Genomic DNA, 56,238 nt, shown 5'->3' on the forward strand with positions numbered 1-56,238 from the left:
GGCGGCGTCCCCGAGGACCGGCAGAAGCAGGCCGAGTACGAGATGGACGTCATCATCCAGATGGGGTTCCCGGGGTACTTCCTCGTCGTCGCCGAGTTCATCATGTGGGCCAAGAAGCAGGGCATCGCGGTCGGCCCGGGCCGTGGTTCGGCGGCCGGTTCTATCGTGGCGTACGCCATGGGCATCACCGACCTCGACCCGATCCCGCACGGTCTGATCTTCGAGCGGTTCCTCAACCCCGAGCGCGTCTCCATGCCCGATGTCGACATCGACTTCGACGAGCGCAGGCGCGTCGAGGTGATCCGGTACGTGACCGAGAAGTACGGCGCCGACAAGGTCGCCATGATCGGTACGTACGGCAAGATCAAGGCCAAGAACGCGATCAAGGACTCCGCGCGCGTGCTGGGCTACCCGTACGCGATGGGCGACCGGCTCACCAAGGCCATGCCCGCCGACGTCCTCGGCAAGGGCATCGACCTCAGCGGCATCACCGACCCCTCCCACCCGCGCTACAGCGAGGCGGGCGAGATCCGGGCGATGTACGAGAACGAGCCGGACGTGAAGAAGGTCATCGACACCGCCAAGGGCGTCGAGGGCCTGGTCCGGCAGATGGGCGTGCACGCGGCCGGCGTGATCATGTCCAGCGAGCCGATCGTCGACCACGCCCCGATCTGGGTGCGCCACACGGACAACGTCACCATCACGCAGTGGGACTACCCCCAGTGCGAGTCGCTCGGCCTGCTGAAGATGGACTTCCTCGGCCTGCGCAACCTGACGATCATGGACGACGCCGTCAAGATGGTGAAGTCCAACAAGGGGATCGACATCGATCTCCTGGCGCTGCCGCTCGACGACCCCAAGACCTTCGAGCTGCTCCAGCGCGGCGACACCCTCGGCGTCTTCCAGTTCGACGGCGGCCCCATGCGGTCCCTGCTGCGGCTGATGAAGCCCGACAACTTCGAGGACATCTCCGCCGTCTCGGCCCTGTACCGGCCGGGCCCGATGGGCATGAACTCGCACACGAACTACGCCCTGCGAAAGAACGGCCAGCAGGAGATCACGCCGATCCACCCGGAGCTGGAGGAGCCGCTCAAGGAGGTCCTCGGGGTCACCTACGGCCTGATCGTGTACCAGGAGCAGGTGCAGAAGGCCGCCCAGATCATCGCCGGGTACTCCCTGGGCGAGGCCGACATCCTCCGCCGCGTTATGGGCAAGAAGAAGCCCGAGGAGCTGGCGAAGAACTTCACCATCTTCCAGGCCGGCGCCAAGAAGAACGGCTACAGCGACGAGGCGATCCAGGCGCTCTGGGACGTCCTGGTGCCCTTCGCCGGATACGCCTTCAACAAGGCGCACTCCGCCGCGTACGGCCTCGTCTCCTACTGGACGGCCTACCTCAAGGCCAACCACCCCGCCGAGTACATGGCCGGGCTGCTGACCTCCGTCAAGGACGACAAGGACAAGTCGGCCGTCTATCTGAACGAGTGCCGGCGCATGGGCATCAAGGTGCTGCCGCCCAATGTGAACGAGTCCCAGGCGAACTTCGCGGCGCAGGGCGACGACGTGATCCTCTTCGGCCTCACCGCCGTGCGGAACGTCGGTACCAACGTCGTCGAGTCGATCATCAAGTGCCGCAAGGCCAAGGGGAAGTACAGCTCCTTCCCCGACTTCCTCGACAAGGTCGAGGCGGTCGTCTGCAACAAGCGGACCGTCGAGTCGCTGATCAAGGCCGGCGCCTTCGACGAGATGGGCCACACCCGCAAGGGCCTGGTCGCCCACCACGAGCCGATGATCGACAACGTGGTGGCGGTCAAGCGCAAGGAGGCCGAGGGGCAGTTCGACCTCTTCGGCGGCATGGGGGACGAGACCGCCGACGAGCCGGGCTTCGGCCTCGACGTCGAGTTCTCCGACGTCGAGTGGGAGAAGTCGTATCTGCTCGCCCAGGAGCGCGAGATGCTCGGCCTCTACGTCTCCGACCACCCGCTCTTCGGTATCGAGCACGTCCTGTCCGACAAGACCGACGCGGCGATCTCGCAGCTCACCGGCGGTGAGCACAGCGACGGCGCGGTCGTCACCATCGGCGGCATCATCTCCGGCCTGCAGCGCAAGATGACCAAGCAGGGCAACGCCTGGGCCATCGCGACGGTCGAGGACCTGGCCGGCTCCATCGAGTGCATGTTCTTCCCCGCCACCTACCAGCTGGTCTCCACCCAGCTCGTCGAGGACACGGTCGTCTTCGTGAAGGGCCGGCTCGACAAGCGCGAGGACGTGCCGAGGCTCGTCGCCATGGAGCTGATGGTCCCGGACCTCTCCTCCGCGGGGACCAACGCGCCGGTGGTGCTCACCATCCCGACCGTGAAGGTGACCCCTCCGATGGTCAGCCGCCTCGGCGAGATCCTGAAGCACCACAAGGGCAACACCGAGGTACGGATCAAGCTCCAGGGACCCCGGTCGACGACCGTGCTCCGGCTCGACCGGCACCGGGTCCAGCCGGACCCGGCGCTCTTCGGCGATCTGAAGGTGCTGCTCGGACCGTCCTGCCTGGCCGGCTGAGCCCGCTCCCGCCGCCGCACGACACGTCAAAGGGGCGCGCCCGTCGTCACGGGCGCGCCCCTTCCGGCATCGCGCGCTGTCAGAGATCAGCGGTCAGCGAGGCGCCGGCACTCAGTTGTGGCCGAACCGCTTCTGCCGGCCCTTGTGGGCGAGATCGGCGGGCGTGACCTGAGTGGCGCGCTGCTCGGACTGCGACTCCATCGACGACTTCTGCGCCTGCTGCTGGCCGCGCTCGGCGGCCGACTGCTTCTGCGGCTGGCTGCGGTTCTTGTTCTTGGCCATGGTGGTGCCTCCTGTGGGGTTTAGGGGCCAGGGCCGCGTTCAGACTCACATACGTACATAATCCTCGCATTTCGTACCATTGCGGACCGTAGTCGGGCCTTATCCGGACGGCGGGGAGCGATCCGCCACGCCGATGATCCAGTTCCGGCCGTTAACCCTCCGGCCTTCGGGCAGACTCGAAGGAAACCCGAAGCACTCCCGATCCCGAGGTTCCCGAAAGAGGGTGGAACACGTGGACCGCTGCGTCGTTCTGGTGGACGCCGGCTATCTGCTGGGCGCCGCCGCGAGCCTTCTCGCCGGGGAACCGGCCCGCTCCAGGATCACCGTCGACCACGCCGCCCTCATCCAGGGACTGCGCGAGCGCGCCGAGGCCGACACCGAACAGCCCCTGCTGCGCATCTACTGGTTCGACGGCGCCCCCGACCGGGTTCCCCAGCCCGAGCACCGGAGGCTGCGGGTCATGCCGCGGGTCACCGTCCGGCTGGGCGCGCTGACCCGCAGCGACGGCCGCTGGGCCCAGAAGGGCGTCGACGCGGCCATGCACGCGGAGCTCACCGAGCTGGCCCGCAACCGCGCCTGCTCGGACGTCGTCCTCGTCACGGGCGACGGCGATCTGCTGCCCGGGCTGATGTCGGCCAAGGAGCACGGCGTCGCCGTCCACATCTGGGCCGTACAGGCCGCCGACGGCGACTACAACCAGTCCGAGGACCTCGTCGCCGAAGCCGACGAGCGACGCGTCCTCGACCGCGCCTGGATCACCCGGGCCGTGCGCGCCAAGGACCTCAGCGGCATCTGCGCCCCCACCCCCGCACCCCGCCCCGAGATCGCCGCGATCCTCTCCGCCCCTCTGCCCGAGTCGGCGCTCGCCGCGTCCGCCGAACGCGCCGCCGAGGCCGCCGCGGCCGCGGCCGCGGGCAACGGCTCACCGGCGCCCACCACCGCCGCCAACGGCTCCGCCGAGGCCACCGCCGCCTCCACCGGCACCAAGGGCGTCCCGACGCCCAAGGACCTCGCGGGCCTGCGCGCTCCCGGTATCGCGGCCGCCGCCACGCACCCCGCCAACGCCACCTTGCGCTGGTCCTCCGACAAGGGCTGGATCGAACGCCCCGGCACGCTCGGCGAACCCCCCGAGACCGCGTCCCTGCCCACCCTTGCCCAGCTGACCAGCGCCGAGCAGCGCTGGGCCGACCGCGAGGAGGACATCACGACGGTCGGCGGCGACCCCTTCGAGGTCGGCCAGGTCTTCGCCCGGCGCTGGATGGAGCGGCTGCCCGAACAAGGCCATGTGCAGAAGCTGTCCACGATGTACCCGCGCATCCCGCACCGCATCGACGGCGAACTCCTCCGCTACGCGGCACGGTTCGGTCTGCTGGCCCACAAGGACGACCAGATCGACGAGCACGACCGCTACGCGATCCGGGCCGGTTTCTGGCGCGAGATCGATGTACGGGCCGCCGCCGAACACGCCCCCGCGGGGGAGCAGGCCCGATGACCCCGTAGGCTCATCCCTCGTGAGTACGGTGTGCGTGGTGCGGGATCTGGTCAAGACGTACCCCGCCGCGCGCGGCAGGCGCGGGACGCCCGCGACCGCGGAGGTGCGGGCCACCGACGGCGTCTGCCTGGACGTCGGGCGTGGTGAGATCTTCGGCCTGCTCGGGCCCAACGGCGCCGGAAAGTCCACTCTCGTGCGCCAGCTCACCGGCCTGATGCGCCCCGACTCCGGCACCGTCGACATGCTCGGCCACGACCTCGTACGCCACCCGGAACGCGCCGCCCGGCTCATCGGCTACCTCGGGCAGGAGTCGACCGCCCTCGACGAGCTGACCGTCGCGCTCGCCGCCGAGACCACCGGCCGGCTCCGCGGGCTCTCCGCCCGTGACGCGCGCGGCGCCCGTGACGCCGTACTGGACGAGCTGGGCCTCGGCGACATCGCCGGACGCCCTCTGAAGAAGCTGTCCGGCGGACAGCGGCGGCTCGCCTGCTTCGCCGCCGCGCTCGTCGGCGAGCGGCCCGTCCTCGTCCTGGACGAGCCCACCACCGGCATGGACCCCGTCGCCCGGCGGGCCGTCTGGGCGGCCGTCGACCGGCGCCGCGCCGAGCACGGGGTGACCGTCCTGCTGGTCACCCACAACGTCATCGAGGCCGAGACAGTCCTCGACCGTGTCGCCGTCCTCGAACGGGGTCGGGTCATCGCCTGCGACACCCCCGCCGGACTCAAGGAGCGCGTCGCCGGAGAGGTCCGCGTGGAGCTCGTATGGCGTGAGCGGGCACCGCTGGACGTCCCCGAGGTCGCCGCGCTCAGGGCCTCGGCCCAGGAGTCGGGGCGCCGCTGGGTGCTACGGCTCGCCCCGGACGAGGCGCGGGCGGCGGTCGGCGCGGTGACGGGCGGCGCGGCGTTCGCGGCGCTGGACGACTTCACGCTGGCGACGCCCAGCCTGGAGGACGTGTACCTGGCGCTCGGCGGGGCGGCCAAGGGTCTGGTGAAGGCATGAACGCGCGCGTAGGCATGGGGCCGGTGAGCTCCCCGGGGCGCTCGCGGCGGCCGGTGGCGGCCCCGCGCCGCCCCTCCCCGCTCCGGCGGGCCGTGCCCCAGCAGTCCGCAGTGAACAGGAGCAGTGCCCAGTGAGCATCGTGCCCGCGCAGGCGATGTCGCGCAGCGTTCCGGTGACCGGGGACGGCCGCGACCTGACGCAGGAGGCGGACGGAGCCGCGCCGCTCGCTCCGCGCGCCCGGCTGCTGCCCGCGCTCGCCGCCGTGTACCGCGCGCAGCTGTCGCGGGCCCGCGTCTCCCGCATTCCGCTGCTCTTCGTCGCCACCTTCCAGTCCGTCGGGATCATGATCCTGATGCGCGGGGTCGTCGACGGCGGCTCGGAGGCCCGCGCGGTCGTCGCCGGTTCCGCGGTGCTCGTCGTCGCGTTCGTCGCCCTCAACCTGCTCGCCCAGTACTTCGGACAGCTCCGGGCGGGCGGCGGCCTCGACCACTACGCGACGCTGCCCGTGCCGCCCGCGGCGGTCGTCCTCGGTGCGGCAGGGGCCTACGCGTCCTTCACCGTGCCGGGGACCGTCGTGACCGCGGTCGCCGGCTCGGTGCTGTTCCAGCTGCCGCTCACGCATCTGTGGATCCTGGCCGCCGTCGTGCCGCTCGCCGGGGCCGCGCTCGCCGGTCTCGGCGCGGCCCTGGGGCTGCTCGCGCCGCGCCCGGAACTGGCCACCCTCCTCGGCCAGCTGGGCATGTCCGCGACGCTGCTCCTGGGTGTACTGCCGCCGGACCGGCTGCCCGCGCCCATCGCGTACGCACGGGACCTGCTGCCGTCGACCTACGGCGTGGAGGCGCTGGCCCGCACCTTCGACGCGCGCCCGGACTGGCCGCTGGTCGCCTTCGACCTGGCGGTCTGCGCGGGTGTCGGCGTCCTCTCCCTGGCCGTCGCGACCTGGGCGTACCGGCGGGCCGCCGTCAGGTGAGTCCGGTGCGGCGGCGCCCGGGCGGGCCTGGCACGATGGCAGGGTGACCGCACCTCTGACGCCGCCTCACCAGCCGCCTCCGCAGAACTCCTGGCCCTCGCCGTACCCCGAGCCGGCCGACGAGGACGGGCCGGTCCTGCGGACGGAACTGAAGTACTCCGCCGTGGTCGCGGGCGCCTCGACCCTGGCCGGCGTCCTGCTCGCGCTGCTGTGGGTGTGGCTGGCTCCACGGGTGCCGCTGATCTCCGACGGCAAGGCCGTCTTCCTGAAGGAGAGCGAGGGGGAGTCGGCGATCGCGGCGGACGGGACGTTCGCCCTGCTGGCGCTGGGCTTCGGCCTGGTCGCGGCCGCGCTGGTGTTCCTCTTCGAGCGGCGGGGCGGAGTGGCGCTCGTCATCGGACTCGCCTTGGGCGGAATCCTGGGTTCCGTGGTGGCCTGGCGCCTGGGCGTGCTACTCGGCCCGACGGAGGACGTGGTGGCCCACGCCCGCGCGGTTGGCAAGGGCGTCACCTTCGACGCCCCGCTCAAACTCCAGGCCTGGGGCGCGGTGCTGGCCTGGCCGCTCGCGGCGATGGTGGCCCACCTGGGACTGACGGCCCTCTTCGGCCCCCGCGATCCGGAACCGGAGTGGGACAACCCCCCGCCGCCCGCCGACACGTCGACCGACGCTCCCACGGGGGGCGGCGCGTAAGGCTCTGGGGCCCGAGAATCGCGCGCCGTCGTTCGGCCGCTGCCCCGCCGGGCGCCGCCCGGCGGGCCGATGAGCGCCGGCCCGTCGGGGGTCGCGGCCGCCTGGGCGGCCGGCGCCGGTATCGCGTGATGTCCGTTGGGCGGCGGGGCGCCACCCGCGTGAGTGTCTTCTCCGCCGGAGGCTAGCCGCGGCCGATCGGGGCCAGGACCGCCGACGTCAGTGTTGCCAGGTCCGCCGGTGCGAGTTCGACTTCCAGGCCGCGGCGGCCCGCCGAGACGCAGATCGTCGGATGGGTCGAGGCCGACGCGTCGAGGACCGTGCGCAGGCGCTTGCGCTGGCCCAGTGGCGAGATGCCGCCGCGGACGTAGCCCGTCGTGCGCTCCGCCGCCGCCGGGTCCGCCATGGCCGCGCGCTTGCCGCCCACTGCCGAGGCGAGTGCCTTCAGATCCAGCTGGCCGGCCACCGGCACGACCGCGACCGTCAGTTCGCCGTCGACGTCGGCGACGAGCGTCTTGAAGACACGGTCCGGCGAGACGCCGAGTGCCTCCGCCGCCTCCTCGCCGTACGACGCCGATGCCGGGTCGTGGTCGTAGGCGTGCAGCGTGAACGCCGTGCCCGCCGCTGTCAGCGCCACCGTCGCCGGAGTGCCGGCCGCCTGCTTCTTCTGCTTCTTCGCCACCGGGCGTCCCCCGTCGGTCGGTGTCAGTTCGGGCTGGTCGGGTTGCGCGTCAGGTCCGTCGCCGGCAGCGAGGGCAGATGCCGCAGCACCGCCGTCTCCGTGCGCAGCAGCTTCAGTTCCTCCCGCAGCCGCGTCGCCGTGTCCGGCGCCTGCAGCAGCCGCTGCTTGGCCGGGGTGTCCAGTACGGCCGCCGCCGCGACCAGATAGGAGACCACCGACGGGTCGTCCGGCAGCTCCGCCCCCGTCGTCAGCGAGCGCTCCCGCGCACCGGCCAGCCGCTTCTGGTAGGTGCGGAACGCCCGCAGCACCCCCTCCGCGAGCGCGCCCGCGTCGTCGCCCTGCTCCTCCTCCAGCTCTTCCAGCTCCGCGGTGAGGAACGGCCCCCCGGCGTCGACCGACAGCAGCTTCACGCGCCGGGTGCCGGTGGCCATCACCTCGAAGCTGCCGTCGGCGCGCTCCCGGATGGAGGCCGCGTCGGCGATGCAGCCGACCCGGTGGAACGCCTGGAGGGGATCGGAGCCGAAGCCGGCGGCGGGGCCCTTCTCGGGCAGGGCGGTCTGGTCCGGCATGCCGGGGGCCGTCGGCGCCACCTCCCGCCCGTCGCGGATGGCGACGACGGCGAAGCGGCGCGGCTCGGACTCGTCCGTCGTGAGCAGTTCCCGCATCATGGCGCGATAACGCTCCTCGAACACGTTCAAGGGCAGGACGAGGCCCGGGAACAGTACCGAGTTCAGCGGGAAGAGAGGCAGGCGAGCGGTGGTCACAGCGGTCAAGCCTAATGGCCGATCGTGCCGCCCTGTCCGGCCCGTCCGCGCAGCGGGATCCTCGCCGCCACCTGGAGGCGTACTCCGTCCCGCGCGTCGAGGAACCGGCCCAGCGGATCGTCGCTCAGAGAGGTCCACGGGAAGGATGTGGCGTACGGGCCGATCTGCTGGAACTGGCTCAGCGCGTCGGCCCATCTCGCGCGTCCCACCAGCACATACGCGAGCAGATTGCGCACCTCGGCCGGCCACGGGTCGGCCGACGGATACACGGCGGACAGCGCGATCGCCCGGTCCGCCGCCGCGTCGATCCGGTCGACACCGACAACGGACCCGGCGGACCCCGTCGATCCGCTGTTCTCGCTCAGCTGATGCGCGAAGGCGGCCCGCACCGGCAGTGCCTGCGCCAACGACCCCGGCAGCGCGTCCTCGGCGGCCTGCTCGGCGAAGTCGAAGCACTCGCGGTGCGAGCCGTACCAGTGCGCCGACAGATAGGTCAGGGCCGAGACATGACAGCCGTAGTGGTGCGGGGCCCGCCGTATGGCCTGCTCCCACAGCGACTCGAACGCGGTGTGCGTGGCATGGGTGCCCCGCGCGTGGTCGAGGGCGATCCGCCACGGCACCGGGTCGCCCGGCGCCGCCTCCGCCGCCGCGTCGATCAACGGGCCGAGGTCGCGCAGCCGCTCGGCGCGGGCCGGTGACTGCCAGGCCCTGCGCACCGCCAGCTCCGCCGTGAGCAGCAGGGCGTCGGGGTCACGGGGCGCGGCGGCCAGCCAGTCGGTGAGCCAGGCGTCCCGGTGGAGGGCGAACGCGGCGAGACGCACGGCATAGCGGTCGCGGTTCTCCCACTCGGCCGCGTCCCGCGTGGTGGCCAGCAGCTTGGCCGCCGGTTCGAAGTCGCCGAGGGCCGCGGCCACCAGGGCGGGGCCGAGCCGCTCGTCGGGCGCGTCGAGCAGGACCGCGTCGTCCGGCGGCAGCCCCCCGTCCAGCCGCGGGGCGTGCCGGGCCCCGCGGACGGTGCTGATCAGAGCGCGCAGCAAAGACATGGTGCGGACCATTGAAAACCGCAGGTGGGAGCCGCACCAGGGGGACGGCTGTGAAGCTTTGGTGGCGGCGGAATGGTTGTTCTGCCGGTAGTCAAGACCCCGCAAAGAAAGGGGTGGAGCTGCGATACCCGCGCCCCCGGCGTCCCGGCCGCCCCGCGAGGCAGGGGCGCCTCCCCGGTCCCGTCAGCCCCTCCGCAGCAACCTCGACGCACCCGCCGCCACCGTCGTCGCGAGCACCCACCCGAGCAGGATGAGCGCCGCCGACACCCACTGCCAGCCGCCCTCCAGCCGCCAGTACCCGTCCTGCCCCAGGTTGATCACCGGCAGCAGCAGATCCAGGGCGTACAGCGACGCGCTCCAGTTCGGCGCCTCGTCCGCCTTGATCGCGACCGGGTCGTAGCGGGAGAACGCCAGCGTGCCCGCCGCCCACAGCACCGCCATCCACAGCGCCGCCCGGCCCGGCCGGTAGCCGTACGCCACCGTCCAGTCCTGGAGGAAGCCCCACAGCTTGGCGGCCAGCGGCAGGGTCTCCCGCCGCCTGCGCTGCTTGGCGAGCAGTACCTCGCGGGCGTCGGCGTCCTCGCCGCTGCTGCGCAGCACCGCCGCGAGCCGCTCGTACGGCTCCGGGGCGTACTCGGGCGTCGCCGCCGCCACCCATTCCAGGCGGCGGGTCAGCGGGAAGTGGCCGTACGGCACGAGGTTCTCGTAGACGAAGCCGCCCATCGCGAGCCCGCCGGGTCCCGGCCAGCTGGTCGACAGATCGATCAGGGTGACGATCTTCGCGCCGTTCAGCACGACCCGCCCCTCCGCCGGGCGCTCCGCGTTGAAGCGCAGTTCCGGAGTGACGATCCTGCGCAGCGACAACTCCTCGCGCCGGGCCGTGGACAGGACGAACCTGGCCCGGTGCAGATCCACCGCGTCACCGATCCGGCCGTCGTCGAGCCGCACCCCGCCGATGCACTCGAAGGGCTGTCGTCGCTGTCTGCGTCCGCGGCCGTCGCTGCGGATCCCGAACGGGGGAGTGGTCCCGGCGTCCCCCGTGGTGTCGTCCACCCAGGCGTACGACAGATAGAGCGACCGCTCCACCGTCAGCTGCGGCGCGTTCAGCGCCCGGCGCTCCGCGGTGCCGCGCAGCGTGCTGCCCCGCAGACTCAGCGACACGCCGATCTTCGCCCCGCGCAGACTCACCTCGCCGTGCGTCTCGATCAGTTCGGCCTGGAGGTCCTGGGCGACCGACATGCCGTCCGCGGTGATCGCACGGCCGCGCGAGTCCGGCCGCACATGAATCTGGTTGATCAGCAGATCCGTACCGATCTGCGCGTCCGTCAACCGGATGCCCCGCTCCACCCGGCATCTCGGCAGATGCAGATCGCCCTGGGTGTGCAGTCGCGCGGCCTCCAGGCGGGGGATCGCGCAGCCCACCATCCGCAGGGTCGTGAAGTGCGCCTCGGGCAGCACCACCTCGTTGTCGAAGCGGCAGCCCGCCAGCTCCACGTAGGGAGCTATCGTGCCGCCGGCCAGTGTGAGCGTCCCCGTGATCCGCACCCCGCGCAGCTTCAGCGCCGCGACGCGCCCGGCCAGCGCGGGCGGTCCGTCGAGCAGCAGCAACGCCACCACCGAGGCCCGGACACTGCGCTCCGCGGGCCAGGGACGGGCGGCGAACGGATCGTCCAGTACCGCATTGCCTGTGCTCATGTCGCAGGTCGCGCCGATCCGGAACGCCTGCCACATGGTCTGTTCCGCGCGGGTGAGATCGCCCGGCATGCCGTCGTCGTGCGGCTCGGTCAAGGCCGCCCCCTCGCTTCCCCTGTTTCGTACAGCCGTTCTTCCCGCTGAGTGACGGACTGAACGCTAACGGTCAGGTGGGGCGGCCGGGACGTGTATCAGCCAGTGATACGGACGACCAAAGGCGCGAAACGGTCTGAGAGAATTGCTTACGTGATTTCTCGAATCGATCTGCGCGGCGACGCCCTCCCCGAGGGTGGCGCTCTGCGCGACCTGCTGCCCCGTGCCGAGTTCGACGTGGAAGCCGCCCTGGAGACGGTGCGGCCGATCTGCGAGGACGTACGCCATCGTGGCTCGGCGGCAGTGATCGAGTGGGGAGAGAAACTCGACGGAGTGCGCCCGGAGTCGATCCGGGTGCCCGTCGCGGCCATCACCGCGGCCCTGGAGCAGCTCGACCCGGCCGTCCGCGCCGCCCTCGAGGAGTCGATCCGCCGCGCCCGTCTGGTCCACCGCGAGCAGCGCCGCACCACCCACACCACGCAGGTGGTGCCCGGCGGCACGGTCACCGAGAAGTGGGTGCCGGTCGAGCGCGTGGGTCTGTACGTGCCCGGCGGCCGCTCGGTGTACCCGTCGTCCGTCGTCATGAACGTCGTCCCGGCACAGGAGGCCGGCGTCGAGGGCGTCGCGATCGCATCGCCTCCGCAGAAGGACTTCGGCGGCCTGCCGCACCCGACGATTCTGGCCGCGTGCGCGCTGCTGGGCGTCGACGAGGTGTACGCGGCCGGCGGCGCCCAGGCCGTCGCGATGTTCGCGTACGGCACCACGGGCCCCGACGGCTGTCTGCCCGTCAACCTGGTGACCGGTCCGGGCAACATCTACGTCGCCGCCGCCAAGCGGCTGCTCAAGGGCCGCATCGGCATCGACGCCGAGGCAGGACCCACCGAGATCGCGATCCTCGCCGACTCCACCGCCGACCCCGTGCACGTCGCAGCCGACCTGATCAGCCAGGCCGAGCACGACCCGATGGCCGCCGCCGTCCTCGTCACCGACTCCGAGGAACTCGCCGCCGCCACCGAGGCCGAGCTGAAGACCCAGGTCGCCGCCTCCAAGCACATCGACGACCGGATCGTCCCGGCCCTCGCCGGCCGGCAGTCCGCGATCGTCCTCGTCAGCGACCTGGAGGACGGCCTCAAGGTCGTCGACGCGTACGCCGCCGAGCACCTGGAGATCCAGACCGCCGACGCCGCCGCGCTCGCCGACCGGGTGCGCAACGCCGGCGCGATCTTCGTCGGCCCATGGGCGCCCGTCTCCCTCGGCGACTACTGCGCGGGCTCCAACCACGTGCTGCCGACCGGCGGCTGCGCCTGCCACTCCTCCGGCCTGTCCGTGCAGTCCTTCCTGCGCGGCATCCACATCGTCGACTACACGCGCGACGCCCTCGCCGAGGTCACCCACCACGTGGTGACGCTGGCCGAGGCCGAGGACCTGCCGGCGCACGGCGCGGCCCTCAAGGCGCGCTTCGGCTGGAAGGTGCCGCGGCGATGAGCGAGATCCGGATCGACGACCTCCCCATCCGCGAGGAGCTGCGCGGCAAGTCCCCATACGGCGCGCCCCAACTCGACGTGCCCGTCCAGCTGAACACCAACGAGAACCCGTATCCGCTGCCCGAGCCGCTCGTCGCCCGGATCGCGGAGCGGGTCGCCGAGGCGGCGCGCGGTCTCAACCGCTACCCCGACCGGGACGCGATCGAGCTGCGCACCGAGCTCGCCCGCTACCTCACCCGTACCGGCAAGCACCCGGTCTCGCTCGAGAACGTCTGGGCGGCCAACGGCTCCAACGAAGTCCTCCAGCAGCTGCTGCAGACCTTCGGCGGCCCCGGCCGCACCGCCATCGGCTTCGAGCCCTCGTACTCGATGCACGGCCTGATCGCGCGCGGCACCGGCACGGGCTGGATCTCCGGCCCCCGGCGTGACGACTTCACGATCGACGTCGAGGCGGCCGAGCGTGCCATCGCCGAGCACCGGCCGGACGTCGTCTTCATCACCTCGCCCAACAACCCCACCGGCACGGCGGTCGACGCCGGCACGGTCCTCGCGCTGTACGAGGCCGCCCAGGCGGCGAAGCCGTCCCTGGTGGTCGTCGACGAGGCGTACGTCGAGTTCAGCCACCGCGACTCGCTGCTGCCGCTGATCGAGGGCCGGCCCCACCTCGTCGTGTCCAGGACCATGTCCAAGGCCTTCGGCGCGGCCGGGCTGCGCCTGGGCTATCTGGCCGCCCACCCCGCCGTGGTCGACGCGGTGCAGCTCGTCCGCCTGCCGTACCACCTGTCGGCCGTCACCCAGGCGACCGCGCTGGCCGCGCTGGAGCACACCGATACGCTGCTCGGGTACGTGGAGCAGCTCAAGAGCGAGCGCGACCGGCTGGTCGCCGAGCTGCGGGCCATCGGGTACGAGGTCACCGACTCCGACGCGAACTTCGTGCAGTTCGGGCGGTTCGAGGACACCCACGGCGCCTGGCAGAAGATCCTCGACCGGGGTGTCCTGGTCCGGGACAACGGCGTGCCCGGATGGCTGCGGGTGACCGCCGGGACCCCCGAAGAGAACGACGCGTTCCTGGAAGCGGTTCGCGCACTGAAGAAGGAGCAGCAGGCATGAGCCGCATCGGACGGGTGGAGCGCACCACCAAGGAGACCTCGGTCGTCGTCGAGATAGACCTCGACGGCACCGGAAAGGTCGATGTCGCGACCGGCGTCGGCTTCTACGACCACATGCTCGACCAGCTCGGCCGCCACGGCCTGTTCGACCTCACGGTCAAGACCGACGGCGACCTGCACATCGACACCCACCACACCATCGAGGACACCGCCCTGGCGCTGGGCGCCGCCTTCAAGCAGGCCCTCGGCGACAAGGTCGGGATCTACCGGTTCGGCAACTGCACCGTGCCGCTGGACGAGTCGCTCGCCCAGGTCACCGTCGACCTCTCCGGGCGCCCCTACCTGGTGCACACCGAGCCGGAGAACATGGCGCCGATGATCGGCACCTACGACACGACGATGACCCGGCACATCTTCGAGTCCTTCGTCGCCCAGGCGCAGATCGCGCTGCACATCCACGTCCCGTACGGGCGCAACGCCCACCACATCGTGGAGTGCCAGTTCAAGGCACTGGCCCGCGCCCTGCGGTACGCCTCCGAGCGCGACCCGCGCGCGGCCGGCATCCTTCCCTCCACGAAGGGCGCCCTCTAGCCGTGACGGGTCTCTCGACCATCCTGATCGTCGTCGGGCTCTTCCTCGCCGGCGGTGTGTACTCCTTCGTCAAGCAGGAGATGCCCAAGGGCCTCATCGTGCTGGTCTCCATCGCCTCGGTGATGTGCCTGGTGGCCGGCGTCCTGCGGATCCAGGGGATCTGGGAATGAGCGCAAACTCTCCGAAGAAGGTCGTGGTCTTCGACTACGGCTTCGGCAACGTACGGTCCGCCGAGCGGGCCCTCGCCCATGTGGGCGCCGAGGTCGAGATCACCCGCGACTACGAGACCGCCATGAACGCCGACGGGCTCCTCGTCCCCGGCGTCGGTGCCTTCTCGGCCTGCATGGACGGGCTCACGAAGGCCCGCGGCCAGTGGATCATCGACCGCAGGCTGTCCGGCGGCCGCCCGGTGATGGGCATCTGCGTCGGCATGCAGATCCTCTTCGCCCGGGGGATCGAGCACGGTGTCGAGACCGACGGCCTCGACGAGTGGCCCGGCACGGTCGAGCCGCTCAAGGCCCCGGTCGTCCCCCACATGGGCTGGAACACGGTCGACGCGCCCGAGGACAGCGAGCTCTTCGCCGGCCTCGACGCCGACGCCCGGTTCTACTTCGTGCACTCCTACGCGGTGCGCGAATGGGGCCTCGAGGTCACCAACCCGGCGATCCGCGCGCCCCGGGTCACCTGGGCGACCCACGGCGAGCCGTTCGTCGCGGCCGTCGAGAACGGCGCCCTGTGGGCGACCCAGTTCCACCCCGAGAAGTCCGGCGACGCCGGCGCGCAGCTGCTCACCAACTGGATTGGCACTCTGTAATGGCGAAGCTCGAACTCCTCCCCGCCGTCGACGTCCGCGACGGCCAGGCCGTACGCCTCGTGCACGGCGAGTCCGGCACGGAGACCTCGTACGGCTCCCCGCTGGAGGCCGCCCTCGCGTGGCAGCGCTCGGGCGCGGAGTGGCTGCACCTCGTCGACCTGGACGCCGCCTTCGGCACCGGCGACAACCGTGACCTGGTCGCCGAGGTCACCGGTGCGATGGACATCAAGGTCGAGCTGTCCGGCGGCATCCGCGACGACGCCACGCTGGCCGCCGCTCTCGCCACCGGCTGCACCCGCGTCAACCTGGGCACGGCCGCCCTGGAGACCCCGGAGTGGGTCGCCAAGGTCATCGCCGAGCACGGCGACAAGATCGCCGTCGGCCTCGACGTGCGTGGCACGACCCTGCGCGGCCGCGGCTGGACCCGCGACGGCGGCGACCTCTACGAGACGCTGGCGCGCCTCGACTCCGAGGGCTGCGCCCGCTATGTCGTCACCGACATCGCCAAGGACGGCACGCTCCAGGGGCCCAACCTGGAGCTCCTCAGGAACGTCTGCGCCGCCACTGACAAGCCGGTCGTCGCCTCGGGCGGTGTCTCCTCCCTGGACGACCTGCGGGCCCTGGCCGGGCTGGTCCCGCAGGGTGTCGAGGGCGCGATCGTCGGAAAGGCGCTGTACGCCAAGGCGTTCACCCTGGAAGAGGCACTGGCGGCGGTGGCCTCATGACCGATTCCGTACGCAGGGTGGTCACCGGGGCGCCGTGGGAGGACACCTTCGGCTACTCCCGTGCGGTGGAACTGCCCAACGGTCTGGTGCTGGTCTCCGGCTGCACGTCGATGGTCGACGGCCAGATCGCCGACGGCGGCCCGTACGACCAGGCGATCAACTCCTTCAACGTGGCCTTCGACGCGCTGGCGAAGCTCGGCCTGGGCGCCGAGCACGTCGTACGGACGCGGATGTACCTCACCCACGCCCGGGACGTGGACGAGGTCGGCCGCGCCCACAAGGAGCTCTTCGACGCCGTGCGCCCCGCCGCGTCGATGATCATCGTGTCCGGTTTCGTCGACCCGCGGCTGGTCGTCGAGGTCGAGATCGAGGCCTACCGGGGAGGCTCCGCATGACGCTCGCGGTACGAGTGATCCCCTGCCTGGACGTGGACAACGGCCGGGTCGTCAAGGGCGTCAACTTCCAGAACCTGCGCGACGCGGGCGACCCCGTCGAGATGGCGAAGCTGTACGACGCCGAGGGCGCCGACGAGCTGACCTTCCTGGACATCACCGCCTCCTCCGGCGACCGCGAGACCACGTACGACGTGGTGCGCCGCACCGCCGAGCAGGTCTTCATCCCGCTCACGGTGGGCGGCGGTGTGCGCGGCGCCGACGACGTCGACAAGCTGCTGCGCGCGGGCGCGGACAAGGTCGGCGTCAACACGGCGGCCATCGCCCGGCCCGAGCTGATCCAGGAGATCGCGGAGCGGTTCGGCCGGCAGGTGCTGGTGCTGTCGGTGGACGCCCGCCGGACCCCCGAGGGCACCTTCGAGGTCACCACGCACGGCGGCCGCCGGGGCACCGGCATCGACGCCGTCGAGTGGGCCCACCGGGCGGCGGAGCTGGGCGCGGGCGAGATCCTGCTCAACTCGATGGACGCCGACGGGACGAAGGACGGCTACGACACCGAGATGATCGCGGCGGTCCGCAAGCACGTCACCGTCCCGGTGATCGCGTCCGGCGGCGCCGGCAGGCTGTCCCACTTCCCGCCGGCGATCGCGGCGGGGGCGGACGCGGTGCTGGCCGCGTCGGTCTTCCACTTCGGTGATCTGCGGATCTCCCAGGTCAAGGACGCGCTGCGGGAGGCGGGCCACCCGGTTCGCTGACCTGTCGTGCAGTGGCCCCTGCCGGTCGTCCGGCGGGGGCCTCCTCCTTCGCCGGATCCGCAGGATTATTTGTGCGAATTTGACCGCGTGCGACCCCGCCTACCTCGGCCGGGCCGCCTCGGTCGCCCACTTCTTCAGTCTCGGCGTCGCGCCCCTGACGTCCCCGCTCACCGGCGCGGCCATTGCCGTCTGGGGCACCGCGCCGGTCTTCACCGCCAGCGCCGCGATCTGCGCCGTCGGAGGCGGCACGGGCTCTTCGTCCGAGCTCTGCGCCGCGCGGAACCGCCGAAGACCTAGATCCCGAGCTGCTTCGTCTCGTGGAGCCGGGCCACCGCGTCCTTGTCGCCCTCGACCTCCACCCGCGCCGCGTCCTGCCGGCCGAACAGGAACAGCGTCAGCTCACCCGGCTCCCCCGACACCGTCACCACCGGGGTGCCGCGGTGTGCGACCACCGTCTGGCCGTTCGGACGTCGCAGCACCACACCCACGGGGGACCTGCGACCCAGCAGCCGGGCCGACTTCTCCAGACGGGACCACAGCACGTCGGAGAAGACCGGGTCCAGCTCGCGCGGCGACCAGTCGGGCTGCGCCCGGCGCACATCCTCGGCGTGCACATAGAACTCGACCGTGTTCGCGCCCTCGTCCACCTGCTTGATGGTGAACGGCGACAGCCGGGGCGGACCCGTACGGATGAGCTGGATCAGCTCCTCGTACGGCTTCGCGGCGAACTCCGCCTGCACCCGCTCCAGCCGGTCCTTGAGCATCGGCAGCAGCACACCGGCGGCCGCGTCCGGGCGGCGCTCGCGCACCACCACATGGGCGGCGAGATCGCGGGTCTTCCAGCCGGCGCACAGGGTCAGGGCCTCGGGACCCGCCGCTTCCAACAGGTCGGCGAGGAGGAGCCGTTCACGCTTCGCATGGGTCGACATGCCCGCCAGGGTACGGCGGCCATCACCGGTCCGCCCAGTGGACGCACCGCCGGGCAAGGGCCTCACCCACGGCACAATGGCGTCATGACCAGCACGCCCAGCAGTCTCGACCCGTCCATCGCGGCCCGCCTCAAGCGCAGCCCCGACGGTCTCGTGCCCGCCATCGCCCAGCAGTACGACACCGGCGAGGTGCTCATGCTGGGCTGGATGGACGACGAGGCGCTGCACCGCACCCTCACCACCGGGCGCTGCACCTACTGGTCGCGCAGCCGCCGGGAGTACTGGGTCAAGGGCGACACCTCCGGCCACGTCCAGCACGTCAAGTCCGTCGCGCTCGACTGCGACGCCGACACCGTCCTGGTCAAGGTCGACCAGGTGGGGGCCGCCTGCCACACCGGCGCCCGCACCTGCTTCGACGCCGACGTGCTCCCGCTCTCCCAGTAAGGTCAGCCGCCATGGACCTCGAGACCTTCCGCAAGCTGGCGGCCGACCGCCGCGTCATCCCCGTCAGCCGCCGGCTCCTCGCGGACGGCGACACCCCGGTCGGGCTCTACCGCAAGCTCGCCGCCGAGCGCCCCGGAACCTTCCTGCTGGAGTCGGCGGAGAACGGCCGCACCGCCCAGTTGTGGTCCCGGTACTCGTTCATCGGCGTCCGCAGCGACGCCACCCTCACCTCCCGCGACGGACAGGCCCACTGGCTGGGCACCCCGCCGGTCGGCGTCCCCGTCGACGGCGACCCGCTGACGGCCCTGCGCGCCACCGTCGAGGCCCTGCACACCCCACGGGACCTGGCCTCCGGCATGCCGCCCTTCACCGGTGGCATGGTCGGCTACCTCGGCTACGACATCGTGCGCCGGCTTGAGCGGATCGGCGAGCACGGCCGCGACGATCTGAAGCTGCCCGAGCTGACGATGCTGCTCACCTCCGACCTCGCCGTCCTCGACCACTGGGACGGGACGGTCCTGCTGATCGCCAACGCGATCAACCACAACGACCTGGAGACGGGGGTCGAGGACGCGTACGCGGACGCCGTCGCCCGCCTCGACGCCATGGAGGCCGACCTCGCGCGCGCCGTCGAGACCGCGCCCGCCGCGCTGCCGCCCTCCGAGCTGCCCGAGTACACCGCCCTGTGGGGCGGCCCGGCCTACCAGGACGCCGTCGAGGACATCAAGGAGCGGATCCGGGCCGGCGAGGCCTTCCAGGTGGTGCCCTCGCAGCGCTTCGAGACCCCGTGCTCCGCGAGCGCGCTCGACGTCTACCGGGTCCTGCGGGCCACCAACCCCTCCCCGTACATGTACCTCTTCCGCTTCGACGGCTTCGACGTCGTCGGCTCCTCGCCCGAGGCGCTGGTCAAGGTCGAGGACGGGCACGCCATGGTGCACCCCATCGCCGGGACCCGCCCGCGCGGCGCGACCCCGCAGGAGGACCAGGCCCTCGCCGACGAGCTCCTCGCCGACCCAAAGGAGCGCGCCGAGCACCTGATGCTCGTCGACCTCGGCCGCAACGACCTGGGGCGGGTCTGCGAACCCGGCTCCGTCGAGGTGGTCGACTTCATGTCGATCGAGCGGTACTCGCACGTCATGCACATCGTCTCGACCGTCACCGGCCGGGTCGCCGAGGGACGCACCGCCTTCGACGTCCTCACCGCCTGCTTCCCCGCCGGCACCCTCTCCGGCGCGCCCAAGCCCCGGGCGATGCAGATCATCGAGGAACTGGAGCCGTCCCGGCGCGGACTGTACGGCGGCTGCGTCGGCTACCTCGACTTCGCCGGCGACTCCGACACCGCCATCGCCATCCGTACCGCCCTGCTCCGTGACGGCACCGCGTACGTGCAGGCCGGAGCGGGTGTCGTCGCCGACTCCGACCCCGTCGGCGAGGACAACGAATGCCGCAACAAGGCCGCGGCGGTACTCCGCGCCGTACACACCGCCAACCGGATGAACGGCGCATGACGGCGTAAGGGATAGTGGGGTACGTGAGTGCCGTACCCGTACCCCAGCCCCGCGCCGCGAACACCGGAGCCGCCCCGGCCGCCCACAGCGGCCGCCGCAGCCTCGCCGCAGCCCTCTTCCTGGGTGCCGTCGGAGCCACCGTCGCACTGCTCTCCTCCGGCCAGATCTGGGCCGAGGGCACGGCAGCGGTCGGCGGCGGCACCGTGCCGCTCGAAGCCCAGGGCGGCGATGTCACCGGTGTCCCATCGGCGCTCGCCGTCGTCGGCCTCGCCGCGCTCGTCGCCGTCTTCGCCGTCCGCAGCGGCGGTCGGCTGCTCGTCTCCGGCCTCCTCGCGCTCAGTGGCGCGGGCGCGGCCGCGGCGGCCCTCCTCGGCGCCTCCGACAGCTCCGCGCTCGACGAGATGGCCGCCCGCACCACCGGCGACGCCGGCGCCGGCGTCGCCGCGCTCACCCATACGGCCTGGCCGTACGTGACCGCCGCGGCCGGACTGCTCATCCTCCTCGCCGGTCTGCTGGCGCTGCGCTACGGCAAGGCGTGGCCCGCCATGTCCGGCCGCTACGAGCGCGAGGGCGGCCCCCGCGCCCGCAAGGCGCGCCCGGCCCAGGACCCCGACCGGCCCGAGGAGCTGTGGAAGGCCCTGGACCGGGGCGAGGACCCGACCGGCTGATCCCGGACCCCCACGTCACGCGCGTCGGCCGAGTGCGTGACAATGGGCGACGAGCGTCCGCATCCGGCGCGACCTCACCCAAGCCTCACCACAGAGCGACAGCAACGAGGAGCAACTCATGGCGGGCAGCGCCCACGGACACACCCCGGCCGCCTGGACGGGTGTCATCATCTCCTTCATCGGCTTCTGCATCGCCGGTGTCTTCATGGTGGCCGCCAACCCGCTCGGCTTCTGGGCCGGAATGGCCGTCATCCTGCTCGGCGGCGTCGTCGGCTACGGGATGCGGCTGGCCGGACTCGGCGCCCCCAAGGAGTCGGACGACCGCGTCCAGGCGCGTGCCGCGGCGGCCCGTCAGTCCGCCTCCGCCTCCTGACGGCTCACGACGCACCGGTCGGCCCGGCCGGCCGCCGTCGCGAGTCACCGCGACCTCACCGGAAGGCGCGGCACGGCAGGCCCGTGCTGCGCCTTCCGGCGTCAGTGGGCACAATCGCCGGGTGGACCCCCTGACGACCCCTGCCGCTCCCGTGCCCGCTCCCGCGCCACCACCGCTCTCCCGGCGCCTCCTCGCCCCGCTGGGCACCCTCGCGGGCGTCGCGGCCGCCTTCGCGTACGTCGGCACCGTGGACCCGAACGAACCCGGCCACTACCCCGTCTGCCCCCTCCTGCGCTTCACCGGCATCCTCTGCCCGGGCTGCGGCGGCCTGCGCAGCGCCCACGCCTTCATCCACGGCGACCTCGGAACCGCGTTCGGCGCCAACGCCCTGGCCGTCATCGGCTACGGGATCTTCGCCGCGCTGATGGTCGTATGGCTGATTCGCGCCGTACGGGCCCTCCCCGTACGGGTCACCCTCGGCCCGGCCTGGTGGTGGGCCCTCGGCGTCGTCCTGGCGGCCTTCACCGTGATCCGGAACCTTCCGTTCGGGGCCGTGCTCGCTCCGTGACGATCCGGTGAAGTCCCAGGTAGTGGGACGCACGTCAACCGGATGCGGGCGCTACGCCGTCCTGCGGATACCATCGAGATGGCTGATCCTGGCTCAACACGACCGTCATCACCGTCCCGGAAGGGGGCCTCTCGCGTGAGTGTGCTCGACGAGATCATCGAAGGCGTACGCGCCGACCTCGCAGAGCGGCAGGCGCGGGTCTCCCTCGACGAGCTCAAGGAGCGCGCAGCGAAGGCACCGCAGGCCAAGGACGGAGTGGCCGCCCTGCGCGGCGACGGCGTCAAGGTCATCTGCGAGGTCAAGCGCTCCAGCCCGTCGAAGGGCGCACTCGCCGCGATCGCCGACCCCGCGGGTCTCGCCGCCGACTACGAGGCGGGCGGAGCCGCCATCATCTCCGTCCTCACCGAGCAGCGTCGCTTCGGCGGCTCGCTGGCCGACCTGGAGGCCGTCCGCTCCCGGGTCGACATCCCGGTGCTGCGCAAGGACTTCATCGTCACCGCGTACCAGCTGTGGGAGGCGCGGGCGTACGGCGCCGACCTGGCGCTGCTCATCGTCGCCGCGCTGGACCAGGAGGCGCTCGTCTCCCTGATCGAGCGTGCCGAGTCCATCGGCCTCACCCCGCTGGTCGAGGTGCACGACGAGGACGAGGTCGAGCGTGCCGTCGACGCCGGCGCGCGGATCATCGGCGTCAACGCGCGCGACCTGAAGACCCTGAAGGTCGACCGCTCCACGTTCGAGCGCGTCGCCCCCGAGGTCCCCGCCCACATCGTCAAGATCGCCGAGTCCGGGGTGCGCGGCCCGCACGACCTCATCGCGTACGCCAACGCCGGCGCCGACGCGGTCCTGGTCGGCGAGTCCCTCGTCACCGGCCGCGATCCCAAGGCCGCCGTGGCCGATCTGGTCGCCGCCGGCGCCCACCCGGCCCTGCGCCACGGCCGGAGCTGACCTCCGCCCATGTCCACCTGCCGCCCGCTCCCGACGCCCCTGGGTTCCCCCCGGGGCGTGTCGGGCGTGCGTGCGGCCACCGCGGCGGACGCCCCGCCGCGCGCGTCGTCCGAGCACGTCGAACCGACGGCGGGGGGTGCCGGCGTCACACCCGTCACCCGGCCGGCCGGGCGGCCGCGCTCCGGCGGCACGGTGGCCGGCGTCCTGCGGGCGAGTGCCGGCGCGTCGGTTCCCGCCCGGGATCCCCACGCCCCTCTGGCCCGTGGCTGCCGGCCGCGCGGCTGCCGCGCTCCCGCCCGTCGCGTGCACGGCCGGCGCGTCCGGTACGTGATCGGTGACGAGCCCGGACAGGTCAACGGCATGCGATGGCGCGGGCGCCTCGCGCGCCCCCACCGCTGCCGTTAGGCTCCGCCGCGTCCGAGGACGCACGGCGCCGGCCGCGCCGCCGCCGACCCGCGATCGCCGGGTCCGCCGTGTCCGCGTCCGGGACCGTGGAAGCCGGCACCACCGGCCCCGCCCCGACAGCCGCCGCCGCCGTCCGGCGAGGCCGCCGGGACCCGACAGGGCCCGACGGGTGCGGGTCGGCGGCCGTCGGCGCGAACCGGGTCCGTGCCCGGTCCGCACGCCGGAACCCGGCCCGCCGTGGCAGCCCGACCGAGGCGGCGCGCGCGCATACCGTGACCACCTTCAGCCCGTTGTCCGGGGCACCACGCCCCGCGAGGAGCATGTCGCATGTCCAGCGAGTTCTTCATTCCGGACCCCGAGGGTCAAGTCCCCAGTGCCGAGGGCTACTTCGGCGCCTACGGAGGCAAGTTCATCCCGGAGGCCCTGGTGGCCGCCGTCGATGAGGTCGCCGTCGAGTACGACAAGGCCAAGTCCGACCCGGCCTTCGCCGCCGAGCTCAACGACCTGATGGTCAACTACACCGGCCGCCCCAGCGCCCTCACCGAGGTGCCCCGGTTCGCCGAACACGCCGGTGGCGCACGGGTCTTCCTCAAGCGGGAGGACCTCAACCACACCGGCTCGCACAAGATCAACAACGTGCTCGGCCAGGCCCTGCTCACCAAGCGCATGGGCAAGACCCGCGTCATCGCCGAGACCGGCGCCGGGCAGCACGGTGTCGCCACCGCCACCGCCTGCGCGCTCTTCGGCCTCGAGTGCACCATCTACATGGGCGAGATCGACACCCAGCGCCAGGCGCTGAACGTCGCCCGGATGCGGATGCTCGGCGCCGAGGTCATCCCGGTGACGTCCGGCAGCCGCACCCTCAAGGACGCCATCAACGAGGCGTTCCGCGACTGGGTCGCCAACGTCGACCGCACGCACTACCTCTTCGGCACGGTCGCGGGCCCGCACCCCTTCCCGGCCATGGTCCGCGACTTCCACCGTGTCATCGGAGTCGAGGCCCGCCGCCAGATCCTGGAGCGGGCCGGACGGCTCCCCGACGCCGCCGTCGCCTGCGTCGGCGGTGGCTCCAACGCCATCGGTCTCTTCCACGCCTTCATCCCGGACACGGAAGTCCGCCTCGTCGGCTGCGAGCCGGCCGGGCACGGCGTCGAGACCGGCGAGCACGCGGCGACCCTGACCGCCGGCGAACCGGGCATCCTGCACGGCTCGCGGTCGTACGTCCTCCAGGACGACGAGGGCCAGATCACCGAGCCGTACTCGATCTCGGCCGGTCTGGACTACCCGGGCATCGGCCCCGAGCACGCGTACCTCAAGGACACCGGCCGGGGCGAGTACCGCGCCGTGACCGACGACGCGGCCATGCAGGCCCTGCGGCTGCTGTCCCGCACGGAGGGCATCATCCCGGCCATCGAGTCCGCGCACGCGCTGGCCGGTGCGCTGGAGGTCGGCAAGGAACTCGGCAAGGACGGGCTGATCATCGTCAACCTGTCCGGCCGCGGCGACAAGGACATGGACACGGCCGCCCGCTACTTCGGGCTGTACGACGGGGAGGGCTCCAAGTGAGCGGCAACATCCAGCTGTTGAGCGACACCCTGGCAGGGGCCGCGTCCGAGAACCGGGCCGCGCTCATCGCCTACCTCCCGGCCGGCTTCCCGACCGTCGACGGCGGCATCGAAGCGGTCAAGGCCGCCTTCGACGGAGGCGCGGACATCGTCGAGGTGGGCCTGCCGCACAGCGACCCGGTCCTCGACGGGCCGGTCATCCAGACCGCCGACGACATCGCCCTGCGCGGCGGCGTCAAGATCGCCGACGTGATGCGCACCGTCCGGGAGGCCTTCGAGGCGACCGGGAAGCCGGTCCTGGTGATGACGTACTGGAACCCCATCGACCGGTACGGGATCGCCCGGTTCACCGAGGAGCTGGCGGCCGCCGGCGGCGCGGGATGCATCCTGCCCGACCTCCCGGTCCAGGAGTCCGCCACCTGGAGGGAGCACGCCGACAAGCACGGTCTCGCCACCGTCTTCGTCGTCGCGCCGAGCAGCAAGGACGCGCGCCTGGCCACCATCACGGCGGCCGGTTCCGGCTTCGTCTACGCGGCCTCGCTCATGGGCGTCACCGGTACCCGTGAGTCGGTCGGAGAACAGGCCGCGGACCTCGTCCGCCGGACGCGTGCCACCTCGCCGCTGCCCGTCTGCGTCGGCCTCGGCGTGTCGAACGCCAAGCAGGCCGCCGAGGTCGCGGACTTCGCCGACGGCGTCATCGTCGGCTCCGCCTTCGTCAAGCGCATGCTGGACGCCGACGACCACGCGGCCGGCCTCGCGGCCGTAAGGGAACTGGCGGCCGAACTCGCCGAGGGCGTACGCCGGGTTCGGTAGCCCATAAGGGTGGATCTGGGACCGGGGAGGCGCGCAGGTGCCTCCCCGGTTCGTTGCTGTGGCGTGAGCGACAACAACCGTGAAGAGAAGCGGAGCGCGCGGGAGCGGCTCCAACAGGAGCGCGAGCGGGAGAAGGCGCGCGAGAAGCGCCGGCGTCTGCTGATCGTGTCGTCCGCCGTGGTGGGAGTCCTCGGACTGGCCGCCGTCGTCGGGCTGATCGCGGCCAACAGCGGGGGCAAGGGCGATTCGACCGCCACCGGACCCGTCGTCGCCCCCACCGGCGCCAACGGCGACGAGCGGCTGGCGATCCCGACGGGCGCCGCCGACGCGCCGTCCACGCTCACGGTCTGGGAGGACTTCCGCTGCCCGGCCTGTGCCTCCTTCGAGAACGCGTTCCGGGACACGATCCACGAGCTGGAGGCCAAGAAGCAGCTCAAGGTCGAGTACCACCTCGCCACCATCATCGACGGCAACATGGGCGGCAGCGGCTCGCTGCGCGCGGCGAACGCCGCCGCGTGCGCCCAGGATGCCGGGAAGTTCACGCCGTACCACGATGTGCTCTACCGGAACCAGCCGCCCGAGAGCGACGACGCCTTCGCCAAGAACGACAAGCTGCTCGAGCTCGCGGCCAAGGTGAAGGGGCTCGACACGCCCGCCTTCCGCAGCTGTGTGCAGGAGGGCAGGCACGACGGCTGGGTCACCAAGTCCAGCGAAGCGTTCCGCAAGGGTGACTTCCAGGGCACCCCGAGCGTGCTGCTCAACGGCGAGTCGGTCTTCCCGGTCAAGGGGAACGAGCAGATCTCCCCGGAGAACCTGAAGAAGTGGGTCGCGCAGGCGAACAAGGGCAAGAAGCCCGCGGCGGGTGGCGACAGCGGCGCGGAGTCCCCCGAGGGCGCCGATTCCGGCAAGGACTCCGGCTCCCACCAGGGCACGGGCGCTCACGGGGACGCGGGCACCGGGAAGAGCTCCGGCACCGACGGGGACGCGGGCACCCGGAAGAGCTCGGGCATCCACGAGAACCCGGGCTCCCCCCAGGGGGCGACCACCCGTGAGGGGGCGGGCGCGCCGTCCGCCGGCTGAGCCTCCCGGCCGGGCGTTCCGGGACCCCCGCGGAGTCGTCTCCCGGGGGTCCCCGCACAGGAAAGCGGGGGGAGGGTTGCCCCACAGCCCACTCGGCACGGTAGCGTCGGGTCTGCCATGGACCTTGCCTACATTCCCAGCCCGTCGACCGGAGTGCTCCAGGTCGGACCACTCCCGCTGCGCGGCTACGCCTTCTGCATCATCATCGGTGTCTTCGTCGCCGTCTGGTACGGCAACAAGCGCTGGATCGCCCGCGGCGGTACAGCCGGCACCGTGGCCGACATCGCCGTCTGGGCGGTGCCCTTCGGCCTCGTCGGCGGCCGTCTCTACCACGTCATCACCGACTACCAGCTGTACTTCAGCGAGGGTGAGGACTGGGTCGACGCCTTCAAGATCTGGGAGGGCGGCCTCGGGATCTGGGGCGCGATCGCGCTGGGCGCGGTCGGCGCGTGGATCGGCTGCCGGCGCCGCGGGATCCCGCTGCCGGCCTGGGCCGACGCGCTGGCCCCGGGTGTCGCCTTCGCGCAGGCCATCGGCCGTTGGGGCAACTGGTTCAACCAGGAGCTGTACGGCAAGCCCACCGACCTCCCCTGGGCGCTCAAGATCACCGCGAGCGCGAACCGCGAGGCCGGTCTCTACCACCCCACCTTCCTCTACGAGTCGCTGTGGTGCGTCGGTGTGGCGCTCCTGGTGATCTGGGCGGACCGCCGCTTCACGCTGGGACACGGCCGCGCCTTCGCCCTCTACGTGGCGGCGTACTGCACGGGCCGGGCCTGGATCGAGTACATGCGCGTCGACGAGGCGCACCACGTGCTGGGTCTGCGGCTCAATGTGTGGACCGCGATCATTGTCTTCGTCCTGGCGGTGATCTACATGGTGATCTCGGCCCGGGTGCGGCCCGGCCGCGAGGCGATCGTGGAGCCGCTGAAGGACACGGACACCACGGCGAAGGACGAGGGCGCGAAGGACGAGGGCACCGAGGCCCGGGACGAGGAGTCCGCGAACGGCGCGGGCGACGACCCCGGTCCGGTCGAGGACGCAGGTCCGCAGGCCGGTCCGGAGCCCTCCTCCGAAGCCACGACGGCCGACGCCGACGCTGGCAAGCCCGCCCTGGGCTGACCGGGCAGCGGTTTCCGTACGGGGCCGCCGGGACCGAGAGGTTCCGGCGGCCCCGTGCGTGTGTGAGTGCGTGTGTGAGTGCGCGTGTCGCGGGGTGAGATCCGGCAGGCCGGAGTAAGTGTGCGGGGCGGGTGTCGCGCGGTCAGAGCCGGTCGGCCAGCATGAGTGTGCGGTACGCGAGCGCCACCAGGGCCGCGTCGACGAACCGGCCGTCCGGGAGTGCCTGGGCGCCCTCGTCGACGGCCGCCGCCCTGACGATCTCCTCCGCCGACGCCACCTCCCCGTCCGTGGGCAGATACGCCCGCTCGATCACTGGCAGCTGCCGCGGATGGATCGCCGCGCGCCCCACGAAGCCCAGCGCCCGGCCCGCGGCGCAGCTCGCCGCGAGCCCCTCCAGGTCGCGCACGTCGGTGTGGACCGACTGGGCGGGCGGGGGCAGACGCGCCGCACGGGCGGCCACCACGACCCGGCTGCGCGGCCAGGCGAGCCCGGCGTCGTTCCGTACCCCGAGGTCGGCGCGGAGGTCGGCCTCGCCGAGCGCGAGGCCCTGGACGTCGGGGTGGGCGGTGGCGAGGGCGTACGCGTGCTCGACGCCGAGAGCGGATTCGATGAGCGGGAGAAGCGGCGTACCGGGGGCGAGACGGGCGACGTGGTGGATCTGGGCCGGGACGTCGGTCTTCGGCAGCCGCAGGCAGGCCAGACCGGGCAGCCCGTGCAGGGCGGTGATGTCCGACGGGGCGTGGACGCGGACGTGCACGGGGACCTCGTGCGGGGCGGCGAGGAGCTCGACGGTGGCGGCGAGCGCGTACGCCTTGCGGTCCGGGGCCACCGCGTCCTCCAGGTCGACGACGACCACGTCGGCGCCGCTGGAGAGGGCCTTGCGGACGGTGTCGGGACGGTCGCCGGGGGCGTAGAGCCAGGTCAGGGGGATCGTCATAGCGCGCCTTCGGTGGACAGGGCGGTGATCTGGGCGGCGGAGAGACCCAGCTCGGCGAGGACCTCGGCGGTGTCCGCGCCGTGCGGGCGGCCGGCCCAGCGGATGGCGCCCGGGGTCTCGGAGAGCCTGAAGAGGACGTTCTGCATCCGGATCGGCCCCAGCTCGGGGTCCGCGACCTCGGTGACGGTGTCCAGGGCGCGGTACTGCGGGTCGTCCATCACGTCCCGGATGTCGTACACCGGCGCGATCGCCGCCTCGGCCTTCTCGAACGCGGCCATCGCCTCCTCCCGGGTGTGCCGGGCGACCCAGGAACCGACGGCCTCGTCGAGGACGTCGCAGTGCGCCGCGCGGGTCGTGCCCTCCGCGAACCAGGGCTCGTCGATCAGCTCCGGCCGGCCGACCAGCCGCATCACCCGCTCGGCGACCGACTGGGCGGAGGTGGAGACAGCGACCCAGCAGCCGTCGGCGGTGCGGTAGGTGTTGCGGGGGGCGTTGTTGCGGGAGCGGTTTCCGGTGCGCGGCTGGACGTAACCGAGCTGGTCGTACCAGAGCGGCTGCGGGCCGATGACCGCCAGGATCGGCTCGATGATCGCCATGTCGACCACCTGGCCGCGCCCGGTGGCCGTGCGGGCGGCGAGCGCGGTCATCACCGCGTAGGCCGTCGCCAGCCCCGCGATCGAATCCGCGAGGCCGAACGGCGGCAGGGTCGGCGGGCCCTCCGGCTCTCCGGTGATGGCCGCGAAGCCGCTCATCGCCTCGGCCAGCGTGCCGAAGCCGGGGCGGTGCGCGTACGGGCCGAACTGGCCGAAGCCGGTGACCCGAGTCAGCACCAGCCGCGGGTTGACGGTGGAGAGTTCCTCCCAGCCGAGTCCCCACCGCTCCAGGGTCCCCGGGCGGAAGTTCTCGATGACGACATCGGCGGTGGCGGCCAGCCTGAGCAGGGTGTCGCGGCCGCCGGAGGTGGAGAGATCGAGGGTGACCGTGCGCTTGTTGCGCCCCAGCACCTTCCACCAGAGGCCGACGCCGTCCTTGGTGGGGCCGTGGCCGCGGGACGGATCGGGCCTGCGGGGATGCTCGATCTTGATGACGTCGGCGCCGAAGTCGCCGAGCATCGTGGCGGCGATGGGCCCGGCGAAGAGCGTGGCGAGATCGAGGACACGCAGGCCCCGCAGCGGCGCGGCCGGCTCGGCCGCCGGCCCGGCGATCGTGTCGGTGATCGGGTCGGTCGTCATACGGCGTCCATTTCGGTGTCGGCCTCACTGTCGAACTCGGAGCGGTACGGCATCGACGACGAGGCCCCCGGGCGCTGTACGGAGAGCGCGGCGGCCGACGAGGCCCAGGCGAGCGCCCGGGGCACCGGACGGCCCTCGGCCAGCGCGACGGCCAGCGCCCCGACGAACGTGTCGCCCGCCGCCGTGGTGTCGACGGCGTGGACCTGCGGCGCGGGGACGGTGACCGGGTCGGTTCCGCGAGCCGCGTGGAGGCTGCCCCGCGCGCCGAGGGTGATGACCACCTCGGGGACGTCCCGCAGCAGAGCCTCGGCTGCCGCGCGCGGGTCCGAGAGGCCGGTGAGGGCGGCGGCCTCGTGCTCGTTCGGCACCAACAGGTCGGTGGCGGCGAGCAGTTCCGGTGGCAGGGGCTGAGCGGGCGCCGGGGTCAGGATCGTCCGGACACCGAGGCGCCGGGCCGCCCGCGCGCCGTCGGTCACGGCGGACAGGGGCAGCTCCAGCTGGAGGAGCAGCGCGTCGGCCGTTGCGATGAGTGCCTCGTCGCCCGGGGTCAGGGAGGTGACCGAGCCGTTCGCGCCGGGGATCACCACGATGGCGTTCGACCCCTCGTCGTCGACGACGATATGGGCGGTGCCGGAGGCGCCCTCGGCGGTGCGCAGCAGATCGGTGTCGACGCCGGCTCCGTCGAGCGAGGCGCGCAGCCGTACGCCGAAGTCATCCGTGCCGACGGCGCCGATGAGCGCCACCTCGGCACCGGCGCGGGCGGCCGCCACGGCCTGGTTGGCCCCCTTGCCGCCGGGGATCGTACGGAACTCCCGGCCGGTGACGGTCTCTCCGCGCGCGGGGGCCCTGGGGACGTACGCGACGAGGTCCATGTTCGTACTGCCGAGCACGACGATGTTGGTCATGCGGTCCGTACCTCCCGGTGCGTGAGTTCTGCGAGGGTGTCGAAGCCGATGCCGTCGAAGGTGGCGACGGAGGTGGAGAGGCGGTTCTTCAGCGGGGCCGTCCAAGGGTCGGGGATGCGGTCGGGGCTGCCCGCGAGGAGACCGGCGACGGAGCCGGCGGTGGCGCCGTTGGAGTCGGTGTCCCAGCCGCCCGAGACGGCCGCGCAGATCGAGCGGGAGAAGTCACCGTCCGCGTGGGTCAGGGCGGCCGCGAGGAGTGCGGCGTTGGGGACGGCATGGACCCAGTGGTACGTGCCGAGGGCGGAGTGCAGACGGTCCACGACGGCGTCGAAGTCGCGGTGCGTGGCGGCGGTCTCGATGCCGAGACGGACCGCCTGGGCGAGCCGCGAGCGGGGCGGGACGACGAGGAGGCCGGCGGCGAGCGCCTGATGGACGTCGGCGGTGCCCGTCGCGGCGGTGGCGAGGGTCGCGGCGACGAACATGGCGCCGTACACGCCGTTGCCGGTGTGGGTGAGCGCGGCGTCGCGGTACGCCTGCTCGGCGGCCGCGGCCGGATCGCCCGGGTGCGTCCAGCCGTGGACGTCGGCCCGGATCTGCGCGCCGATCCACTCCCGGAACGGGTTGCGGCGCGAGGCGGTGAACGGCGGCTCGACGCCGTCGAGGAGATTGCGGTACGCGATCCGCTCGGCGGTGAACGTCCGCCCGGCCGGCAGCTCGTCCAGCCACAGGCGGGCGACGTCGGCGGTGGTGAAGCCGGGGCCGTGGCGCTGGAGCAGCAGCAGATCGAGCAGCGGGTAGTTGAGGTCGTCGTCCTCGGGCATCCCGTCGATGGTCTCGGCGAGGGAGGTGGCCGCGGAGCGACGGTTCCAGGGGTGGGCCGCCTTGAGCTCAGCGGGGACCCCACGGGCGGTGAACCACGTGCTGAGCGGCCAGTTGCCGGTGGCGCGGGCGAGGGCGCGGATGGCGTGGAGGGGAAGCTTCTCGACGGGCTTGCCCAGCAGACAGCCGGCGGCGCGGCCGAGCCAGGCGGCGTGCAGCCGCTGGAGGAGGGTGGGTTCCGCCGCCGTCCCGCCGGGAGCCGCGCGGCCCGGCGCGGAGGGCTCCGGCGCGGTCGTGGGGAGGGGGGCCGGCGGCCGGAGGCGACCGGTGGGGTGGGGCGCGGGGGCGGCCGGACGTCCGGCGTCCGGCCAGTTCGGGCAGGCCTCCTTGATCGCGTCGAAGGGCGTCGGCTCGCTGCGGGACAACGGGCTCGGCAGTACGGCGAGTTCGTCGAGCAGGCGCTCCGCGAGCGCGCGGAGGTGGGGGGAGGCTTCGGGGGAGGTGCCCGCCGTCGCGGGGGCGGGCCGGCCGCCGGCCGAGCGCCAGCGGGAGGCGATGGCCCGGGCGTCACGGCCGTCCTCGGCCGCCTGGCGCAGCTCGTGCCCGAGCAGATCCTCCGGCTGCACCCAGGTGAGACGCAGCGTCATCCCCTCACGCCCCCGCCAGCCGGCCGAACGCGGACTCGTGGGCCCGGCGGCGGTCCGTGTCGCGGGCGAAGATCTCCCGGGTCACCTCCGCCAGTACACCCGCGGGCGCGCGCAGATCGAGACGGCTGGCCTCGGCGACCCGCTCCGACCACGCCCCGGGGACCGCCGCCTCGCCGTGCAGCGCGCCCGCCACGGCGCCCGCCATCGTCGCGATGGAGTCGCAGTCGCGGCCGTAGTTGACCGCGCCCAGGACCGTACGGCTGTAGTCGCCACCGCCGATCAGCAGCATGCCCAGGGCGACGGGCAGCTCCTCGATCGAGTGGAGGCGGGAGGGCCGCCGGGCGCCCAACGACGGGGCACGGTAGTCCGGGCCGACCGTGTCGAACGGAGCCACCGCCTCGCGCAGCGGACCCAGCGCCGGCTCGAAGTCCGAGTACCGTTCGGCCACTTCGGCCACGGCCTCGATCGCCGCGCATGTGCCGTCCTTGGCCAGGGACAGCACGGTCTCGAGGACCGAGGCGGGCGTGGCGTCGGGGACGCACGCCGCCGCGACCGCCGCCGCGAAGACGCCCGCGGCCTCCCGGCCGTACGAGGACTGGTGGGCGCCGGCGATGTCGAGGGCCTCGGCGTACGCGGCCTGCGGGTTGGCGGCGTTGACCAGTCCGACGGGGGCCATGTACATCGCGGCGCCGCAGTTGACCATGTTCCCGCTGCCTGCCTCGCGCGGGTCGACATGGCCGTAGTGCAACCGCGCGACCAGCCACTTCTCGGCGAGGAAGATCCGCTGGAGCGGCAGCGCCTCGGCCTCCAGTTCCGGGATCCAGCGGGGTGTGGAGATGAGGTCGGGGACGAGGTGGTCGGCGACGGCGTACGCGTCCAGGTGGTCGCGCACCGTCCCGTACACCCGGACCAGCGCATGGGTCATCAGGGTGTCGTCGGTGACGTGCCCGTTTCCCTTGTGGTACGGCGCGATCGGGCGGGCGGTGCGCCATGCGTCGCCGTTCCACGGGCCGACGATGCCGGTGACACGGCCGCCGTGGCGCTCGGCGATCTGGTCGGGGGTGTATCCCTCGACCGGGCCGCCGAGCGCGTCACCGACGGCCGCTCCGACGAGACTGCCCGTGATCCGGTCTTCGAGAGTGAGCGTGGCTGTGGTCAGTACGGTCGTCATGTCGGGATTGTCCACCCGGGGTGACCGTGGGCGGGGAATCTCACGCCCGGGATCGCCGTGGAGTCGGATCGGTGGCGCGGGGAGGGGCGGGAGCCCCGGGCTGGTTACGGCGCGTGGCGCTGGGCCCGGTCGGCGCGCGCGTGCGGATCCGGGTGGGGGCGCGGGTGGGACAGATGCGCGAGGCGCTGGGCGAGGAGGACGAGATCCGTACCGGCGAGGCGGGGCAGGGCGCAGCCCGCCAGCGTGCGGCAGGCGTCCCGCCAGGTGGCCGGGACGGAGTCCCCGCCGCCGAGCGCGCCGGTGAGCGCCCCGGCGAGGGCGGGCGCGGAGTCCGCGACCCGGGACAGGCAGGCGGCGGCGGGTACGGCCCCGGCGACCCGGCCGCGCGAGGCGACGGCCAGGGCGAGGGCGACGGGGACGGTCTCGGCGGCGGCGATGCCGTAGCTGTAGACGTGGTCGACGATCTGGTGCTCCAGGATCGGGACCAGTTCGAAGGCGTCGGCCGCGTCGCGCGCGGTCTTCACCGCGTGCTGGGCGTTGCGGCCGATCTCGGTGGCGGGCGGGAGCTGCGCCAGGGCGGCGTCGACCGCCTCGTCGACCGGTGCCCCGCCGAGCGCGGCGGCGACGGCCGCGGCCATGGCACGGGCGCCGTGCACCCCGTCGCCGTCCTGGGTGTAGCGGGCGTCGAACTCGGCGAGCTCGGCGGCGGCGTGCGGGTCGCCCGGATGGACCACGGCGAGGACGGCGGCGCGGACGCAGGCGGCGTCGTCGAAGTAGTGCGGGTTGTCGTGGCCGGTGGCGGGCGGGCGCAGGCCGGTGGCGAGGTTGCCGAGCCCGGCGCGTACGGAGATCCGGGCGCGGAGGGGAAGCACCGCCGACTCGACTTCGGGGGCGCGGTCGGCGGCGGCGGCGATCTGGCCGGCGAGGGAGTTCCAGGCGAGATCGACGGCGGCGCGCAGGCGGTGGGCGGGGGAGAGGCCCCGGAAAAGACCGCCGGCGGCGGAGAGCACGGCCTCGGCGGTGAACGCGGCCCATTCGGCGTCGTCCGAGGGGCCGAGGCGGAGCGGCTCGGGGGGCTGGTTGAGGGCGATGGGCACGGGGAGCGTGGTCGTGGCGTTCTGCTCGGCGAAGGTGTCGAGCTCCCGGGTCAGCCTGCGGGTCCACTCGGGCATCCGCGCGGCCCGATGCCGCGCGGCGGGCCACCCGGCGGCGTCCCCGGCGGCGAGCCCGAGCAGAAGCCCCTCGATCCGCGAGGCGACCCCCGGCACGGGGGCGCCGGGCGCCCGGGCGGGCTCAGGGGCGTCGACGCGGACGTCCTCGGTGACGGCGCCCGGCTCCGGGGCGGCTGCCGGGGCGGCCTGGTGCGGGCCCGGGTCGTCCGGGTGCGGGGTGGGGGTGGTCAGGGGGCCGGTCACCGGGGTGGGGCACGGGGCGTCGGCGCGGGTGTCGGTCGCGGCGGCCTGGTGCGGGGCCGGGGTGAGGGTGTCGTGGTGCAGTCCCGGGGCATCGGCGCCCGGCTCCAGGGCGGTCGGGTGCGGGGTGGGGGTGGTCAGGGGGCCGGTCACCGGGGTGGGGCACGGGGCGTCGGCGCGGGTGTCTCCCGTCGCGGCGTCCCGTTCCCGGGGCCGGGTCACCCCGTGCCGCCCGGCGGCACCGCCGCCCGTCGCCGTGGTGGTGTCCTCGGTCATGACGCCGCCTCCTCGTCCGGGGTCAGCAGGTCCGCGATGTCCAGGACGTGGTAGCCCCGCATCGACGGGAGGCAGCTGCCGCGCACCGGGCCGATCGCGCACGCCCAGTCCGGCGGGATCGCCGCCTCGCCGGACATCGCACCGGCCAGGGCGCCCGCGACCGCCGCCGTGGTGTCGGCGTCGCGGCCCATGTTGACGGCCGTCAGGACCGCCGTGCGGAAGTCCCCGCGGGCCGAGGCGAACGCGCCGAACGCCAGGCCGACCGCCTCCGGCGCCAGGTCCGTCCACGGATAGCCGCCGATCACCACCGCGGAGCGGACCGCGCGTTCGCGGCTGAGGGCGTCCGGCTGGACGCGCTGCGCCGCGACCACCGCGCGGCGCATCGAGCGGGCCGTCCAGGAGTCCATCGGCACGACGGACAGGGCCGCGGCGATGACCGAGGCCACGCCCGCGCCGGACATCGCCGCCGCGACGCCCGCAGCGACGGCCTGGCCGCCGTAGATGCCCTCGCCGTCGTGGCTGACGCAGCCGTCGATCGCGACCAGCCGCGCCGCCTCCGCTGGGCGCCCCGGCGCGAAGACCCCGAACGGCGCCGCCCGCATGGCGAGCCCGTCGCTCCAGGCGTGGCGGTGCTGGGCGGAGATGGGCGCGGCGAGACCTCGGCGCAGGTTCTCCAGCGTTCCGCGTTCGCTGAACCCCGCTCCCCGGAAGGGACCCTCGTCCAGGTCGGCGATCCAGTGGTGCCAGGCCTTCTCCACGTGCGGCACGGTCAGTGCCGAGCCGTGCCGGGCCAGCAGCAGCCCGGAGAAGATGGCGTACTCGGTGTCGTCCGTGCCCGCCGGGTCGTCCGTGACGAACCCTTCGATACGGCCCCACTGGCGGCGGATCTCGGAGGGCCGCATATTCTCGGCGGGCGCTCCGAGCGCGTCGCCGACGGCCAGCCCCAGCAACGCGCCCCGGGCCCGCTCACGGAGGTCGTGTGCCGTGAGTACGCCTGCGATCGACTCCATCGCGTGGTCCCTTCCCGCGCGGTACCGCGCACCTCGGGTTCCTGGATCTGTGCCACGCGCGAGGGCTGGGGAGTCTGACAAACGCCGGTGTCACCCGCCTGACACTGCGACAGATAAGGCGACGGATACTGAGGCACGCCTTCGTAAGTAAGGCCTTACTTGCTGGCGGGACCCTTACATCGGGCGTATTTTCGAGGAAGTCGAGGGGGAGCGGGGCTTGTTACCGGCAACCGGAACCCGCTGAGAGCAAGGGGATAGCTGTGTCCATCATCGAGACCGAGGCAACACTGCACGCGGCGCACCGCGACAACCACACGCACCGCGACGTGAACGGCGGCTGGCTGCGCCCCGCGGTGTTCGGCGCGATGGACGGGCTCGTCTCCAACCTGGCCCTGATGACCGGTGTCGCGGGCGGCGCGGTCTCCCAGCAGACCCTCGTCATCACCGGCCTCGCCGGACTCGCGGCGGGTGCCTTCTCCATGGCCGCCGGCGAGTACACCTCCGTCGCCTCCCAGCGCGAGCTCGTCCAGGCCGAACTGGACGTCGAGCGCCGCCAGTTGCGCAAGCACCCGATCGACGAGATGGAGGAGCTGGCCGCGCTGTACGTGTCCCGGGGCGTCGAGCCCGCGCTGGCCCGCGAGGTCGCCATGCAGCTGTCGAAGGACCCCGAGCAGGCGCTGGAGATCCACGCCCGCGAGGAGCTCGGCATCGACCCGGACGACCTGCCGTCGCCGACCGTCGCCGCCGTGTCGTCCTTCGCCTCCTTCGCGCTGGGCGCGCTGCTGCCCGTACTGCCGTACCTGCTCGGCGCGACCGCGCTGTGGCCCGCGGTGCTGCTGGCGCTCTTCGGCCTGTTCGCGTGCGGTGCGCTGGTGGCCCGGGTCACGGCCCGCAGCTGGTGGTTCAGCGGACTGCGCCAGCTCGTCCTCGGTGGGGCCGCGGCGGCGGTGACCTACGGCCTCGGCATGCTCTTCGGCGCGGCGCTCTAGCCGCGTCCCAGGCGTCGGCCCCCTCCCCCGGAGGGGGCCTTTCCGCGTCCGTGGGGCGTCGCTGTGACGAATCTCCCTGGGCGGAACGGCCGACTCGGTGAGACACTATGCGTGCCACGACATAGGTAGTCGTAACCCGGTGGTTTCGATTCCTTAATCACCGGGCATGAGGCGTAAGCGCCGCGGGCAATGAAGCCTGCTCTGCGACGGGTCGCCGGAGATCCCGGACCACCGATTCGTCCCCGTGTGACCCCACTCAGCCGCCCATGCGCGGTGTCCGCATGTTGGAATGAGCTATCCGTTCCGCGAGAAGCCAGCCATCATGTAACTTGCACGAAATTTCAGCTTGAGGGCCAACGTCGTCCCTCGGCACTTGCACATGCCACGACGACGACGGGAGAGCCCATGCGTTCCGACGCCTGGTCGCCCATGGACGGTCGCCCTGCTCCGCAGGGGATGTACGACCCCCGTAACGAACACGACGCCTGTGGCGTCGGGTTCGTGGCCACCCTCACCGGTGTTGCCAGCCACGCGCTGGTCGAGCAGGCGCTGACCGTACTGCGCAATCTGGAACACCGAGGCGCCACCGGCTCCGAGCCTGATTCCGGTGACGGCGCGGGCATCCTGTTCCAGGTCCCGGACGCGTTCCTCCGCGAGGTCACCGACTTCGACCTTCCCGCCGCCGGCTCGTACGCCGTCGGAATCGCCTTCCTTCCCGCCGACGGCTCCGCACAGGCCGTCGAGCGGATCCAGGCGATCGCGGCCGAGGAAGGCCTGACCGTCCTCGGCTGGCGCGACGTCCCCGTCGCCCCCGAGCTCCTCGGCGCCTCCGCGCGCGCCACGATGCCGGTCTTCCGGCAGCTCTTCGTCGCCGACGGCGCCAGCGAGGGCATCGTCCTCGACCGCAAGGCGTTCGTCCTGCGCAAGCGCGCCGAGCGTGAGGCCGGGGTGTACTTCCCCTCGCTCTCCGCCCGCACGATCGTCTACAAGGGCATGCTGACCACCGGCCAGCTGGAGCCCTTCTTCCCGGACCTGTCGGACCGCCGCTGCGCGACCGCCGTCGCGCTGGTCCACTCCCGGTTCTCGACGAACACCTTCCCGAGCTGGCCGCTCGCCCACCCGTACCGCTTCGTCGCGCACAACGGCGAGATCAACACGGTCAAGGGCAACCGCAACTGGATGGTGGCCCGCGAGTCCCAGCTCGCCTCCGATCTCTTCGGCTCGGAGAACCTCGAGCGGATCTTCCCGGTCTGCACCCCGGACGCCTCCGACTCCGCCTCCTTCGACGAGGTCCTGGAGCTGCTCCACCTCGGCGGCCGCTCGCTGCCCCACAGCGTCCTGATGATGGTCCCCGAGGCGTGGGAGAACCACGACTCCATGGACCCGGACCGGCGCGCGTTCTACCAGTACCACGCCACGATGATGGAGCCGTGGGACGGCCCGGCGTGCGTCACCTTCACCGACGGTGTCCAGGTCGGCGCGGTCCTCGACCGCAACGGTCTGCGCCCGGGTCGCTACTGGGTGACCGACGAGGGACTCGTCGTGCTCTCCTCCGAGGTCGGTGTCCTCGACATCGACCCCGCCAAGGTCGTCCGCAAGGGCCGCCTCCAGCCCGGCAAGATGTTCCTCGTCGACACCGCCGAGCACCGCATCATCGAGGACGACGAGATCAAGGCCGGCCTCGCCGCCGAGCTCCCGTACAAGGAGTGGCTGGAGACCGGCGAGATCGAGCTCGAGGACCTCCCCGAGCGCGAGCACATCGTCCACACCCACGCCTCGGTCACCCGGCGCCAGCAGACCTTCGGCTACACCGAGGAAGAGCTGCGCGTCATCCTCGCGCCGATGGCCCGCACCGGCGGTGAGCCGCTCGGTTCCATGGGCACGGACTCGCCGATCGCCGCGCTCTCCGAGCGCCCCCGGCTGCTGTTCGACTACTTCACCCAGCTCTTCGCGCAGGTCACCAACCCGCCGCTGGACGCCATCCGCGAGGAGCTTGTCACCTCGCTGCGCTCCTCGCTGGGCCCGCAGGGCAACCTGCTCGAGCCGACCGCCGCGTCGTGCCGCAGCGTCACCCTGCCCTTCCCGGTGATCGACAACGACGAGCTGGCCAAGCTCATCCACATCAACGCCGACGGCGACATGCCCGGCATGAAGGCCGCGACCCTGTCCGGTCTCTACCGGGTCTCCGGCGGCGGCGACGCCCTCGCCGCCCGGATCGAGGAGATCTGCGCCGAGGCCGACGCCGCCATCGAGGGCGGCGCGCGCCTGATCGTGCTCTCCGACCGTCACTCCGACGCCGAGCACGCGCCGATCCCGTCGCTGCTGCTCACCGCCGCGGTCCACCACCACCTCATCCGTACGAAGCAGCGCACCCAGGTGGGTCTGCTCGTCGAGGCCGGTGACGTCCGCGAGGTCCACCACGTCGCGCTGCTCATCGGCTACGGCGCCGCCGCGGTCAACCCGTACCTGGCGATGGAGTCCGTCGAGGACCTGGTCCGCGCCGGCACCTTCATCGAGGGTCTGGAGCCCGAGCAGGCCATCCGCAACCTGATCTACGCGCTCGGCAAGGGCGTCCTCAAGGTCATGTCGAAGATGGGCATCTCGACCGTCGCCTCCTACCGCGGCGCCCAGGTCTTCGAGGCCGTCGGCCTCGACGAGGCCTTCGTCGCGAAGTACTTCAACGGCACGGCCACCAAGATCGGCGGAGCCGGTCTCGACGTCGTCGCCAAGGAGGTCGCCGCCCGGCACGCCAAGGCGTACCCCGCCTCCGGCGTCCCCTCCGCGCACCGTGCGCTGGACATAGGCGGCGAGTACCAGTGGCGTCGCGAGGGTGAGCCGCACCTGTTCGACCCGGAGACGGTCTTCCGTCTCCAGCACGCCACGCGCACCCGGCGCTACGACATCTTCAAGAAGTACACCGAGCGGGTGAACGAGCAGTCCGAGCGGCTGATGACGCTGCGCGGCCTCTTCGGCTTCGCCTCCGACCGCCCGTCGATCCCCCTCGACGAGGTCGAGCCGGTCTCCGAGATCGTCAAGCGCTTCTCCACGGGCGCCATGTCGTACGGCTCCATCTCCCAGGAGGCGCACGAGACCCTCGCCATCGCCATGAACCAGCTGGGCGGCAAGTCCAACACCGGTGAGGGCGGCGAGGACCCGGAGCGCCTGTACGACCCGGCGCGCCGCTCCTCCATCAAGCAGGTCGCCTCCGGCCGCTTCGGTGTGACGAGCGAGTACCTGGTCAACGCGGACGACATCCAGATCAAGATGGCCCAGGGCGCAAAGCCCGGCGAGGGCGGCCAGCTGCCCGGCCACAAGGTCTACCCGTGGGTCGCCAAGACCCGGCACTCCACCCCGGGTGTCGGTCTGATCTCCCCGCCGCCGCACCACGACATCTACTCCATCGAGGACCTGGCTCAGCTGATCCACGACCTCAAGAACGCCAACCCGGCCGCGCGCATCCACGTGAAGCTGGTCTCCGAGGTCGGTGTCGGTACCGTCGCCGCGGGTGTCTCCAAGGCCCACGCGGACGTCGTCCTGATCTCCGGCCACGACGGCGGCACGGGCGCCTCGCCGCTCACCTCGCTGAAGCACGCGGGCGGCCCCTGGGAGCTCGGCCTCGCCGAGACCCAGCAGACGCTGCTGCTCAACGGCCTGCGCGACCGGATCGTGGTGCAGACCGACGGCCAGCTCAAGACCGGCCGCGACGTCGTCATCGCCGCGCTGCTGGGCGCCGAGGAGTTCGGTTTCGCGACCGCGCCGCTCGTCGTCTCCGGCTGCGTCATGATGCGCGTCTGCCACCTGGACACCTGCCCGGTCGGTATCGCCACGCAGAACCCGGTGCTGCGCGACCGGTTCTCCGGCAAGGCCGAGTTCGTCGTCAACTTCTTCGAGTTCATCGCCGAGGAGGTCCGTGAGCTCCTCGCCGAGCTGGGCTTCCGCACGATCGAAGAGGCCGTCGGCCACGCCGAGCTGCTCGACACCAGCAACGCCGTCACGCACTGGAAGGCCCAGGGCCTCGACCTCGAGCCCCTCTTCCACGTGCCCGCGCTGCCCGAGGGCGCCGTGCGCCACGCGCTGATCGAGCAGGACCACGGTCTGGAGAAGGCCCTCGACAACGAGCTGATCGAGCTCGCCGCCGAGGCCCTGAACGCGGACTCCGCCGAGGCCGCCCAGCCGGTCCGCGCGCAGGTCGCGATCCGCAACATCAACCGGACGGTCGGCACCATGCTCGGCCACGAGGTGACGAAGAAGTTCGGTGGAGCGGGCCTGCCCGACGACACCATCGACATCACCTTCACCGGCTCCGCCGGCCAGTCCTTCGGCGCCTTCCTGCCGAGCGGTGTCACGCTCCGCCTGGAGGGCGACGCCAACGACTACGTCGGCAAGGGCCTCTCCGGCGGCCGCGTGATCGTCCGCCCGGACCGGGGCGCCGACCACCTGGCCGAGTACTCGACGATCGCGGGCAACACGATCGCGTACGGCGCCACCGGCGGTGAGCTGTTCCTGCGGGGCCGCACCGGCGAGCGCTTCTGCGTCCGCAACTCCGGCGCGACCGTCGTCTCGGAGGGCGTGGGCGACCACGGCTGCGAGTACATGACCGGCGGCTACGCGGTCGTCCTCGGCGAGACGGGCCGCAACTTCGCGGCCGGTATGTCGGGTGGTATCGCGTACGTCATCGACCTCGACCGGGACAACGTCAACGCCGGGAACCTCTCCGCCGTCGAGACGCTCACCGAGGCCGACCAGGTGTGGCTGCACGATGTCGTGCGCCGTCACCAGGAGGAGACGGGCTCCACCGTCGCCGAGAAGCTCCTTGCCGACTGGTCCGCGAACGTGGACCGCTTCAGCAAGATCATCCCGACCACGTACAAGGCTGTGCTCGCCGCCAAGGACGCCGCTGAGCTCGCCGGTCTCTCCGAGCAGGAGACCACCGAGAAGATGATGGAGGCGGCGACCAATGGCTGACCCCAAGGGCTTCCTGACCACCGGCCGCGAGGTCGCCAAGACCCGCCCCGTCGGTGACCGGCTCAGGGACTGGAACGAGGTCTACGTTCCCGGCTCCCTGCTGCCGATCATCAGCAAGCAGGCCGGACGCTGCATGGACTGCGGCATCCCGTTCTGCCACAACGGATGTCCGCTCGGGAACCTGATCCCCGAGTGGAACGACTACGCGTACCGCGAGGACTGGTCCGCCGCTTCCGAGCGGCTCCACGCGACCAACAACTTCCCGGAGTTCACCGGGCGGCTGTGCCCCGCTCCCTGCGAGTCGGCGTGTGTCCTCGGCATCAACCAGCCGGCCGTCACCATCAAGAACGTCGAAGTCTCGATCATCGACAAGGCGTGGGACTCCGGCGACGTCACCCCGCAGCCGCCGGAGCGCCTGTCCGGCAAGACCGTCGCGGTCATCGGCTCGGGCCCGGCGGGTCTCGCCGCCGCCCAGCAGCTGACCCGCGCCGGTCACACGGTCGCCGTGTACGAGCGGGCCGACCGCATCGGCGGACTGCTGCGCTACGGCATCCCCGAGTTCAAGATGGAGAAGGTGCACATCAACCGCCGCATCGAGCAGATGCGCGCGGAGGGCACCAAGTTCCGTACCGAGGTGGAGATCGGCGTCGACATCGACGCGGCGAAGCTGCGCCGCCGGTACGACGCGGTGGTCATCGCGGCCGGTGCGACCGTCTCCCGCGACCTGCCCGTCCCGGGCCGTGAGCTGAACGGCATCCACTTCGCGATGGAGTACCTGCCGCTCGCCAACAAGGTGCAGGAGGGCGACTTCGTGGCGCCCCCCATCACCGCCGAGGGCAAGCACGTCGTCGTCATCGGCGGCGGCGACACCGGCGCGGACTGCGTCGGTACGGCCCACCGGCAGGGCGCGGCGTCCGTCACGCAGCTGGAGATCATGCCCAAGCCGGGCGAGGAGCGGACGGCCGGCCAGCCCTGGCCGACCTTCCCGATGCTCTACAAGGTCACCTCCGCGCACGAGGAGGGCGGCGAGCGGGTCTACTCCGTCTCCACCACCCACTTCGAGGGCGACGAGGACGGCAACGTCCAGTTCCTGCACCTCGTCGAGGTCGAGTTCAAGGACGGCAAGCTGGAGCAGAAGCCGGGCACCGAGCGGAAGATCCCGGCGCAGCTGGTCACCCTGGCCATGGGCTTCACCGGCACGGACCAGTCCAACGGCCTGGTCTCGCAGTTCGGCCTGGAGCTCGACGAGCGCGGCAACGTGGCGCGCGACGCGGACTTCGCCACCAACGTCGACGGTGTCTTCGTCGCAGGTGACGCGGGCCGCGGCCAGTCCCTGATCGTCTGGGCGATCGCCGAGGGCCGCTCGGCGGCCCGCGGCGTCGACCGGTACCTGACGGGCGCCAGCGAGCTGCCGGCTCCGATCCGCCCGACGGACCGGGCCCTGACCGTCTAGCCCACGCCGTAGGACCCCACGGATGTCCCGTACAACGGCGTACGGAACTGATCGCGGCGCCTGCCGAGTCCCCGACCGGACCGATGGCAGGCGCCGCGGCGCGTCCCGGGGCCGCCGCCCTACGCGGACGAGGGGGCGATCCAGGTGACGAGCACCGCCGCCGCCACGCACAGCACACCCAGCAGACCCAGCCAGCGAGCCCACTCGATCAGCTTCCAGATCGTGCGGGCGCGCTTCGTCTCGTAGCGCAGGATCTGGGTGGCCTCCAGGACCCTGGTCTCGCCGGGGCGGCCGTGGACGGCGGATACGGCCAGCCACGACGCGAGGATCAGCGTGACGAACGCGGCGACGAGCAGCCCGATCACCCAGCACCGTGGCCCGTGCTGCAGCTTGCTCAGGTTCTCCTGGCCCTTGAGCACGAAGACCGTGGTGAGCAGCCCGGTGAGCGAGGTCAGGAAGTTGCGGTACCCCTCGGCCTGCGTCCTCGCGCCCTCCAGCTGACGGCTCGGCTCACCCATCTCCCGGGCCCTGCGGTCGGCGTCCCGCAGCTGCTGCGGCGTGAACTCGCTCATCGGGGGAGCCCGGTGGGCGGCAACGCGATGTACAGCCCTGCGCCGCAGCCGTCCTCGCCAGCGGGCCGTCCCATGTGCAGCGAGCGGCAGGTGCAGACCGTGTACCACGGCTTCGACGCCTCCGGATCGGCCTCCCGGCCCAGGAAGCCGCCCTTGGCGACCGTGTGCTGCCCGACGGGCCAGCGCTTGGTCATGGCGCACTGGCAGATCGGGCAGGTGCCGGTCGCCTCGTACCGGTCCTGGCCGACGCGGTGACGGGCCCACGCGAAGCCGGTCTGGGGCGGGTCGTGAGTCACGGAGTCGTCGTACGGAATCAATGAACTCATGCGTTCTGGCTCTCTGTTGACGGGAGAGTGAGCGAGAAGAGGTTCGCGTAGAGGCCGAGCCGCTCCCGCACCTCGGCCTCCGACAGATCGGTCTCCTCGGCACACAGCACGATGTGATCGGGGTCGACGGTTCCCGTGAGCTCGGGGGCGCGACCGGTCAGCTGCCGGGTGAGGATGACGACGTCCCGCCAGTCGGGGACCACGTCGGCCTCCTGGGGTGTGGGCGGGGAGACGGTGACGTCGAGGCCCAGGCAGCGGTAGGGGGCGTAGCGCGCGTAGGCCGCGGCCAGCGTCAAGTCGAAACGCCCCGCGACGAGGACGAGTTCGAGGGGGCCGAGGGTGTTGGACGTGATGAGGTCCTCGTCGAAGGCCGCGTGGTCCAGGGCGGTGGGAATCAGGCCGGCGAGTGCGGCGGCGTCGTCGCCGGTGAACTCGCCGGGCAGCGGAGGGGCACCGAGCGTGGAGTAGGCGGTGATGGCCTCCACCGCCCAGCCCAGGGTGAATGCGCGGCTCTCGCAGTACGCCAGCAGCCCGGAGATGGTCAGCCGTTCCTTGAACCTGATGGAACGAACCGTGGTGTCCAGCAGAAGCCCCGCCTGGTCCATCGTGGGTCGCAGAGCGAGGGCGGCGGGCGGAACCTTCGCCACCTCCAGCGGGAGCTCGGCGGGCAGTTGGGCGAACCGCGAGGTGATCTCCCCCAGGGAGACGGCGTGATGAGCCGCGGCGGCCGTCAGGATGGCGAGGGTGGCACCGGCCTGGTCGAGGGCCGGAAGGAAGTTGAACATGTCCCTGCCCATGCCTGAGCCGATGGCTCGGCCCGACGCGGCGGTCTTGAACAGAGCCGTCACCTGGGTCAGATGTTTCTGGATCACCTCCACCTGGGAGCGGCAGTCCGGGGTGAGCATCCCGCACGCCTCCAGGAGCTCCAGCTCCGCGGACAGCGAAGTCCGCGGCCTCGGCTGGGGCCGGGACGGGGAGCCGCGGCGCAGGCGCGGCGCCCTGTGGCTGTCGATGACCTCCCACGGCCCGATCCGCCGGACCGGCTCGCCGCGGGCATGGCTGCCGAACGAGGCCCAGTGCGGTGCCTCGGCTTCCGGGTCGACACCCGAAAGCTCCGGCGCGCGCACGCCGGTGACGTCGCTGAGGCGGTTGATGGTGTCGACCACGGCCCCCACGGTGGTCTCCTTGTCGGCGGAGCAGCGGAGCACATGCGTGATGGGAACGGTGCCGCGGCACCAGGGTTCTTCGGCGTCGATGTCCTCGGACAGCAGGTCCTTCTCGTACGCGGACAGGGGCGGTGCGTCGAGCGCCGTGTCGGACAGTTCGTCGTCCAGGGAGAAACCGAGCGGGGCGAGGTGCTTCAGACGCTGGGCCAGATGGGCCCGGGTCGCGGGGTCGTCCGAGCGCTGGAGCAGCGTGAGGGAACAGACCTCCCCCGCCACCCACGAGTGTTGCTCCTCGTCCGAGGGCGGCGAACCCGCGATCAGCAGAACCTCGGGCATGGAGAACCGCTCGCCGAGCAGGCCGGGCTCGAGCTGGGGAGCCGGGGGCAGTGTCGTGTCGAGGGACCTGAGCGTGTCCAGTGCTTCGAGGGCCTCCTCGAGGGTGACGTCGTACTCACCGGAGATCATGACCAGCGGGGCATGGGTGGCGGGCGTGAGGCCACGGCGCTGATAGCCCGAGGCCTCCTTGTAGGCGGCGTGAAGGCGTGCCTCTAGCGGGCCGATGTCAACGGAGCGAAGCGCCCGGATGTCCGTGACCGCCGGGACGGGCACGCCGACGATCGCGTAGCGCCGCAGGGCGCGCACCAGCTCGCTCAGCGGTACGTCGAGCGAGGCCGCCGCGCGGATCAGTCCCTCCCAGTCGTCCACGGGGGCACGCTCGGGGAAGAGGACGAAGTCGAGGGGAGCGGGCAAGGGATAGCCCCGTGGCTGGAACGGCTCCTGCCACGGGTCGCTGAGCAGGGTCTTCCGCCAGGCAGACAGCGTCGTCTTGGTGTCCATCAAGTGCGACCCGCGTTCGCGGATGGCCTTGTCGAACGGAAGGCAGCCGACCTCGGAGAGGAGGAACGTGCCCACGAAATCCCCGCCCGTGTCGAAGTCCTCGTCGTCCTCCAGCACACACATGGTGTCCTCGGCCAGCTCCTGCAGGACGCGCAGCGCCAGACGCGGTTCCGCGGGCGCCAGGGCCCAGAGCCAGTTCAGCGAGACCTCGCCGCATCCCTCCAGCGCCGCCGGCACCGAGTCCAGCAGGGCCTCCATGACCTTGGCCTCGTCGTACGAGATCAATTGGTTCCGGTTGACGCTCAGTTCGGGGCTGTGTGCCTCCCGCAGATTGAAGACGTAGCCGAACTTGTTCGGGGAGTCCTTGATGGTGACACCGTCGAAGAGCAGCCTTCCGGGACCCTGGACGATCCAGGTGTCCGCTCCTGACGCCATCTGGTCGTGCCGCTGCTGCCTGGGCCGCAACACCCCCGGACGCCAGCGCGAGCTCCGCACGCAGCGCCCCGGCTCCTCCTCCGCGAACTCCTCCGCCGTCACCTCGTAGTCGCTCACCCACAGCAGCGACTTCAGCGTGTCCACCAGCGAGGGCAGCGGCTCGTCCTGGGCCGTGAGATAGAGCCGGACGCGGGTGCCCCCAGTGACCGGGGCGTCGGCGGCCGGCCGGATCTGGAGGAGGTTCGACCCCGCGTGGATGTCCGCGCGCAGCGCGCCGTTCGCCACGGGCAACCCGTGGAAGTCGACCGGTCCGGTCCAGACGACCACTTCCTCGGCGAGCATGAAGTAGCTGAAGACGCCGATGCCGAACCGGCTGTTCATCGCCACGTCCTCGATGCCGTAGCGGCGCCAGTTGCGGCGTTCCTGGACGAAGTCCGGGTCCTGTTCGTACCGCTTGCCCGCCCGGGCGAACATTGAGGTGAGCTTCTCCCGGCTCATGCCGATGCCGTTGTCCTCGCACTGGATGTACGGGCGTCCCTCCTCGTCCCAACCCTGGGTGAAGGTGATCCTTCCGCCCCACTCCGGGTCCGGGCGCCCCCGCCGGATGCCGTAGGAGGTCCGCATGTCCCGGTAGCGGCAGGCGTCGAGCGCGTTCTGGTACAGCTCCCGTACGGCGAGGGTCCGGTCCCCGTAGAGCGGGGTGCCCATGAGCAGGGGGCGGATCTCGTCCTCCGCCAGCCGTAACCGTTCGAGCGGCTTGGTGTACTGGCCGTGGTGCGGCACCAGATGCTCGGTGGTCACCTCGACCGGGACGCCGCGCAGCAGGGCGGGCAGGTTCGTGCCGCGCTTCTTCTTCCAGTAGCCGTGCAGGGAACGCACCGACGCGTCGGCGCTGCCCGCGAGTTCCTCGATCGCGGCGTGCAGCGCCGGATGGGGACAGCGGAAGCGGACGGCCAGACCGTATTCCTCGCTCTCGGCCGCCGTCCGTGTGTCCTCGTAGGCGAATTCGGAGGAGAGCGCGGCGACCACGTCCCGTGGGACCAGCGGTTTGTGCGCGGCGAGGTGGTCGATGAGCACGCTGGACATCCGCCGGGGGTCCGCGGCGAGCAGACCGGCCGTCCACAGCAGGTGGGCGAGGTCGCGGCCGCGCCACTGGCTGCCCCGGACGGGCGGATAGTTGCTCCAGTCGTCGTCCTGGTGGGCTTCGTTGATCCGGGGGCTGCTGCCGGGGCGCACCGTCAGGTGCCCGAGCACCTGGCGCACCTGGCGGTCGATGCCGTGGCGGTCGCTCTCCGTCGGCACCCGGGCCGTGAGGTCCTCGGCCGAGGCGATGACGGCGTCCACGGTCAGGGAGACGAGGTGGTCGACGCTCGGGTAGTCGCCGGTGCGTTCCCAGAGCCGGTCCCAGTCCGCGACGTACCGGTGGCGCAGCCAGTGGTCGGCGGCGAGCGCGGCTTCCGCCAGCCCCCGGCGACGGCCCAGCGCCTCGGTCGTGCGCTGGACCCGTGAATGGGCCCGGCACACATCGGTGACCCCGCTGCGGACCAGCTTCTGATGGTCGGAGCGCGGGCACGGGTGGCCTTCGGCTGCCGGGACGGCGTCCACGCGGTCACCGAAGAGGTCGGCCAGCTCCCCGAGTGCCACGGCGACCGCGCCCTCGTAGACCACGGGCGCGGCGAGCAGGACGGCGGTCTCGGCGGGGGACAGGCGCTCCATGTCGTGGAGCGAGGCCCTGCGCACCAAGTCGGCGAGGTGCCGCTCGACCCGGACCGGGAACGCCGGGTCCCCCCACGGGTCGTCCAGATGGGCGCCGGCGCCGGAACGGGCCTCGGCGACCTGGAGAACGAGGTCGGTGAGCCGGGCCTTGACGCGTTCGTGGAGGTCGGGACTTCCGCTCGTGTGGTCCCAGAGCCCCGACTCGGTGATCGAGCGCGTCCAGCGCAGCGTCTCCTGGGAGCCGTCGCAGAGGACGAGTTCGATCGCGGTCTCCCGGCGCTGGTGCGGGAAGTACTCCTGGATGTCGGGAGCCGGGTGCGGGAGGTCGCGGGCGAGCCGGCGCGCGGTCTTGCGGGTGTACTCGACGATGTCGCTGAAGGTCGTCGGCGGGCTGGTCGGGGAGAGCGCTTCGCCGAGTGCCCGGCCGAAGTAACTGCCCTCCGTCGCATCGGCGAAGGACTGCTGCCCACGACCGCAGCTGTGCAGCCAGAAGACGTCCTCCCCACCGGCGACCAGCAGGGTCTCCTCGATCTCCGCCGCGGGGCGCGCGGCGGCCGTGCGGCACATGTCCAGGCAGATCACCGCGGTCACACCCGGCTTCAGCCCGTGGAGCAGGTCGCGGGGGTCGGCGGCGAGCAGGGTGCCGTGCAGCAGACCCCGGGTGCCGTCGTCGTGGAGCGCGCCCGGCTGCGCGTCGGCCGGTACGAGGTAGTCCCGCCCGTTCACGGACTCGCCGTGGCAGGAGAGGTAGACGAAGGCGGTGTCGCCGGGCTCGCACGAGGCGAAGAGATCGTGCAGCCGGCCGAGGACCGTGCCGCGGCCCACGTCCCGGTGGAGCGGGTCGCGGTGGCCCGGGTGGTGGGTGCTGACCTCGTACCGTGACTGCTCCAGCGCCTTGGCGATCAGGGTGACGTCCTGGTCGGCGCAGGAGAGGGGCGGAAACCGCTGGGCGAGATCCGGCACCTGCTGGAGGGAGGGAGTCTCGGTGATACCGATGAGAAGTGCCCGCCGGCGGCCGCCGGCGCCGTTGATCCCGTGTGTCACGCTCGATCGACTCCGTGCTTCTCGGCTGCCTCGCCGTGTCCCGCCGGTTTTCACCTCCCGATCGTACGAGCAGATGGACGCCCACCGACACGGAACGGCCTTCGTCCGCCGCTATTGACTAAAAGTCAATTCCCCTCCACGCTCGGGACCGAGCCGCCGTCCGCCCACCGGGAGGTCCCGTGAGCACCGCAGCACTGACGTGTCTGGGTACGGAACTGGGCGGACCGCCGCCCGACAGCCTCAGCGGCCTGACGGATCAACAACTGGCCTTGCTGGCCGACGCGCTGGTCCGCGAGCGGGAGTCCAGGGCCGCAGGGCTCGAGGAAGCGGCCGAGCAGGCCCTCGCGCTGGTGCCCGCCCTCGCCCGCGGGCCCGTCCGCCGCATCCTCTTCAAGTGAGCGGAGTCGTCGTCATGGACACACTGCGCAGCACGGCCGAGATCCAGAAGATCGCCGCCCTCCTCGGAGAGACGCCCGAGCGGCTCGCGTTCCTGCGGACCCTGCCCGTCGGCGACCTGCGACGGCTGCGGGAGCAGGCGGTCGCCGCGCTCTTCGACGGGCAGCCCGAGATGCTCGACCGGATCGCCGGCGCGACCAGGCTCGTCCCGGCCGGGGTGGCCGCCGCCATCTCGCAGAAGGCGCTCGGGCCGCGGCTCGCCGCCGCCGTCGCCGGGAGGCTGGAGCCCGCCCGGGCCGCCGACATCATCGAGAAGCTGCCGGTCGCGTTCACCGCGGAGTCCTGCGCCCACCTGGACCCGCGGAAGATCGCCGGGATCGTCGACCGGCTCGACGAACCGCTGCTGATACGGATCTCCGTCGCCCTGGCCGAACGCGGCGACCACCTGACCATGGGGCGCTTCGTCGGCCATCTGCGGGACTCGGCACTGGAGCGGATCCTGCCGCAGGTCGGCGACGACGTGGTCCTGCGCACGGGCGCCGCCATCGACCTTCCCGAACGGCTGGGCAGAATCGTGGAGTTGGTGGGCGAGAAGCGGCTGGAGCGCGTCATCGGCTCGGCGAGCGAGGCGGGACTGTGGCCGGAGGCCCTCGCCGTGGCCGGGATGGTCACCGGGGAACAACGCGGCGTGATCGCGGCCCTCGCCGCCCGCCGGCCCGGCGAAGAGCTCGACTCCCTGGTGCGCACGGTGGCCGAGCGGCAGCTTTGGGAGTCACTGCTCCCCCTGGTCGCCCTGCTGGGCGACGAGGACCGACGGGCCGTCGCCGTACTGCCGTCGCTGCGTGACGCGGCCGTGCTCGGCGGGATCGTACGGGCCGTCGTGGCGACCGGGCTGTGGGCGGAGTTCCTCCCGCTGGTCGAGCTGCTGCCGGAGGAGTCCCGTACGACCGTGGCGAAAGCCGCCGCCGCGCTCACGGACGACGAACTCGACGCGCTGGCCCGCGACGTCGACCGGCAGGACCTGTGGGACCTGGTCCTGCCCCTGGTCGAGTCGATGGACGACACGGGCAAGCAGCGGATCTTCGCCCTGCCCGCGTTCCAGGAGCAGAACCAGGACCGGGCCGGCTGAGGGGGGCGGCCGGGCGGGCGGCGCGGTGGCATCGCCGGGACGGCGGCCACCGCCCCGCTCACCCGGCCGTCAGCCCCCCGTCCACCCTGAACTCCGCCCCCGTCACATACGACGAGGCGTCCGACACCAGGAACAGGACCAGCTCCCCGGCCTCCTCGGGCCGCCCCATCCGGCCCAGCGGCACATGGGACCAGTCCCTGCCGGTGACGGCCGCCGTCATCGGGGTGTCGATCGCTCCGGGGTGCACCGAGTTGACCCGGACCCCATAGCGCGCGAGATCCAGCGCCGAGGAGCGGGTCAGGCCCCGCAGGCCGAACTTCGTCGACCCGTAGGCCGCGTGCCCGGGGATGCCCACCAGCCCGGCGGTCGACGACACGTTGACGACCGATCCGCCCCCGGCCTCCTTCAGCGCCGGCAGCACGGCCTGGACGCCGAGGAACGGGCCCAGCAGGTTGACCCTGATCAGCGTCTCGAAGTTCTCGTACGTCTCGTCCTCGACGGAGGCCGTACGCCACAGGGCGGCGTTGTTGACCAGCGCGTCGATCCGGCCGAAGGCGCCGAGCGCGGCCGGCACCACCTCCGCCCAGCTCGCCGCCGACGCCACGTCGTGGCGCACGAACAGGCCGTGCCCGCCCAGGGAATCGGCGACCGCCCGACCCTCCTCCTCCCTGACGTCGGTGATCACGACCCGCGCTCCCGCCTCCGCCAGCATCCGGGCCTCCGCCGCGCCCTGGCCGCGTCCGGCGCCCGTGACGACGACGACCTTGCCGTCCAGAGAGGTCATGCCATCCCCCAGCCCTCGGTCGTATGACGAACAGTCATATTCCTAGCAGGCATGGCCACAACAGGGAACGGCCGCGGGAGGTCGGGCCCGGTGGCCGGGGCACGGCCACCGGGCCATCACGTACCCTCGACATCCCCGTACGCCGAAGGGAGGCCGCGCCCATGGCCCTGAGTCTGCGCAAGGTCGAGGAGACCGCGCCCGCGCTCGTCAGCCTCTACAAGAGCGCGGGTGTCTCCTTGCGCAAGCACGGCCTGGACGGGCAGCGCGTCGCCGTCTATCTGGTGATCGACTACTCCGGTTCGATGAAGCCGTACTACATGGACGGCACCGTCCAGGCGCTCGCCGACCGGGTCCTCGGGCTCTCCGCCCATCTCGACGACGACGGACGCGTACCGGTCGTCTTCTTCTCCACGGACGTCGACGCGCAGACCGACATCGCGCTCGCGGAGCACGAGGGGCGGATCGACCGGATCGTCGCCGGGCTCGGCCACATGGGCAAGACCAGCTATCACCTGGCGATGGACGCGGTGATCGACCACTACCTGGACAGCGGTTCCACCGCTCCCGCCCTGGTCGTCTTCCAGACCGACGGCGGGCCCATCAACAAGCTCGCCGCGGAACGGTATGTGTGCAAGGCGGCCCGACTGCCGCTCTTCTGGCAGTTCATCGGCTTCGGCGACCCGGGCAGCAAGCAGTTCGACTTCCTGCGCAGGCTCGACGACCTGGCGGTGCCCGCGAAGCGACCGGTCGACAACGCCGGTTTCTTCCACGCCGGCCAGGACCCCCGGCGCGTCTCGGACGAGGAGCTGTACGACCGGCTCGTCGCCGAGTTCCCCGCCTGGCTCACCGCCGCCCGCGCGCGGGGGATCGTCGGCTCATGACCGTACGGGTGCTCAGGGCGGCGGACCGCGTGGCCGTGCCGTGGAAGAACGGCGGCGGGGTGACCCGGGAGATCGCCGCGGGGCCCGAGGGCGCCGCGATGGACGACTTCGCCTGGCGGGTGAGCCTCGCGGACGTCACGGCGGACGGGCCGTTCTCCACGTTCCCGGACGTGGACCGGATCCTGACCGTCGTCGAGGGCGCGGGCATGGACCTCACCGTCGGTGGCGAACGGCATCCGGTCGAGGAGCCGTTCGCGCCCCGGCCCTTCCCCGGCGACGTGCCGACCGAGGGCCGTCTGATCGAGGGCCCGGTCGTCAACTTCAACGTCATGTACCGCCGGGGCGCCGTCACGGCGGCCGTCGCCGTCGTCCGGGGACCGTTCCCGGTCACCGTCCCGCCGGGAGCGACGGTCCTGGTCGTCGCGCTCGACGGGACGGCGGAGGTCGGCGGGCCGTCGCGGAGCGGTCGCGTGGAGCTCGGCCCCTACGACGCCATGGTCTGTACGGAGACCCCCGGCACGCTCAGTACGCGACGCCACGCGGCCGTCGTCACCCTCACCGGCGGTTGACCCGCCCCCCCCGGCCGAAAACCCCTCGCCGCCGAGCCCGTCGGCCGGGGATAGTCGCGCCATGGCATCCCTGATGAGACATGTGACGGTCGACTGCACGGACGCGTACGCCCTGGCCGGCTTCTGGGCCGCCGTGCTCGACGCCCGCGTTTCCGACGAGGACGAGCCCGGTGACCCCGAGGCCCTGGTGGAGGCCCCCGGCGTCGGTGTCCTCTTCGTCACCGTGCCGGAACCGAAGAAGGCGAAGAACCGCGTCCACTTCGATGTGCAGCCGACCGACCGCACCCGCGACGAAGAGGTCGAGCGCCTCCTCGCGCTCGGCGCCACCCTCGTCGCCGACCATCGGCGCGAGGACGGCCCGGGCTGGGTGACCCTCGCCGATCCCGAGGGCAATGAGTTCTGTGTCGAGCGCAGCGCCGCCGAGCGGGACGGGTCGCTCTGAATCCGGACAGCAGGTGTCGGGTATCGCCGGTTCAATGAACCCATGCACTCGCACCTCACTGACCCCACGGGCCCCGGCTGGACCGACTTCCGGACGGCGGAGCCCGACTTCGCCGAGACCGTACGGCAGCGCTTCGAGAAATACACCCACCATGTCCTGGCCACCCTCCGCAAGGACGGCTCGCCGCGGGTGAGCGGGCTCGAGGTGAACTTCCGCTCCGGAGAGCTGTGGCTGGCCATGATGCCCAACAGCCGCAAGGCGCAGGACCTGCGGCGCGATCCGCGCTTCGCCCTGCAGGTCAACCCCGGAGGCGGCACCGACATGGACGGCGGGGACGTCCGGATCGCCGGCCGGGCCGTCGAGGTCACCGACGCGGATACGGTGGAGCGGTTCGCCGCGGAGGCGGGGGCGCCCCTGCCGTTCCATCTCTTCCGCGTCGCGCTGACGGAGGTGGTGCGGACCTCCGTCGAAGGGGCCGACCTGGTCGTGCGGGCCTGGCGGCCGGGGCAGCCGCTGCGGACGGTCCGGCGCGGCAACGACGACAGCGCGCCGCGCGAGGACGGCGCCCGGGCCGGGGGAGCGTCCGCGACTTAGGTCGTGCGCACGCGGGGCACGCGGGGCACGCGAGGCTTCGACGGCGGACGGGACTTCACGAACCCGGCCCGGTCCGCCGGGGACACCACGCCTCCAGCACCTTCGCCCTGCACCGCGCGGGCGTCCCCCACGCGTCACGCAGCGGACGGGCCTTGCGCAACCACAAGGAGAGGTCGAGCTCCTCGGTGTAGCCGACCGCGCCGTGCAGCTGGAGCGCCGCGCGGGCGGCCGCGTACCCGGCCTCGCCCGCGGCGGCCTTCGCGGCGGCGACGTCCCCGGGCTCGAGCGTCACGGCCGCGCCGTACAGCAGCGGACGGGCGAACTCCAGGCCGATCAGGGTGTCCGACAGTCGGTGCTTGACGGCCTGGAAGGCGCCGATCGGTGTGCCGAACTGGGTGCGCTGCCTCACGTACGCCACGGTGCGTTCCAGCAGCGTCAGCCCGACGCCGAGGGACTGGGCCGCGGTCGCCAGCGTCGCCCAGTCGGCGGCGCTCCTGGCGGCCTCGGCCACCGCGGGCCCGGCGGCGAGGAGCTCCCCGCCCGGCGAGGGCACGGCGAGTCGCCTGGCAGGGTCGGCGGAGACCTGGACGGGCCCGTGTCCGGGCGCCAGCCGCAACTCGTCCCGGTCCGCGCCGGTCACGACCAGGGTGACGCCCGCCGCGTCCGCGTCCAGGGCGTACGGTCCGGCGTCGGGCAGTGCCAGCGTCGCCGTCTGCTCCCCGGAGGCGAGCGCCGGCAGCAGCCGCTTGGCGGGCGCGTCCTCCCCGAGCGCGGCCAGGCGGTCCAGCAGCGCCGCGGCGGCGGCCGTCTCCACCACGGGCCCCGGCACCGCGTGACGCCCCAGCTCCACGAAGGCGACCACGGTTTCCACCGGCAGCGGCCCCACGCCCTCGTACGCCTCCGACGCGGCAAGGGAGAAGACGCCGGCCCCGGCCAGCCGGGTCCACACCTCGCGCCCGGGCGCGAGGTCCGCGGCCGCCCAGGCCCGTACGGCTCCGGGCACGTCGGAGGCGCTCAACATCGCGTGCAGCGAGTGCCCGAACGCCTGTTGCTCCCCGGTCAGCAGGAACCTCATCAGCGGCGGCCCTTCGGAAGGCCGAGCAGCCGCTCGGCGATGATGTCGAGCTGGATCTCGTTCGTCCCGGCGTAGATGGGGCCGGCGAGCGAGAAGACATATCCCTCCGCCCACTCGCCGTCGGCCAACTCGCCTTCGTGTCCCAGGAGTTCGAGCGCGGTCTCGTGCAGCTCGATGTCGTACCGCGACCAGAAGACCTTGTTGAGGCTGGACTCGGCGCCGATCGTTTCCCCGGCCGCGAAGCGCGACGCGCCGGCCGCCGTGAAGAGCTGATAGGCGCGGGCGCCGATCACCGCGTCCGCCACCCGGTCACGCACGCCCCGGTCCTCGCCCCGTTCGCGCCACAGCGCCACCAGCCGGTCGGCGGCGGCCAGGAAGCGGCCGGGGGAGCGGAGGGTCAGTCCCCGCTCGTTGCCCGTCGTCGACATCGCGATCCGCCAGCCCTGCCCCGGCTCGCCGATGACGTCCTCGTCCGGGACGAAGACCCGGTCCAGGAAGAGTTCCGCGAAGGCCGGCTTCCCGTCGAGGCGGCCTATGGGCCGGACGGTCACCCCGGGCGCGCGCAGGTCGAACATGAGGTAACTGAGCCCCTGGTGCGGCTTCGCCGCTTCCGGGTCCGTACGGAAGATCCCGAACGCCCGGTCGGCGAACGCGGCCCGTGACGACCACGTCTTCTGGCCGGACAGCAGCCAGCCGCCCTCCGTCCGTTCCGCCCGGGACGTCAGCGACGCCAGGTCCGAGCCCGCCTCGGGTTCGGACCAGGCCTGCGCCCAGATGACCTCGCCGTTCGCCATCGACGGCAGGACGCGCGCCCTCTGCTCCTCGGTGCCGTGGTCGAAGAGCGTGGGCGCGAGCAGATTGATGCCGTTCTGGGAGACGCGGCCCGGTGCCCCCGCCGCGTAGTACTCCTCCT

51 protein-coding genes and 2 pseudogenes (1 of these 53 only partly in view) are annotated in these 56,238 nt (G+C 72.4%); 33 read left to right on the forward strand and 20 right to left on the reverse strand.

Annotated elements, in window-relative coordinates; translation table 11 throughout:
- Positions 1-2,550 (forward strand): DNA polymerase III subunit alpha (dnaE, locus tag ACZ7J0_RS17870; protein WP_470888374.1); only part of this gene is annotated, 2,550 nt, incomplete at its 5' end.
- A 111-nt stretch (positions 2,551-2,661) separates the two neighbouring features.
- Here dnaE and ACZ7J0_RS17875 read toward each other — a convergent pair.
- Complete coding sequence (locus ACZ7J0_RS17875; RefSeq protein ID WP_468710977.1) at positions 2,662-2,832, reverse strand: hypothetical protein; 171 nt, start codon at positions 2,830-2,832, stop codon at positions 2,662-2,664.
- A gap of 232 nt (positions 2,833-3,064) precedes the next feature.
- On the opposite strand from ACZ7J0_RS17875, the gene ACZ7J0_RS17880 reads away from it, so the two are divergent.
- The 4 genes from ACZ7J0_RS17880 to ACZ7J0_RS17895 all read left to right on the forward strand — a co-directional run bounded on the left by ACZ7J0_RS17880 (position 3,065) and on the right by ACZ7J0_RS17895 (position 6,985).
- Positions 3,065-4,324 (forward strand): NYN domain-containing protein, encoded by a 1,260-nt coding sequence (locus tag ACZ7J0_RS17880; RefSeq protein ID WP_470888376.1) that lies wholly within the window; start codon positions 3,065-3,067, stop codon positions 4,322-4,324.
- 28 nt (positions 4,325-4,352) lie between these two features.
- Entirely contained in the window at positions 4,353-5,324 is a 972-nt protein-coding gene (locus ACZ7J0_RS17885) for an ABC transporter ATP-binding protein (RefSeq protein WP_470888843.1), read from the forward strand.
- A 154-nt stretch (positions 5,325-5,478) separates the two neighbouring features.
- On the forward strand, positions 5,479-6,294 hold the full coding sequence (locus ACZ7J0_RS17890) for an ABC transporter permease (RefSeq protein WP_470888845.1): 816 nt from the start codon (positions 5,479-5,481) through the stop codon (positions 6,292-6,294).
- A gap of 43 nt (positions 6,295-6,337) precedes the next feature.
- The gene (locus ACZ7J0_RS17895) at positions 6,338-6,985 is read left to right on the forward strand and encodes a DUF2567 domain-containing protein (RefSeq protein ID WP_470888378.1); all 648 of its coding nucleotides are present in this window, start codon (positions 6,338-6,340) and stop codon (positions 6,983-6,985) included.
- A 181-nt stretch (positions 6,986-7,166) separates the two neighbouring features.
- Here the strand turns inward: ACZ7J0_RS17895 and ybaK are convergent, their stop codons facing one another.
- The 4 genes from ybaK to ACZ7J0_RS17915 form a co-directional block, all read right to left on the reverse strand.
- On the reverse strand, positions 7,167-7,664 hold the full coding sequence (ybaK, locus tag ACZ7J0_RS17900) for a Cys-tRNA(Pro) deacylase (RefSeq protein WP_470888380.1): 498 nt from the start codon (positions 7,662-7,664) through the stop codon (positions 7,167-7,169).
- A 23-nt stretch (positions 7,665-7,687) separates the two neighbouring features.
- Positions 7,688-8,428 carry an LON peptidase substrate-binding domain-containing protein gene (locus ACZ7J0_RS17905; protein WP_470888382.1) on the reverse strand — a complete coding sequence of 247 codons (741 nt, stop codon included), beginning with the start codon at positions 8,426-8,428 and terminating at the stop codon, positions 7,688-7,690.
- A gap of 11 nt (positions 8,429-8,439) precedes the next feature.
- A complete protein-coding gene (locus ACZ7J0_RS17910; RefSeq protein ID WP_470888384.1) occupies positions 8,440-9,483 on the reverse strand; it encodes a hypothetical protein in 1,044 nt (347 codons plus the stop codon).
- Positions 9,484-9,654: 171 nt separating this feature from the next.
- The gene (locus tag ACZ7J0_RS17915) at positions 9,655-11,259 is read right to left on the reverse strand and encodes an oxidoreductase (protein WP_469118092.1); all 1,605 of its coding nucleotides are present in this window, start codon (positions 11,257-11,259) and stop codon (positions 9,655-9,657) included.
- 150 nt (positions 11,260-11,409) lie between these two features.
- Between ACZ7J0_RS17915 and hisD the strand changes: the two genes are divergently transcribed.
- From hisD to hisF, 8 genes are read left to right on the forward strand one after another with little or no spacing between them, the layout of a single operon-like run.
- Positions 11,410-12,741 carry a histidinol dehydrogenase gene (gene hisD / locus ACZ7J0_RS17920; protein ID WP_470888386.1) on the forward strand — a complete coding sequence of 444 codons (1,332 nt, stop codon included), beginning with the start codon at positions 11,410-11,412 and terminating at the stop codon, positions 12,739-12,741.
- Entirely contained in the window at positions 12,738-13,850 is a 1,113-nt protein-coding gene (locus ACZ7J0_RS17925; RefSeq protein WP_470888388.1) for a histidinol-phosphate transaminase, read from the forward strand. The genes hisD and ACZ7J0_RS17925 overlap by 4 nt, the downstream gene beginning before the upstream one ends.
- A complete protein-coding gene (gene hisB / locus ACZ7J0_RS17930) occupies positions 13,847-14,440 on the forward strand; it encodes an imidazoleglycerol-phosphate dehydratase HisB (RefSeq protein ID WP_468710987.1) in 594 nt (197 codons plus the stop codon). The genes ACZ7J0_RS17925 and hisB overlap by 4 nt, the downstream gene beginning before the upstream one ends.
- Before the next feature lie 2 nt (positions 14,441-14,442).
- Entirely contained in the window at positions 14,443-14,610 is a 168-nt protein-coding gene (locus ACZ7J0_RS17935; RefSeq protein ID WP_215074345.1) for a hypothetical protein, read from the forward strand.
- Positions 14,607-15,254 carry an imidazole glycerol phosphate synthase subunit HisH gene (gene hisH, locus ACZ7J0_RS17940; protein WP_470888390.1) on the forward strand — a complete coding sequence of 216 codons (648 nt, stop codon included), beginning with the start codon at positions 14,607-14,609 and terminating at the stop codon, positions 15,252-15,254. The genes ACZ7J0_RS17935 and hisH overlap by 4 nt, the downstream gene beginning before the upstream one ends.
- The gene (priA, locus tag ACZ7J0_RS17945; protein WP_469118088.1) at positions 15,254-15,979 is read left to right on the forward strand and encodes a bifunctional 1-(5-phosphoribosyl)-5-((5-phosphoribosylamino)methylideneamino)imidazole-4-carboxamide isomerase/phosphoribosylanthranilate isomerase PriA; all 726 of its coding nucleotides are present in this window, start codon (positions 15,254-15,256) and stop codon (positions 15,977-15,979) included. Before hisH ends, priA begins: the two co-directional genes overlap by 1 nt.
- On the forward strand, positions 15,976-16,374 hold the full coding sequence (locus ACZ7J0_RS17950) for a RidA family protein (protein WP_470888392.1): 399 nt from the start codon (positions 15,976-15,978) through the stop codon (positions 16,372-16,374). The genes priA and ACZ7J0_RS17950 overlap by 4 nt, the downstream gene beginning before the upstream one ends.
- Positions 16,371-17,126 carry an imidazole glycerol phosphate synthase subunit HisF gene (gene hisF / locus ACZ7J0_RS17955; protein WP_470888394.1) on the forward strand — a complete coding sequence of 252 codons (756 nt, stop codon included), beginning with the start codon at positions 16,371-16,373 and terminating at the stop codon, positions 17,124-17,126. Before ACZ7J0_RS17950 ends, hisF begins: the two co-directional genes overlap by 4 nt.
- Before the next feature lie 99 nt (positions 17,127-17,225).
- Here the strand turns inward: hisF and ACZ7J0_RS17960 are convergent, their stop codons facing one another.
- Positions 17,226-17,375 carry a hypothetical protein gene (locus tag ACZ7J0_RS17960; RefSeq protein ID WP_470888396.1) on the reverse strand — a complete coding sequence of 50 codons (150 nt, stop codon included), beginning with the start codon at positions 17,373-17,375 and terminating at the stop codon, positions 17,226-17,228.
- Positions 17,376-17,419: 44 nt separating this feature from the next.
- On the reverse strand, positions 17,420-18,055 hold the full coding sequence (locus ACZ7J0_RS17965; protein ID WP_470888398.1) for a TIGR03085 family metal-binding protein: 636 nt from the start codon (positions 18,053-18,055) through the stop codon (positions 17,420-17,422).
- 84 nt (positions 18,056-18,139) lie between these two features.
- Here ACZ7J0_RS17965 and hisI point away from each other — a divergent pair, with 84 nt between their 5' ends.
- The 11 genes and pseudogenes from hisI to lgt all read left to right on the forward strand — a co-directional run.
- Positions 18,140-18,499: a phosphoribosyl-AMP cyclohydrolase gene (hisI, locus tag ACZ7J0_RS17970; protein ID WP_470888400.1), complete on the forward strand. Its 360-nt coding sequence runs from the start codon at positions 18,140-18,142 to the stop codon at positions 18,497-18,499.
- 11 nt (positions 18,500-18,510) lie between these two features.
- Positions 18,511-20,007 (forward strand): anthranilate synthase component I, encoded by a 1,497-nt coding sequence (locus ACZ7J0_RS17975; RefSeq protein ID WP_470888402.1) that lies wholly within the window; start codon positions 18,511-18,513, stop codon positions 20,005-20,007.
- Positions 20,008-20,021: 14 nt separating this feature from the next.
- Positions 20,022-20,675 (forward strand): TIGR02234 family membrane protein, encoded by a 654-nt coding sequence (locus tag ACZ7J0_RS17980; RefSeq protein ID WP_470888404.1) that lies wholly within the window; start codon positions 20,022-20,024, stop codon positions 20,673-20,675.
- A gap of 118 nt (positions 20,676-20,793) precedes the next feature.
- Positions 20,794-21,048, forward strand: a complete 255-nt coding sequence (locus ACZ7J0_RS17985) for an HGxxPAAW family protein (protein WP_470888406.1) — start codon at positions 20,794-20,796, stop codon at positions 21,046-21,048.
- A 121-nt stretch (positions 21,049-21,169) separates the two neighbouring features.
- Positions 21,170-21,616 (forward strand): DUF2752 domain-containing protein, encoded by a 447-nt coding sequence (locus ACZ7J0_RS17990; RefSeq protein ID WP_470888408.1) that lies wholly within the window; start codon positions 21,170-21,172, stop codon positions 21,614-21,616.
- Positions 21,617-21,751: 135 nt separating this feature from the next.
- Positions 21,752-22,561, forward strand: coding sequence for an indole-3-glycerol phosphate synthase TrpC (trpC, locus tag ACZ7J0_RS17995; RefSeq protein ID WP_470888410.1), 810 nt, complete (start codon positions 21,752-21,754; stop codon positions 22,559-22,561).
- Between the two features lie 192 nt (positions 22,562-22,753).
- The gene (gene trpM, locus ACZ7J0_RS18000; RefSeq protein WP_470888847.1) at positions 22,754-22,966 is read left to right on the forward strand and encodes a tryptophan biosynthesis modulator TrpM; all 213 of its coding nucleotides are present in this window, start codon (positions 22,754-22,756) and stop codon (positions 22,964-22,966) included.
- 327 nt (positions 22,967-23,293) lie between these two features.
- Positions 23,294-24,532 (forward strand): tryptophan synthase subunit beta, encoded by a 1,239-nt coding sequence (gene trpB, locus ACZ7J0_RS18005; protein ID WP_470888412.1) that lies wholly within the window; start codon positions 23,294-23,296, stop codon positions 24,530-24,532.
- The gene (trpA, locus tag ACZ7J0_RS18010) at positions 24,529-25,344 is read left to right on the forward strand and encodes a tryptophan synthase subunit alpha (protein ID WP_470888414.1); all 816 of its coding nucleotides are present in this window, start codon (positions 24,529-24,531) and stop codon (positions 25,342-25,344) included. Before trpB ends, trpA begins: the two co-directional genes overlap by 4 nt.
- A 37-nt stretch (positions 25,345-25,381) precedes the next feature.
- Positions 25,382-26,223: pseudogene (locus ACZ7J0_RS18015) on the forward strand (DsbA family protein); the annotation flags it as partial.
- 318 nt (positions 26,224-26,541) lie between these two features.
- Positions 26,542-27,442 (forward strand): annotated as a pseudogene (lgt, locus tag ACZ7J0_RS18020) (prolipoprotein diacylglyceryl transferase); the annotation flags it as partial.
- Positions 27,443-27,685: 243 nt separating this feature from the next.
- Here lgt and ACZ7J0_RS18025 read toward each other — a convergent pair.
- The 7 genes from ACZ7J0_RS18025 to ACZ7J0_RS18055 all read right to left on the reverse strand — a co-directional run bounded on the left by ACZ7J0_RS18025 (position 27,686) and on the right by ACZ7J0_RS18055 (position 35,952).
- On the reverse strand, positions 27,686-28,480 hold the full coding sequence (locus ACZ7J0_RS18025; RefSeq protein ID WP_470888416.1) for an HpcH/HpaI aldolase/citrate lyase family protein: 795 nt from the start codon (positions 28,478-28,480) through the stop codon (positions 27,686-27,688).
- Positions 28,477-29,712 (reverse strand): CaiB/BaiF CoA transferase family protein, encoded by a 1,236-nt coding sequence (locus ACZ7J0_RS18030; protein WP_470888418.1) that lies wholly within the window; start codon positions 29,710-29,712, stop codon positions 28,477-28,479. The genes ACZ7J0_RS18025 and ACZ7J0_RS18030 overlap by 4 nt, the downstream gene beginning before the upstream one ends.
- On the reverse strand, positions 29,709-30,617 hold the full coding sequence (rbsK, locus tag ACZ7J0_RS18035; RefSeq protein WP_470888420.1) for a ribokinase: 909 nt from the start codon (positions 30,615-30,617) through the stop codon (positions 29,709-29,711). Before rbsK ends, ACZ7J0_RS18030 begins: the two co-directional genes overlap by 4 nt.
- Positions 30,614-32,083, reverse strand: a complete 1,470-nt coding sequence (locus tag ACZ7J0_RS18040) for an ADP-ribosylglycohydrolase family protein (RefSeq protein ID WP_470888422.1) — start codon at positions 32,081-32,083, stop codon at positions 30,614-30,616. Before ACZ7J0_RS18040 ends, rbsK begins: the two co-directional genes overlap by 4 nt.
- A 4-nt stretch (positions 32,084-32,087) precedes the next feature.
- Positions 32,088-33,254, reverse strand: coding sequence for an ADP-ribosylglycohydrolase family protein (locus ACZ7J0_RS18045; RefSeq protein ID WP_470888424.1), 1,167 nt, complete (start codon positions 33,252-33,254; stop codon positions 32,088-32,090).
- Between the two features lie 104 nt (positions 33,255-33,358).
- Positions 33,359-34,942, reverse strand: coding sequence for an ADP-ribosylglycohydrolase family protein (locus ACZ7J0_RS18050; RefSeq protein ID WP_470888426.1), 1,584 nt, complete (start codon positions 34,940-34,942; stop codon positions 33,359-33,361).
- Positions 34,939-35,952: an ADP-ribosylglycohydrolase family protein gene (locus ACZ7J0_RS18055; protein WP_470888428.1), complete on the reverse strand. Its 1,014-nt coding sequence runs from the start codon at positions 35,950-35,952 to the stop codon at positions 34,939-34,941. The genes ACZ7J0_RS18050 and ACZ7J0_RS18055 overlap by 4 nt, the downstream gene beginning before the upstream one ends.
- A gap of 260 nt (positions 35,953-36,212) precedes the next feature.
- Here ACZ7J0_RS18055 and ACZ7J0_RS18060 point away from each other — a divergent pair, with 260 nt between their 5' ends.
- The 3 genes from ACZ7J0_RS18060 to ACZ7J0_RS18070 all read left to right on the forward strand — a co-directional run bounded on the left by ACZ7J0_RS18060 (position 36,213) and on the right by ACZ7J0_RS18070 (position 43,359).
- Entirely contained in the window at positions 36,213-36,941 is a 729-nt protein-coding gene (locus ACZ7J0_RS18060) for a VIT1/CCC1 transporter family protein (protein ID WP_470888430.1), read from the forward strand.
- Between the two features lie 405 nt (positions 36,942-37,346).
- Positions 37,347-41,906 carry a glutamate synthase large subunit gene (gltB, locus tag ACZ7J0_RS18065; RefSeq protein ID WP_470888432.1) on the forward strand — a complete coding sequence of 1,520 codons (4,560 nt, stop codon included), beginning with the start codon at positions 37,347-37,349 and terminating at the stop codon, positions 41,904-41,906.
- A complete protein-coding gene (locus ACZ7J0_RS18070; RefSeq protein WP_470888434.1) occupies positions 41,899-43,359 on the forward strand; it encodes a glutamate synthase subunit beta in 1,461 nt (486 codons plus the stop codon). The genes gltB and ACZ7J0_RS18070 overlap by 8 nt, the downstream gene beginning before the upstream one ends.
- 119 nt (positions 43,360-43,478) lie before the next feature.
- Here ACZ7J0_RS18070 and ACZ7J0_RS18075 read toward each other — a convergent pair whose 3' ends face one another.
- From ACZ7J0_RS18075 to ACZ7J0_RS18085, 3 genes are read right to left on the reverse strand one after another with little or no spacing between them, the layout of a single operon-like run.
- Positions 43,479-43,931: a hypothetical protein gene (locus ACZ7J0_RS18075; protein WP_470888436.1), complete on the reverse strand. Its 453-nt coding sequence runs from the start codon at positions 43,929-43,931 to the stop codon at positions 43,479-43,481.
- Positions 43,928-44,257 (reverse strand): hypothetical protein, encoded by a 330-nt coding sequence (locus ACZ7J0_RS18080; RefSeq protein WP_470888438.1) that lies wholly within the window; start codon positions 44,255-44,257, stop codon positions 43,928-43,930. The genes ACZ7J0_RS18075 and ACZ7J0_RS18080 overlap by 4 nt, the downstream gene beginning before the upstream one ends.
- Positions 44,254-49,455 carry an HD domain-containing protein gene (locus ACZ7J0_RS18085; RefSeq protein WP_470888440.1) on the reverse strand — a complete coding sequence of 1,734 codons (5,202 nt, stop codon included), beginning with the start codon at positions 49,453-49,455 and terminating at the stop codon, positions 44,254-44,256. The genes ACZ7J0_RS18080 and ACZ7J0_RS18085 overlap by 4 nt, the downstream gene beginning before the upstream one ends.
- 179 nt (positions 49,456-49,634) lie before the next feature.
- On the opposite strand from ACZ7J0_RS18085, the gene ACZ7J0_RS18090 reads away from it, so the two are divergent.
- A complete protein-coding gene (locus tag ACZ7J0_RS18090; RefSeq protein WP_470888441.1) occupies positions 49,635-49,853 on the forward strand; it encodes a hypothetical protein in 219 nt (72 codons plus the stop codon).
- On the forward strand, positions 49,850-50,980 hold the full coding sequence (locus ACZ7J0_RS18095) for a hypothetical protein (protein WP_470888443.1): 1,131 nt from the start codon (positions 49,850-49,852) through the stop codon (positions 50,978-50,980). Before ACZ7J0_RS18090 ends, ACZ7J0_RS18095 begins: the two co-directional genes overlap by 4 nt.
- 58 nt (positions 50,981-51,038) lie before the next feature.
- Here the strand turns inward: ACZ7J0_RS18095 and ACZ7J0_RS18100 are convergent, their stop codons facing one another.
- Positions 51,039-51,764, reverse strand: a complete 726-nt coding sequence (locus ACZ7J0_RS18100; protein WP_470888445.1) for an SDR family NAD(P)-dependent oxidoreductase — start codon at positions 51,762-51,764, stop codon at positions 51,039-51,041.
- A gap of 161 nt (positions 51,765-51,925) precedes the next feature.
- Here ACZ7J0_RS18100 and ACZ7J0_RS18105 point away from each other — a divergent pair, with 161 nt between their 5' ends.
- From ACZ7J0_RS18105 to ACZ7J0_RS18120, 4 genes are all read left to right on the forward strand, one after another.
- The gene (locus tag ACZ7J0_RS18105; protein ID WP_470888447.1) at positions 51,926-52,645 is read left to right on the forward strand and encodes a vWA domain-containing protein; all 720 of its coding nucleotides are present in this window, start codon (positions 51,926-51,928) and stop codon (positions 52,643-52,645) included.
- Entirely contained in the window at positions 52,642-53,214 is a 573-nt protein-coding gene (locus ACZ7J0_RS18110; protein WP_470888449.1) for a HutD/Ves family protein, read from the forward strand. The genes ACZ7J0_RS18105 and ACZ7J0_RS18110 overlap by 4 nt, the downstream gene beginning before the upstream one ends.
- Positions 53,215-53,275: 61 nt before the next feature.
- A complete protein-coding gene (locus tag ACZ7J0_RS18115; protein WP_470888451.1) occupies positions 53,276-53,656 on the forward strand; it encodes a VOC family protein in 381 nt (126 codons plus the stop codon).
- 42 nt (positions 53,657-53,698) lie between these two features.
- On the forward strand, positions 53,699-54,250 hold the full coding sequence (locus ACZ7J0_RS18120) for a pyridoxamine 5'-phosphate oxidase family protein (RefSeq protein ID WP_470888453.1): 552 nt from the start codon (positions 53,699-53,701) through the stop codon (positions 54,248-54,250).
- A 55-nt stretch (positions 54,251-54,305) separates the two neighbouring features.
- On the opposite strand, the gene ACZ7J0_RS18125 is transcribed toward ACZ7J0_RS18120, so the two are convergent.
- The gene (locus tag ACZ7J0_RS18125) at positions 54,306-55,325 is read right to left on the reverse strand and encodes an acyl-CoA dehydrogenase family protein (protein ID WP_470888455.1); all 1,020 of its coding nucleotides are present in this window, start codon (positions 55,323-55,325) and stop codon (positions 54,306-54,308) included.
- On the reverse strand, positions 55,325-56,238 hold the 3' portion of the coding sequence (locus tag ACZ7J0_RS18130) for an acyl-CoA dehydrogenase family protein (protein ID WP_470888457.1). Its footprint extends 226 nt past the window's final position; the window shows 914 of its 1,140 coding nt (coding positions 227-1,140); the start codon falls outside the window, past its right edge; it ends in the stop codon at positions 55,325-55,327. The genes ACZ7J0_RS18125 and ACZ7J0_RS18130 overlap by 1 nt, the downstream gene beginning before the upstream one ends.

The organism is Streptomyces sp. NPDC038280 (genome assembly GCF_055600045.1).

What these genes read in the sequence shown, in the direction of transcription:
- ACZ7J0_RS18105 (WP_470888447.1), top strand. Translation starts at nt 51,926, where the DNA reads ATGGCCCTGAGTCTGCGCAAGGTCGAGGAGACCGCGCCCGCGCTCGTC.
- ACZ7J0_RS18100 (WP_470888445.1), bottom strand. Translation starts at nt 51,764, where the DNA reads ATGACCTCTCTGGACGGCAAGGTCGTCGTCGTCACGGGCGCCGGACGC.
- ACZ7J0_RS17875 (WP_468710977.1), bottom strand. Translation starts at nt 2,832, where the DNA reads ATGGCCAAGAACAAGAACCGCAGCCAGCCGCAGAAGCAGTCGGCCGCC.
- ACZ7J0_RS18040 (WP_470888422.1), bottom strand. Translation starts at nt 32,083, where the DNA reads ATGACGCTGCGTCTCACCTGGGTGCAGCCGGAGGATCTGCTCGGGCAC.
- gltB (WP_470888432.1), top strand. Translation starts at nt 37,347, where the DNA reads ATGCGTTCCGACGCCTGGTCGCCCATGGACGGTCGCCCTGCTCCGCAG.
- ACZ7J0_RS17985 (WP_470888406.1), top strand. Translation starts at nt 20,794, where the DNA reads ATGGCGGGCAGCGCCCACGGACACACCCCGGCCGCCTGGACGGGTGTC.
- ACZ7J0_RS18045 (WP_470888424.1), bottom strand. Translation starts at nt 33,254, where the DNA reads ATGACGACCGTACTGACCACAGCCACGCTCACTCTCGAAGACCGGATC.
- hisI (WP_470888400.1), top strand. Translation starts at nt 18,140, where the DNA reads ATGACCAGCACGCCCAGCAGTCTCGACCCGTCCATCGCGGCCCGCCTC.
- ACZ7J0_RS18030 (WP_470888418.1), bottom strand. Translation starts at nt 29,712, where the DNA reads ATGACGACCGACCCGATCACCGACACGATCGCCGGGCCGGCGGCCGAG.
- hisB (WP_468710987.1), top strand. Translation starts at nt 13,847, where the DNA reads ATGAGCCGCATCGGACGGGTGGAGCGCACCACCAAGGAGACCTCGGTC.
- ACZ7J0_RS18070 (WP_470888434.1), top strand. Translation starts at nt 41,899, where the DNA reads ATGGCTGACCCCAAGGGCTTCCTGACCACCGGCCGCGAGGTCGCCAAG.
- priA (WP_469118088.1), top strand. Translation starts at nt 15,254, where the DNA reads ATGGCGAAGCTCGAACTCCTCCCCGCCGTCGACGTCCGCGACGGCCAG.
- ACZ7J0_RS17925 (WP_470888388.1), top strand. Translation starts at nt 12,738, where the DNA reads ATGAGCGAGATCCGGATCGACGACCTCCCCATCCGCGAGGAGCTGCGC.
- ACZ7J0_RS17975 (WP_470888402.1), top strand. Translation starts at nt 18,511, where the DNA reads ATGGACCTCGAGACCTTCCGCAAGCTGGCGGCCGACCGCCGCGTCATC.
- hisH (WP_470888390.1), top strand. Translation starts at nt 14,607, where the DNA reads ATGAGCGCAAACTCTCCGAAGAAGGTCGTGGTCTTCGACTACGGCTTC.
- ACZ7J0_RS18120 (WP_470888453.1), top strand. Translation starts at nt 53,699, where the DNA reads ATGCACTCGCACCTCACTGACCCCACGGGCCCCGGCTGGACCGACTTC.
- ACZ7J0_RS18055 (WP_470888428.1), bottom strand. Translation starts at nt 35,952, where the DNA reads ATGGAGTCGATCGCAGGCGTACTCACGGCACACGACCTCCGTGAGCGG.
- trpB (WP_470888412.1), top strand. Translation starts at nt 23,294, where the DNA reads ATGTCCAGCGAGTTCTTCATTCCGGACCCCGAGGGTCAAGTCCCCAGT.
- rbsK (WP_470888420.1), bottom strand. Translation starts at nt 30,617, where the DNA reads ATGACCAACATCGTCGTGCTCGGCAGTACGAACATGGACCTCGTCGCG.
- ACZ7J0_RS18115 (WP_470888451.1), top strand. Translation starts at nt 53,276, where the DNA reads ATGGCATCCCTGATGAGACATGTGACGGTCGACTGCACGGACGCGTAC.
- ACZ7J0_RS18110 (WP_470888449.1), top strand. Translation starts at nt 52,642, where the DNA reads ATGACCGTACGGGTGCTCAGGGCGGCGGACCGCGTGGCCGTGCCGTGG.
- ACZ7J0_RS17950 (WP_470888392.1), top strand. Translation starts at nt 15,976, where the DNA reads ATGACCGATTCCGTACGCAGGGTGGTCACCGGGGCGCCGTGGGAGGAC.
- ACZ7J0_RS17965 (WP_470888398.1), bottom strand. Translation starts at nt 18,055, where the DNA reads ATGTCGACCCATGCGAAGCGTGAACGGCTCCTCCTCGCCGACCTGTTG.
- ACZ7J0_RS18050 (WP_470888426.1), bottom strand. Translation starts at nt 34,942, where the DNA reads ATGACCGAGGACACCACCACGGCGACGGGCGGCGGTGCCGCCGGGCGG.
- ACZ7J0_RS18025 (WP_470888416.1), bottom strand. Translation starts at nt 28,480, where the DNA reads ATGACGATCCCCCTGACCTGGCTCTACGCCCCCGGCGACCGTCCCGAC.
- ACZ7J0_RS18125 (WP_470888455.1), bottom strand. Translation starts at nt 55,325, where the DNA reads ATGAGGTTCCTGCTGACCGGGGAGCAACAGGCGTTCGGGCACTCGCTG.
- ACZ7J0_RS18075 (WP_470888436.1), bottom strand. Translation starts at nt 43,931, where the DNA reads ATGAGCGAGTTCACGCCGCAGCAGCTGCGGGACGCCGACCGCAGGGCC.
- ACZ7J0_RS18080 (WP_470888438.1), bottom strand. Translation starts at nt 44,257, where the DNA reads ATGAGTTCATTGATTCCGTACGACGACTCCGTGACTCACGACCCGCCC.
- ACZ7J0_RS17890 (WP_470888845.1), top strand. Translation starts at nt 5,479, where the DNA reads ATGTCGCGCAGCGTTCCGGTGACCGGGGACGGCCGCGACCTGACGCAG.
- hisF (WP_470888394.1), top strand. Translation starts at nt 16,371, where the DNA reads ATGACGCTCGCGGTACGAGTGATCCCCTGCCTGGACGTGGACAACGGC.
- ACZ7J0_RS17910 (WP_470888384.1), bottom strand. Translation starts at nt 9,483, where the DNA reads ATGGTCCGCACCATGTCTTTGCTGCGCGCTCTGATCAGCACCGTCCGC.